54 protein-coding genes and 3 tRNA genes (2 of these 57 only partly in view) are annotated in these 55,410 nt (G+C 73.5%); 29 read left to right on the top strand and 28 right to left on the bottom strand.

Translation table 11 applies throughout. From position 1 onward, the window contains the following. Together glgA and ACIBK9_RS48010 are read left to right on the top strand one after the other, a co-directional pair. A protein-coding gene (gene glgA / locus ACIBK9_RS48015; RefSeq protein ID WP_352329860.1) for a glycogen synthase crosses the window boundary here: on the top strand, positions 1-472 show its 3' portion. It extends 704 nt beyond the left edge of the window; only the last 472 of its 1,176 coding nucleotides appear in the window; its start codon lies beyond the left edge, outside the window; its stop codon occupies positions 470-472. A gap of 5 nt (positions 473-477) precedes the next feature. Further along, complete coding sequence (locus tag ACIBK9_RS48010) at positions 478-846, top strand: hypothetical protein (RefSeq protein WP_364338028.1); 369 nt, start codon at positions 478-480, stop codon at positions 844-846. Positions 847-859: 13 nt separating this feature from the next. On the opposite strand, the gene ACIBK9_RS48005 is transcribed toward ACIBK9_RS48010, so the two are convergent. The 3 genes from ACIBK9_RS48005 to ACIBK9_RS47995 all read right to left on the bottom strand — a co-directional run bounded on the left by ACIBK9_RS48005 (position 860) and on the right by ACIBK9_RS47995 (position 2,655). Then, a complete protein-coding gene (locus tag ACIBK9_RS48005; protein WP_397165840.1) occupies positions 860-2,011 on the bottom strand; it encodes a hypothetical protein in 1,152 nt (383 codons plus the stop codon). A 66-nt stretch (positions 2,012-2,077) separates the two neighbouring features. After that, positions 2,078-2,446: a PH domain-containing protein gene (locus ACIBK9_RS48000; RefSeq protein WP_352361137.1), complete on the bottom strand. Its 369-nt coding sequence runs from the start codon at positions 2,444-2,446 to the stop codon at positions 2,078-2,080. A gap of 44 nt (positions 2,447-2,490) precedes the next feature. Then, positions 2,491-2,655, bottom strand: coding sequence for a hypothetical protein (locus tag ACIBK9_RS47995; protein ID WP_397165838.1), 165 nt, complete (start codon positions 2,653-2,655; stop codon positions 2,491-2,493). Between the two features lie 84 nt (positions 2,656-2,739). Here ACIBK9_RS47995 and ACIBK9_RS47990 point away from each other — a divergent pair, with 84 nt between their 5' ends. Beyond that, positions 2,740-3,693 (top strand): LysR family transcriptional regulator, encoded by a 954-nt coding sequence (locus tag ACIBK9_RS47990; RefSeq protein ID WP_397165836.1) that lies wholly within the window; start codon positions 2,740-2,742, stop codon positions 3,691-3,693. Positions 3,694-3,696: 3 nt separating this feature from the next. Here ACIBK9_RS47990 and ACIBK9_RS47985 read toward each other — a convergent pair whose 3' ends face one another. From ACIBK9_RS47985 to ACIBK9_RS47970, 4 genes are all read right to left on the bottom strand, one after another. Then, complete coding sequence (locus tag ACIBK9_RS47985) at positions 3,697-4,101, bottom strand: nitroreductase family deazaflavin-dependent oxidoreductase (protein WP_387664792.1); 405 nt, start codon at positions 4,099-4,101, stop codon at positions 3,697-3,699. Positions 4,102-4,131: 30 nt separating this feature from the next. Next, positions 4,132-4,572 (bottom strand): hypothetical protein, encoded by a 441-nt coding sequence (locus ACIBK9_RS47980; protein WP_364338031.1) that lies wholly within the window; start codon positions 4,570-4,572, stop codon positions 4,132-4,134. A 97-nt stretch (positions 4,573-4,669) separates the two neighbouring features. Next, positions 4,670-5,218: a GNAT family N-acetyltransferase gene (locus ACIBK9_RS47975; protein WP_387664798.1), complete on the bottom strand. Its 549-nt coding sequence runs from the start codon at positions 5,216-5,218 to the stop codon at positions 4,670-4,672. A gap of 41 nt (positions 5,219-5,259) precedes the next feature. Then, complete coding sequence (locus tag ACIBK9_RS47970; RefSeq protein ID WP_397165834.1) at positions 5,260-6,027, bottom strand: sirohydrochlorin chelatase; 768 nt, start codon at positions 6,025-6,027, stop codon at positions 5,260-5,262. A 195-nt stretch (positions 6,028-6,222) separates the two neighbouring features. Between ACIBK9_RS47970 and ACIBK9_RS47965 the strand changes: the two genes are divergently transcribed. Further along, a complete protein-coding gene (locus ACIBK9_RS47965) occupies positions 6,223-7,521 on the top strand; it encodes an MFS transporter (RefSeq protein ID WP_397165832.1) in 1,299 nt (432 codons plus the stop codon). Positions 7,522-7,610: 89 nt separating this feature from the next. Here ACIBK9_RS47965 and ACIBK9_RS47960 read toward each other — a convergent pair whose 3' ends face one another. After that, complete coding sequence (locus ACIBK9_RS47960) at positions 7,611-8,942, bottom strand: MFS transporter (RefSeq protein ID WP_397165830.1); 1,332 nt, start codon at positions 8,940-8,942, stop codon at positions 7,611-7,613. Between the two features lie 83 nt (positions 8,943-9,025). Here ACIBK9_RS47960 and ACIBK9_RS47955 point away from each other — a divergent pair, with 83 nt between their 5' ends. The 5 genes from ACIBK9_RS47955 (at position 9,026) to ACIBK9_RS47935 (ending at position 12,719) form a co-directional block, all read left to right on the top strand. Continuing rightward, on the top strand, positions 9,026-9,715 hold the full coding sequence (locus ACIBK9_RS47955) for a GntR family transcriptional regulator (RefSeq protein WP_397165855.1): 690 nt from the start codon (positions 9,026-9,028) through the stop codon (positions 9,713-9,715). 10 nt (positions 9,716-9,725) lie between these two features. Then, entirely contained in the window at positions 9,726-10,088 is a 363-nt protein-coding gene (locus tag ACIBK9_RS47950) for a DUF2203 domain-containing protein (RefSeq protein ID WP_387664809.1), read from the top strand. 73 nt (positions 10,089-10,161) lie between these two features. After that, positions 10,162-11,112 (top strand): TolB family protein, encoded by a 951-nt coding sequence (locus tag ACIBK9_RS47945; RefSeq protein WP_397165828.1) that lies wholly within the window; start codon positions 10,162-10,164, stop codon positions 11,110-11,112. 5 nt (positions 11,113-11,117) lie between these two features. Then, the gene (locus ACIBK9_RS47940) at positions 11,118-12,077 is read left to right on the top strand and encodes a hypothetical protein (protein WP_397165826.1); all 960 of its coding nucleotides are present in this window, start codon (positions 11,118-11,120) and stop codon (positions 12,075-12,077) included. Positions 12,078-12,179: 102 nt separating this feature from the next. Then, a complete protein-coding gene (locus ACIBK9_RS47935) occupies positions 12,180-12,719 on the top strand; it encodes a CGNR zinc finger domain-containing protein (RefSeq protein ID WP_397165825.1) in 540 nt (179 codons plus the stop codon). Between the two features lie 125 nt (positions 12,720-12,844). Here ACIBK9_RS47935 and ACIBK9_RS47930 read toward each other — a convergent pair whose 3' ends face one another. Beyond that, entirely contained in the window at positions 12,845-14,161 is a 1,317-nt protein-coding gene (locus ACIBK9_RS47930; protein ID WP_397165824.1) for an MFS transporter, read from the bottom strand. 203 nt (positions 14,162-14,364) lie between these two features. On the opposite strand from ACIBK9_RS47930, the gene ACIBK9_RS47925 reads away from it, so the two are divergent. After that, positions 14,365-14,994 carry an alpha-ketoglutarate-dependent dioxygenase AlkB gene (locus tag ACIBK9_RS47925; protein WP_397165822.1) on the top strand — a complete coding sequence of 210 codons (630 nt, stop codon included), beginning with the start codon at positions 14,365-14,367 and terminating at the stop codon, positions 14,992-14,994. An 88-nt stretch (positions 14,995-15,082) separates the two neighbouring features. Here the strand turns inward: ACIBK9_RS47925 and ACIBK9_RS47920 are convergent, their stop codons facing one another. The 4 genes from ACIBK9_RS47920 to ACIBK9_RS47905 form a co-directional block, all read right to left on the bottom strand. Beyond that, complete coding sequence (locus ACIBK9_RS47920; protein WP_397165820.1) at positions 15,083-16,150, bottom strand: oxidoreductase; 1,068 nt, start codon at positions 16,148-16,150, stop codon at positions 15,083-15,085. Between the two features lie 105 nt (positions 16,151-16,255). Next, positions 16,256-17,155 carry a D-alanyl-D-alanine carboxypeptidase family protein gene (locus ACIBK9_RS47915; protein WP_364338042.1) on the bottom strand — a complete coding sequence of 300 codons (900 nt, stop codon included), beginning with the start codon at positions 17,153-17,155 and terminating at the stop codon, positions 16,256-16,258. Between the two features lie 125 nt (positions 17,156-17,280). Next, on the bottom strand, positions 17,281-18,459 hold the full coding sequence (locus ACIBK9_RS47910; RefSeq protein ID WP_397165818.1) for a glycosyltransferase family 4 protein: 1,179 nt from the start codon (positions 18,457-18,459) through the stop codon (positions 17,281-17,283). Then, positions 18,456-19,301, bottom strand: a complete 846-nt coding sequence (locus ACIBK9_RS47905) for a sulfotransferase family protein (RefSeq protein WP_397165817.1) — start codon at positions 19,299-19,301, stop codon at positions 18,456-18,458. The genes ACIBK9_RS47910 and ACIBK9_RS47905 overlap by 4 nt, the downstream gene beginning before the upstream one ends. A 192-nt stretch (positions 19,302-19,493) precedes the next feature. Here ACIBK9_RS47905 and ACIBK9_RS47900 point away from each other — a divergent pair, with 192 nt between their 5' ends. Together ACIBK9_RS47900 and ACIBK9_RS47895 are read left to right on the top strand one after the other, a co-directional pair. Next, a complete protein-coding gene (locus ACIBK9_RS47900; RefSeq protein WP_352361447.1) occupies positions 19,494-20,480 on the top strand; it encodes a LacI family DNA-binding transcriptional regulator in 987 nt (328 codons plus the stop codon). A gap of 39 nt (positions 20,481-20,519) precedes the next feature. Continuing rightward, positions 20,520-21,164 (top strand): phosphatase PAP2 family protein, encoded by a 645-nt coding sequence (locus tag ACIBK9_RS47895; protein WP_397165815.1) that lies wholly within the window; start codon positions 20,520-20,522, stop codon positions 21,162-21,164. On the opposite strand, the gene ACIBK9_RS47890 is transcribed toward ACIBK9_RS47895, so the two are convergent. Next, entirely contained in the window at positions 21,103-22,089 is a 987-nt protein-coding gene (locus tag ACIBK9_RS47890; RefSeq protein WP_397165853.1) for a LacI family DNA-binding transcriptional regulator, read from the bottom strand. The genes ACIBK9_RS47895 and ACIBK9_RS47890 overlap by 62 nt on opposite strands. 248 nt (positions 22,090-22,337) lie before the next feature. On the opposite strand from ACIBK9_RS47890, the gene ACIBK9_RS47885 reads away from it, so the two are divergent. The 5 genes from ACIBK9_RS47885 to ACIBK9_RS47865 all read left to right on the top strand — a co-directional run bounded on the left by ACIBK9_RS47885 (position 22,338) and on the right by ACIBK9_RS47865 (position 29,601). Then, positions 22,338-24,539, top strand: coding sequence for an RICIN domain-containing protein (locus ACIBK9_RS47885; RefSeq protein WP_397165814.1), 2,202 nt, complete (start codon positions 22,338-22,340; stop codon positions 24,537-24,539). A 75-nt stretch (positions 24,540-24,614) separates the two neighbouring features. Then, complete coding sequence (locus ACIBK9_RS47880) at positions 24,615-25,934, top strand: ABC transporter substrate-binding protein (RefSeq protein WP_397165813.1); 1,320 nt, start codon at positions 24,615-24,617, stop codon at positions 25,932-25,934. Continuing rightward, the gene (locus ACIBK9_RS47875; protein ID WP_397165811.1) at positions 25,934-26,854 is read left to right on the top strand and encodes a carbohydrate ABC transporter permease; all 921 of its coding nucleotides are present in this window, start codon (positions 25,934-25,936) and stop codon (positions 26,852-26,854) included. Before ACIBK9_RS47880 ends, ACIBK9_RS47875 begins: the two co-directional genes overlap by 1 nt. Before the next feature lie 15 nt (positions 26,855-26,869). Then, entirely contained in the window at positions 26,870-27,697 is an 828-nt protein-coding gene (locus ACIBK9_RS47870) for a carbohydrate ABC transporter permease (protein ID WP_397165809.1), read from the top strand. After that, the gene (locus ACIBK9_RS47865; RefSeq protein ID WP_397165807.1) at positions 27,694-29,601 is read left to right on the top strand and encodes a DUF5107 domain-containing protein; all 1,908 of its coding nucleotides are present in this window, start codon (positions 27,694-27,696) and stop codon (positions 29,599-29,601) included. The genes ACIBK9_RS47870 and ACIBK9_RS47865 overlap by 4 nt, the downstream gene beginning before the upstream one ends. A gap of 27 nt (positions 29,602-29,628) precedes the next feature. On the opposite strand, the gene ACIBK9_RS47860 is transcribed toward ACIBK9_RS47865, so the two are convergent. The 6 genes from ACIBK9_RS47860 to ACIBK9_RS47835 form a co-directional block, all read right to left on the bottom strand. After that, positions 29,629-30,270, bottom strand: a complete 642-nt coding sequence (locus ACIBK9_RS47860) for a maleylpyruvate isomerase N-terminal domain-containing protein (protein WP_397165805.1) — start codon at positions 30,268-30,270, stop codon at positions 29,629-29,631. An 11-nt stretch (positions 30,271-30,281) separates the two neighbouring features. Beyond that, positions 30,282-34,088: a helix-turn-helix domain-containing protein gene (locus ACIBK9_RS47855; protein ID WP_397165804.1), complete on the bottom strand. Its 3,807-nt coding sequence runs from the start codon at positions 34,086-34,088 to the stop codon at positions 30,282-30,284. A 251-nt stretch (positions 34,089-34,339) separates the two neighbouring features. Further along, positions 34,340-34,414, bottom strand: a tRNA-Val gene (locus ACIBK9_RS47850). Between the two features lies 1 nt (position 34,415). Beyond that, a tRNA-Cys gene (locus tag ACIBK9_RS47845) sits at positions 34,416-34,489 on the bottom strand. A gap of 16 nt (positions 34,490-34,505) precedes the next feature. Next, a tRNA-Gly gene (locus ACIBK9_RS47840) sits at positions 34,506-34,577 on the bottom strand. 48 nt (positions 34,578-34,625) lie between these two features. Then, entirely contained in the window at positions 34,626-35,261 is a 636-nt protein-coding gene (locus ACIBK9_RS47835; RefSeq protein WP_358285500.1) for an ACT domain-containing protein, read from the bottom strand. A gap of 78 nt (positions 35,262-35,339) precedes the next feature. On the opposite strand from ACIBK9_RS47835, the gene dusB reads away from it, so the two are divergent. Continuing rightward, entirely contained in the window at positions 35,340-36,449 is a 1,110-nt protein-coding gene (gene dusB / locus ACIBK9_RS47830; protein WP_352325166.1) for a tRNA dihydrouridine synthase DusB, read from the top strand. A gap of 23 nt (positions 36,450-36,472) precedes the next feature. Here the strand turns inward: dusB and ACIBK9_RS47825 are convergent, their stop codons facing one another. Next, positions 36,473-37,252: a phytanoyl-CoA dioxygenase family protein gene (locus ACIBK9_RS47825; protein ID WP_397165802.1), complete on the bottom strand. Its 780-nt coding sequence runs from the start codon at positions 37,250-37,252 to the stop codon at positions 36,473-36,475. 41 nt (positions 37,253-37,293) lie between these two features. Here ACIBK9_RS47825 and ACIBK9_RS47820 point away from each other — a divergent pair, with 41 nt between their 5' ends. Beyond that, complete coding sequence (locus ACIBK9_RS47820) at positions 37,294-38,220, top strand: helix-turn-helix domain-containing protein (protein ID WP_397165801.1); 927 nt, start codon at positions 37,294-37,296, stop codon at positions 38,218-38,220. Positions 38,221-38,242: 22 nt separating this feature from the next. Here ACIBK9_RS47820 and ACIBK9_RS47815 read toward each other — a convergent pair whose 3' ends face one another. Beyond that, positions 38,243-38,746: a DUF2087 domain-containing protein gene (locus ACIBK9_RS47815; RefSeq protein ID WP_397165799.1), complete on the bottom strand. Its 504-nt coding sequence runs from the start codon at positions 38,744-38,746 to the stop codon at positions 38,243-38,245. An 8-nt stretch (positions 38,747-38,754) separates the two neighbouring features. Here ACIBK9_RS47815 and ACIBK9_RS47810 point away from each other — a divergent pair, with 8 nt between their 5' ends. Further along, positions 38,755-39,318, top strand: coding sequence for a hypothetical protein (locus tag ACIBK9_RS47810; RefSeq protein WP_397165797.1), 564 nt, complete (start codon positions 38,755-38,757; stop codon positions 39,316-39,318). 131 nt (positions 39,319-39,449) lie between these two features. Here ACIBK9_RS47810 and ACIBK9_RS47805 read toward each other — a convergent pair whose 3' ends face one another. From ACIBK9_RS47805 to ACIBK9_RS47795, 3 genes are read right to left on the bottom strand one after another with little or no spacing between them, the layout of a single operon-like run. Then, the gene (locus ACIBK9_RS47805) at positions 39,450-41,948 is read right to left on the bottom strand and encodes a DEAD/DEAH box helicase (RefSeq protein ID WP_387664859.1); all 2,499 of its coding nucleotides are present in this window, start codon (positions 41,946-41,948) and stop codon (positions 39,450-39,452) included. 45 nt (positions 41,949-41,993) lie between these two features. Further along, positions 41,994-42,539 carry a GNAT family N-acetyltransferase gene (locus ACIBK9_RS47800; RefSeq protein ID WP_397165796.1) on the bottom strand — a complete coding sequence of 182 codons (546 nt, stop codon included), beginning with the start codon at positions 42,537-42,539 and terminating at the stop codon, positions 41,994-41,996. Between the two features lie 36 nt (positions 42,540-42,575). Beyond that, positions 42,576-43,829 carry an acyltransferase gene (locus ACIBK9_RS47795; RefSeq protein ID WP_397165794.1) on the bottom strand — a complete coding sequence of 418 codons (1,254 nt, stop codon included), beginning with the start codon at positions 43,827-43,829 and terminating at the stop codon, positions 42,576-42,578. A 186-nt stretch (positions 43,830-44,015) separates the two neighbouring features. Between ACIBK9_RS47795 and ACIBK9_RS47790 the strand changes: the two genes are divergently transcribed. After that, positions 44,016-45,263, top strand: coding sequence for a sensor histidine kinase (locus ACIBK9_RS47790; RefSeq protein WP_397165793.1), 1,248 nt, complete (start codon positions 44,016-44,018; stop codon positions 45,261-45,263). Next, positions 45,254-45,901, top strand: coding sequence for a response regulator transcription factor (locus ACIBK9_RS47785; protein WP_358285518.1), 648 nt, complete (start codon positions 45,254-45,256; stop codon positions 45,899-45,901). The genes ACIBK9_RS47790 and ACIBK9_RS47785 overlap by 10 nt, the downstream gene beginning before the upstream one ends. Before the next feature lie 143 nt (positions 45,902-46,044). On the opposite strand, the gene mihF is transcribed toward ACIBK9_RS47785, so the two are convergent. The 3 genes from mihF to ACIBK9_RS47770 all read right to left on the bottom strand — a co-directional run bounded on the left by mihF (position 46,045) and on the right by ACIBK9_RS47770 (position 48,199). Continuing rightward, positions 46,045-46,350 (bottom strand): integration host factor, actinobacterial type, encoded by a 306-nt coding sequence (gene mihF / locus ACIBK9_RS47780; protein WP_043641121.1) that lies wholly within the window; start codon positions 46,348-46,350, stop codon positions 46,045-46,047. A 101-nt stretch (positions 46,351-46,451) separates the two neighbouring features. Continuing rightward, the gene (locus ACIBK9_RS47775; protein ID WP_387664870.1) at positions 46,452-46,856 is read right to left on the bottom strand and encodes a heme-binding protein; all 405 of its coding nucleotides are present in this window, start codon (positions 46,854-46,856) and stop codon (positions 46,452-46,454) included. Between the two features lie 107 nt (positions 46,857-46,963). After that, the gene (locus tag ACIBK9_RS47770) at positions 46,964-48,199 is read right to left on the bottom strand and encodes an ROK family protein (RefSeq protein ID WP_397165792.1); all 1,236 of its coding nucleotides are present in this window, start codon (positions 48,197-48,199) and stop codon (positions 46,964-46,966) included. Between the two features lie 23 nt (positions 48,200-48,222). Between ACIBK9_RS47770 and ACIBK9_RS47765 the strand changes: the two genes are divergently transcribed. The 7 genes from ACIBK9_RS47765 to ACIBK9_RS47735 all read left to right on the top strand — a co-directional run. After that, positions 48,223-49,449: an MFS transporter gene (locus ACIBK9_RS47765; protein ID WP_397165791.1), complete on the top strand. Its 1,227-nt coding sequence runs from the start codon at positions 48,223-48,225 to the stop codon at positions 49,447-49,449. A gap of 255 nt (positions 49,450-49,704) precedes the next feature. After that, positions 49,705-50,736 carry a LacI family DNA-binding transcriptional regulator gene (locus ACIBK9_RS47760; protein WP_352361218.1) on the top strand — a complete coding sequence of 344 codons (1,032 nt, stop codon included), beginning with the start codon at positions 49,705-49,707 and terminating at the stop codon, positions 50,734-50,736. After that, entirely contained in the window at positions 50,733-51,647 is a 915-nt protein-coding gene (locus tag ACIBK9_RS47755; RefSeq protein WP_357964307.1) for a sugar ABC transporter permease, read from the top strand. The genes ACIBK9_RS47760 and ACIBK9_RS47755 overlap by 4 nt, the downstream gene beginning before the upstream one ends. Beyond that, entirely contained in the window at positions 51,644-52,462 is an 819-nt protein-coding gene (locus ACIBK9_RS47750) for a carbohydrate ABC transporter permease (RefSeq protein ID WP_357706637.1), read from the top strand. Before ACIBK9_RS47755 ends, ACIBK9_RS47750 begins: the two co-directional genes overlap by 4 nt. Before the next feature lie 12 nt (positions 52,463-52,474). After that, positions 52,475-53,785: a sugar ABC transporter substrate-binding protein gene (locus ACIBK9_RS47745; RefSeq protein WP_352361224.1), complete on the top strand. Its 1,311-nt coding sequence runs from the start codon at positions 52,475-52,477 to the stop codon at positions 53,783-53,785. After that, on the top strand, positions 53,782-54,747 hold the full coding sequence (locus ACIBK9_RS47740; protein ID WP_397165790.1) for an ADP-ribosylglycohydrolase family protein: 966 nt from the start codon (positions 53,782-53,784) through the stop codon (positions 54,745-54,747). Before ACIBK9_RS47745 ends, ACIBK9_RS47740 begins: the two co-directional genes overlap by 4 nt. A gap of 6 nt (positions 54,748-54,753) precedes the next feature. Beyond that, positions 54,754-55,410, top strand: the 5' portion of a protein-coding gene (locus ACIBK9_RS47735) for an ADP-ribosylglycohydrolase family protein (RefSeq protein ID WP_397165789.1). The gene runs 303 nt beyond the window's last position; only the first 657 of its 960 coding nucleotides appear in the window; it begins with the start codon at positions 54,754-54,756; its stop codon lies beyond the right edge, outside the window.

The following is a 55,410-nucleotide window of genomic DNA, read 5'->3' as shown; positions in this document are numbered from 1 at the left end:
GCCGGACACGCCGGAGATCGCCGCCGAGGTGACCGGGCTGGTGCGCGGCCTCGACCGCGACGGCGTGCTGTGGATCTCGGAGATGCTGCCCAAGCCGGAGGTCATCCAGCTCCTCACGCACGCCTCGGTCTTCGTCTGCCCGTCGGTCTACGAGCCGATGGGCATCGTCAACCTGGAGGCCATGGCCTGCGAGACGCCCGTGGTGGCCACCGCGACCGGCGGCATCCCCGAGGTCGTCGCCGACGGCGAGACGGGCCTGCTGGTGCCGATCGACCAGGGCCCCGACGGCACCCCGCACGATCCCGAGGCGTTCGCCGCCGACCTGGCCGAGCGGGTCAACGCGCTGCTGGCCGACCCGGCGCGGGCCGCCGAGATGGGCCGCGCCGGGCGGGCCAGGGCCGTCGAGCACTTCTCCTGGGAGCGCATCGCCCGGCGCACCCTCGACCTCTACGCCTCGCTGCGCCGGGACTGAACGTATTGAGCTGGGACCTGGAGACCCCCGAGGGCGGATGCCTGAGCGTCAACGCCTGGAACTGGCGTCCGACCCTGTCCCTGCTGGAGGAGGCCCGGGTGCTCGACCCCGAGACCGCGTGCCTGCTCGGCTTCAACGGCCGCATGACGCTCACCGGCGCCGACGCGGGCCGCATCGCGGCCTTCCTCGACGACTACCTGGGCGGCCTGCCCGAGCACGGACGGGTCCGGCTCGACGGCGAGGTGACCGAGGAGCCCGACGACCACCGCCTCCACCGCGACGACCTGGCGCTCAACTACTCGGCCACCGCCTCCTGGCTGCGCGACCTGCGCGACTTCTGCCGGGCGGCCCCCAACGGCTTCACCTGCATGTAGGGGTGGCGGCGGGTCAGCGGGTGAGCCAGAGGGCGGGCCTGGTCAGGTCGCCCTCGGGGCCGGTCCAGCCCGCCGCGTACACCTCGGTCGTGCCGGGGCGGCGGGCCAGGGCGGTGACCGTGCCGCGCACGGTCGTCGTCGTCCAGCGGCCGGCCGCGTAGTGGTGCAGCCGGGAGCGGGTCGAGTCGAGCACCCACAGGCCCGCCCGGCCGTCGGGCTCGGCCTCGGTGAAGGCCGCGCCCTCCGGGCCCCAGCGGCACCGCCAGGCCGACCCGTCCCAGTGCAGCGCCAGCGGGCGGCGGCGTTCCAGGGGCTCGCCCTGCTCGTCGTACTCGTCGGGCGGGAACCAGGACACCCCGCCGACCACCCACACGTCGTCCGGCCCGAGCACGGCCACGTCGCCGAGCTCCGTGCGGGCCGGCCGCGCGCCTTCGGGCGCGCCCGGCTCGGGCAGGTGCACCGCCTGCCACGCGACGCCGTTCCAGCGGGCGGCGGGGTCGTGCGCGGTCCGGCCGACCGTCCACACGTCCGCGCCCTCGCCGCCGAGGGCCCGCGCCGGGGCGGGCAGCCGGTACGCGCGCCAGGCCGAGCCGTCCCAGCGCAGCGCGTCGCGCCCGGACACGGCCCACGGGCCGCTCGCCGCGGTGCCGTGCAGGCCGATGGCCGAGGCGCGCTCCTTGAGCGGCGTGGAGGCGCTCACGGCGCCGTCCGTGACGCCGGCGACCAGGCCGGGACGTTCGTCGTCGCCGGTCCCGAAGGCCCACGCCCGCTCGCCCGAGACCGCCCCGACCGCGGCGACCGTCATCCGGGACGGCAGCGCGTACGTGCGCCAGCGCGCGCCGTCCCACCGGCTCAGCCCGCCGGACGTGGTCTCCATCCCGGCGGACGTCTCGCGCTGGACGGAACGCACCGCCCACACCGCCCCGTCGGGGGCGACCGCCAGCCGGTCGAGCGTGCCGTGCCCGTCGCCCGCCGGGACCGTCCGCCACGGCGACCGTACGGGCTCGGCGCGCAGGTCGTCGCCGCCGGGCCGGGGGCAGCGGGCCTGGACCGTGAGGCTCACCGCCGGAGCGGACGGGACGTCCCGCCCGGGAGGCCCGGCGCAGGCCGGGAGCGCCAGCAGCACGCCGAGACCGGCCACGCGGGCACGTACGGAACGCCGCACCTCGCCCCCTTCGTGATCATCGGCAGAATACGCTCACCCTGCCCAGGAGACCACGCGTGACGCCGATCAGCCCTGCGAAATGTAGTGGAGGATGACGTTGTGCACGTGGTGGGCCTTGTTGTCGCCGCGGAAGTCCACCTCGTAGGTGTGCGTGCCGACGTGGATGGCGATGGCACCGGAGGAGAAGAACCCGCCGGCCAGCGACTTGTTGCTCACGACGCTCACCGCCGAGATCTTGGCGTAGGGGATGCTGGTGATCGCGATCCGCTTGCCCACGAACGACTTGTCCTGCACGATCACCCGCCGGTCCGTGAGCCCCAGGAACCCGGTGCCCGCCCCGATCGCGTCGTAGACGGCGATGATCTGCTCGCCGGGGAGCAGGCCGCTCTCGATCTGCTTGAACTGCTCTTTGCGGTCGTAGGGGATGTCAGCCATGCCCGGCCAACGAACGGGACGTGCCCCCGCGTTCCGCGCCGGGCTCAGGGGCCCGCCGGATGGGCGGAGGGGTCGTGCGGGAGGTCGAGCAGGCAACCGCACGTGCCGGGCGGCCGTGGCAGCCCGAACAGCGCGCGGACCTGGGCCGGAGCGGGTGGCGCGGGGCGGAGGAGGCGGGTCAGGAGGCGGGTCAGGAGACGGCGGATCATGCTTCCCAGCGTCGCGGTGACGCCTGCGCCCGGTCCAACACCGAAATATCGCGATTGACGTGCTTTTGTGGTTAATGTGGCGTCGTGGATCTGCACCCCCGGCTGCTGCGCGTCTTCGTCGCCGTCGCCGAGGAACTGCACTTCGGGCGCGCCGCCGCCCGGCTCTTCCTGGCCCAGCAGGCGCTCAGCCGGGACGTGCGCACGCTGGAGACCCGGCTCGGGACGCCGCTGTTCGTCCGGTCCACCCGCCGGGTGGAGCTGACCCCCGCCGGCGCCCGGCTGCTGCCCGGGGCGCGGCGGCTGCTGGCGCTGCACGACGAGGTCGTCGCCGACGTGCTCGGCGCCGACCGCCCGCTGCTCGTGGACGTCACCATGCAGGGCCCCGACCTGCCCGAGCCGCTGGTCAGAGCCCGGGAACTGGCTCCCGGGACCGAGATGCTGGCCCGGTTCCACGGCGGCCTGACCGCGGGCGCGGCCGCGATGCTGGACGGACGGCTCGACGTGTCGTTCGGGCGCTTCGCCGGGCTGCCCGCGGACGTGCGCGCCCGGCTGGCCCAGGTCCCGGTGCGCCTGCAGCCCCTGGCCGTGCTCCTGCCGGCGGACCACCCGCTCGCGGAACTGGACGCCGTGCCGCTCGCCGCGCTGGCCGCCTTCCCGCTGGACGTCATGGCCGGGAACGCCGGCACGCGGGAGTGGAGCGACCTGGGGGAGCGGCTGGCCGAGGCGTTCGGGCTGCGGCTGGCCCGGCCGCACGCCGCGCCCGAGGGGGCCGCGGAGATGGGGCACTACCTGCGCCGGCATCGCGAGCCCGTGCTGGCCGGCGTGGGGATCGGCGGGATCCCGGGCGCGGTGAACCGGCCGCTGGCCGAGCCCGTGCCGCTCGGCCTGCAGAACCTGGTGCATCCCAAGGGCCTGCGGCACCCGGGCCTCGCCGCGCTCCTGGCCGCCGTCGCCGAGCTGGGACGGGCCCGCCACTGGCTGCGCCGCCCGCCGGGCTCCTGGCTCCCCGAGGCCGACGAGGCCCTTGTGGTGGCCTGACGTCTAGGTGGTGCGTTCGAGCACGACCACCGGGATCTGGCGGTCGGTCTTCTCCTGGTATTCGTCGTACTGGGGCCAGGTGCGGGTCATCGTCCGCCACATCTCGGGCTTCTCCTCCGCCGAGGCGGTGCGGGCGCGCGCCTTGAACCTGTCGCCCTTGACCTGCACCTCGACGTCGGGATGGGCCAGCAGGTTCTTGTACCACTGGGGATCTTCGGGGTCGCCGCCCTTGGAGGCGACCACGAGGAAGTCGTCGCCGAACCGCTGGTAGATCAGCGGCGTGGTGTACGGCCTGCCGGAGTTACGCCCCTTGGTGGTCAGGAGGAGGACGGTGGTGTTGTTCCAGTCGTGCCCCTCCGCGCCGTCGGTGGCCTGATAGCGCTGCACGTGTTCCTTGCCATAGAGCATGCCTCTGGACTACCCCGCGCGGGGGTGTCCTCACCGTGCCGCGCCGACCAGCTCGGCGGCCCGCCGGCTGTCGAGCGGGAGGGCCGAGTCGGGGGTGCGCTCGCGCACGTCGCGGTCGCGGATCGCGAACACGGCGGGCGCCGCGCCCACGTCGCCGTAGCGCTCGGTCACCGCCGCGCCGATCGCCCGCCGCACGCCGGCCACCACCTCGCGGACGCCGGGCCCGGACGTGACGAGGTGACCGAGCATCCCGGCGAAGCGCAGCTCGTCGTCGGCGGCGGGCCGCTGCGCCGGCAGCACCGGCCGGTCGAGCCAGAACACCTTGCCGGACAGGACCGCCGCGGAGCCGTCGGGGCCGTCGGGGCCGAGCACCCGCGCCGTGCGGGCCAGCAGCTCACCGAACTCGGCCAGGTCCGCGTGCGGCGGGAGGTCGGTGGTGACGAACAGGGGCACGATCAGCGAGTCAGGCATGCGGCTATCCCTCCGTGAGGAGGCTCATCGTAGGACCTGCCACCGACAATTCCGCGGCGCGCCACTCACCGTCCACCGCCCGGGCCGCTCGTCGCCGCTAGCGCTCGGTCCATTCGTCCTGGATCGCCGCGTGCACGATGGAGTCGCGCCAGCCGTGCGGGGTGTGCACGTGGTGCCGGATCCGTCCCTCCTCGACCATCCCGGCCGTCAGCATGGCGAGCTGGGCGGGCAGGTTGGCCGGCGACCTCGCGCCCCAGACGCGGTGCAGCCCGAGCTGCTTGAAGCCGAACGACAGCAGCAGGCGTACCAGGTCGGTGCCGATGCCGCGGCCCCACTGGTCGGGATGGAGGCCGAAGCCGATCTCGGCGCTGTGGGGCAGGTCGGGGTCGATCTTCAGGCGGGCCACGCCGATCACGTGCCGCCGGTCGGCGTCCACGACGGCCAGCACGTAGAGGCGGCGCGGCTCGGCGGCGGCCGCCTCCATGGCCTGGCCGACCAGGGCGGCGACCTCCTGCACGCTGCGCGGCGCGAACGGCATGTGCTGCGTGGCCGCCGGATCGCCGTAGACGGAGTGCAGCGGGACGACGTCGGCGTCGGTGAGGTCACGAAGTCCGATTCGCTCGCCGATGACCATCACGCGCCGCATGCGCAGAAGGTAACGCGACTATCGCGATCTTTACAAGGGTGTCAAGTCGCCAGCTGACTGCCGTAAGCCCGCGCGACAAGTTCGGCGACGGCGCTGTGCGCCCCGAGCGGCTCGGCGTGACCGGCCTCGACGGCGGCGGCGGCGCGCTCGACGAGCTCCGCCGGGGCCTCGTGACCGATCAGGCAGGGCGCGATGGCCAGCCGCTCGGCCCCGGCGGCGCGCAGGCGCTGGGCGGCGACGTCCACGCCGGGCTCGCTGTCCAGCGAGGCGGCGACGACGGGCAGCGTGAGCCTGGAGGCCAGCAGCACGGCCGTGGCCTGGACGGCGTGCACCGCGCGCTCGCCGCCCACCGTGCCCAGGATGACGGCGTCGACGGGGCTGGAGACGTTGAGCAGGCGGACCCGGTCGGCCCTGGCCAGGCCGCGCTCGGCCAGCCTGATGTGCAGGGCCTCGGCGAGCAGCGGGTGGGGGCCGAGCGCCTCGGTGGCGACCGCGCCGGAGCCGGCGGCCGCGATGGCCTTGCCGATCTCGGCCATGACGACCGGGTCGTCCCAGGTGAGCAGGGGCACCACGACGGCGTCGCGGCCCGCGGGCAGCGCGTCCGCCAGGTCGGCGACGGCGGTCAGCCGCACCTCGATCTGCGGGTTGTCGACCCGCACCACGGCCGTGATCTCTTCGGCCACGCCGCCGGTGCCGCCGGGGGTGGCCAGCACGAGCATGGGCGCGTCCGGCGGCAGGGACGTGGGCACGGGGCGGCGGTGCCGGCCGCCGCCGGGCCGGGGGGAACGTTCACGTACAGGCAGGCTCACAGGCGCGCAGTTTATGCCTATTCGCGGCTGGTTGTTCTGTGAATCGGGAGCGATTCCGTCACAACGGGAATGCTGTGATCGAGATCACATCGTGACCGCCGCCGCCGTTGACGAACCCCCCTGAGAAGGGCAACTCTGAGGCAACTAGAAACGCGTTCTAGAGCGACCGTCACACACCGTCCCCGGAGGATGGGAATGAAGCCGTTCTATGTCCGCGAGCTGAGCGTGTACCCGGTCGGTCGCCGGCGGATCTTCCTGCTGGCGATAGCCGTGCTGGCGAGCCTGGTGGCCAACTTCGAGACCACGCTCGCCACGATCCTGCCGCTGCTGATGAAGGACCTGGGCATGTCGCTCACGGTCTACGGCCTGCTCGCCGCGGGATCGGTGCTGATCGGCGGCCTGTCGGCGGGCGTCGGCGGCATCCTGTCCGACCGCTGGGGACGGGTCACGCTCCTGGTGCCCACCCTCACCGTCACGGCGGCCTGCAACTTCCTGCTCGCCACCGTGGACACCGTGGCCGGCCTGTTCTGGGTGCGCTGCCTGATGTTGTTCATCGAGGGCGCCGGGATCACCATCACCGCCTCCCTCGTCCGCGACTTCTCCCCGCGCCTCGGCCGCGCCCAGGCGTTTGCGTTCTGGACGTGGGGGCCGGTCGGGGCGTCCTTCCTGGCCTCGTTCATCGCCGGGTTCACGCTGCCGCTGTTCGACAACGCCTGGCAGTCGCAGGCGATCATCATGGGCGTCGTCTCGCTGGCCATGTGCGCGGTCATCGTCTGGAAGATCGCCGAGCCGTCGGCGGCGCTGCGGGCCCAGGTGCTCGACGCCGAGGAGGCCGTCGCGGCGGAGGAGAAGATCGACGCCGGACGGGTGCGCGAGCTGTTCCGCCATCCCCACCTGTGGGCCCACGTCCTGGGCAACACCGGCTGGCAGGTGCTCTACTGGACGTTCGCGATCTTCGGGCAGACGATCCTGGTGGAGGCGTTCGGCCTGGAGCCCGCGGGGGCCAACCGGGTGGTGGCGCTCGGCATCGTGCTCAACGCGGTGGCCGTGGTCGTCGTCGGCCGGGTCTCCGACCGGCTGCGGCTGCGCAAGCCGTTCACGGCCGCCGGCACCGCGCTGACCGTCCTGACCCTCGCCTACTTCATCGGCATGGTCGGCCCCGGCGTCTCCCCTGGGCACGTCACCGCCGTCTACGCGCTGCTCTTCCTGTTCATGGGCGTCGCGTACGTGCCGTGGATGGCCAACTTCTCCGAGAACGCCGAGGACGTCGAGTCGCGCCTGCAGGGCTCGGCGCTGGGCATCTGGGGCATGGTCGTCCGCGTCATGATCGTGGTGCTGCTGGTCGTCTCGCCCATGGTGGTCTCGGCGGGCGGCTGGGGCGCCTGGCTCGCCGTGGCGCTGGCCGGGCAGGTCGTGTTCCTGGCCTCCACGGCGGCGTTCAAGGGCGACTGGCGCAGGCGCCCGCGGGTCACCGAGCCCGAGACCGCCGTCTGAGCCGTCCCAGAAGTCCTTCGAGCGGCGCGCGTGGGCGGCGGTGGCAGCCGCCGCCCACGCCTTCGCGGCGTTCCCGCCTTCCCCCGCACTCAGGCGAAGGGACCCACCTGGCCGGGCAGCCTCCTGGCGGTGCCGCTCTCGCCGGCGGCGATGTCCAGGTCGCGGGTTTCCGGGGCGATGGCCAAACCTACGGCGGTGACGGCCAGCGCGACAACCACGTACAGGGACACGGCGAGCGTGGTGCCGTACAGGTCGAAGAGCTTGAGCGCGATGATCGGGGCCAGCGCGCCGCCGACGATCCCGGCCACCTGGTAGCCCATGGACGCGCCGCTGTAGCGCAGGCGGGTGCTGAACAGCTCGGCGATGAAGGCGGCCTGCGGGCCGTACATGGCGGCGTGGGCGGCCAGCGCGACCACCGCCGCCAGCACGATCAGCGGGAACGACTTCGTGTCCAGCAGCGGGAAGAACGCGAACACCCACCCGGCCGCCGCCAGCACGCCCGCGAAGTAGACCGGCCGCCGGCCCAGCCGGTCCGACAGCGCGCCGAACAGCGGGATCAGGCCGAGCTGCAGCACCGAGCCGATCAGCACCGCGTACAGCGCCACCGACCGGTCCAGCTTCAGCTGCCCGGTGAGGTAGACGATGATGTACGCGGTGAAGGTGTAGAAGGCCACGTCCACCCCGATGCGCGCGGTGAACGCCGACAGCAGCGCCCGCGGATGCGTGCGCAGCACCTCGACCAGCGGCATCCTGACCGTGGCGCCGTGCTTCTCGACGCGGGAGAACAGCGGCGACTCGGCGACCCGGGTCCGCACCCACAGCCCGACGAGCACCAGCACGCCCGACAGCAGGAACGGCACCCGCCATCCCCACGCCTGGAAGGCCGCGTCCGGCAGGGCGAAGGACAGGATCGCGAGCAGGCCGGTGGCCAGCACGTACCCGGCGGGCACGCCGACCTGCGGCCAGCTCGCGTTGAAGCCGCGCCGCCTGCTGTCGCCGTGCTCCAGCGACATGATCACCGCGCCGCCCCACTCGCCGCCGAGCCCGAAGCCCTGGACGAAGCGGAGCACGGCCAGCAGGACGGGCGCGGCCACCCCCACGCTCGCGTAGCCGGGGAGCACGCCGATGAGGAACGTCGACAGGCCCATCAGCAGCAGCGTCACGACCAGCACGGTCTTGCGGCCGGCCCGGTCGCCGAAGTGCCCGAACACCACGCCGCCGAGCGGCCTGGCGACGAACGCGACGGCGTTGGTGGTCAAAGCCGCCAGCGTCGCGTTGAGCGGGTCGAGCGACGGGAAGAACAGCTTGCCGAAGACCAGCGTCGCGGCCGTGGTGTAGAGGAAGAAGTCGTACCACTCCAGGGACGTGCCGACGAGGGCGGCGATGATCACCCGGCGGGTCTGGTGCGCGGAGCTTGACATCGAAGGCTCCCCAGATGGTCGAGGGGATAGTTTCAACGTAAGGATTGTTGAACAATTCGACAAGAGGTTTGCTCCATGATTCCCTGGCGCACGTGGAAGACGTGGTCGCGGACCTCGCCCGGCACCGGTCGAGACTGAACCGCAGCAGCACGGCCGAGCGCGTGGCCGACATCCTCCGCGACAGCATCATCGAAGGCGCCTTCCCGCCGGGCGCGCGGCTGTCGGAGGAGGCCATCTCCGAAGGGCTCGGCGTCTCGCGCAACACGCTGCGCGAGGCGTTCCGCCTGCTCGGCCACGAACGCCTGCTCGACCACCGGCTCAACCGGGGCGTCTTCGTCCGGCTCCCGTCCGTGGAGGACGTCTCCGACCTCTACACGATGCGGCGGGTGCTGGAAGGGGCCGCCGTCCGGCGCAAGGCGTCGCGGCAGGCGCTGGCGCTCATCGAGGAGGCCGTGCGCGACGCCGAGCGGGCCGCCGCCCAGGGCGACTGGCAGGGCGTCGGCACCGCCAACATCCGCTACCACCAGGCCCTGGTCGGCCTGCACGGCAGCCCCCGCCTCGACGAGGCCATGCGGCAGCTCCTGGCCGAGCTGCGCCTGGTCTTCCACGTGATGGACAACCCGCGCGCCTTCCACGAGCCGTTCATCGAACGCAACCGCGCGCTGCTCGCCCTGCTGACGACCGGCCGCGCCGAGGAGGCGGCGGCCTATCTCGACGACTACTTCGACGAGGCCGAGCGGCTTCTCATCCACGCCTACCAGCCGAACGGGTAGCGTTTTCCGCATGGACCGGATCTTCACCCTGGACGAGGCGCGCGCCCTGCTGCCCGGCATCATCGCCGAGGCGCGGGAGATCGTCGCGGGCCGCGCCGACCTGGCCGAGATCGCCTTCGACCGGCAGGCCGCCGGCGGGTCGCGGCTCGGCGGGCTGCCCGAGATCAAGGCGATCGAGGCGCGCATCGAGGAGACGCTGACCCGGTGGAGCGAGCAGGGGATCGAGGTCAAGGGCGTCGCGCCGCTGCTGATCGACTTCCCCTCCGTGCTCGGCGGGGCGTCGGTGCGGTTGTGCTGGATCGAGGGGGAGCCCGAGCTCGCCTGGTACCACCGTACGGATCTGGGCTTCGCGGGGCGGCGCCCGCTGCCCTGAAGCGTGGCCTACCTGTGACCAACTCGCCACCGTGCCCATGGGTCTAACCAGGTGAGCGAAAGGATCACCACTCATGAGGCTATCCTCAGCGGCCGCCGCGCTCCTCGCGCCGGCGGTCGCCGGCGGGCTGGGGCTCCCGGCCGCCGCCGCACCCGCGCGCACCGGGCCGCCGCAGGCCCGCGCGGCCTGGGTCACCGCCTGCGAGCTGCCCGTCGAGGGCACGTCCCCGTGCGGCCCCTGGCACCTGCTCCTCCGTGACGGCCGCAAGGTCACCGTCGGCGACTCCGCCGCCCGCGCCAAGGCCCGCGCGACCTCCCTGTTCGCCCTCAGCGGCGACGGCCGGACCATCGTCTACCAGCGGGCCCGCGACCACCGCCTGGTCGCACGCGCGGCGGCCGGCGGCCCGGTCAGGGAGCTGCCCAGGTCCCTGCGCCCCGGCGCGGACGACGCCCTCTACCTGTCAACGGCCGGCGACCGGCTCCTCGTCGGCCGCCAAGGCCACGTCGACGTGCTCACCCTGGCCACCGGCAGGATCACCGGCCTGACCGTCAAGGGCGAACCGGCCGGCTTCAGCGGCGACGGGGACGAGGTGCTCACCACCCGCGACCTGAGCGACGGCACCAGATGGCTGTACTCCTACGGGCTCGACGGCCGCGCGCTCAGGAGCCAGGCCCCCCAGTTCGTCGCCAACGCCGTCACCCTCGCGCTGTCCCCCGACGGGCACACCGTCGCCGCGTTCAGCTCCGGCGGCAGCCGTGGCGGCCCGCCCCGGATGCGCACGTACGACCTGGAGACCGCCCGGCTCGCCGACGGCGTGAACCTGCCCCTCGCCGGCGACGCCTCGCCCGACCACGCCCGCTGGACCCCTGACGGACGGCTCGCCGCCTACTCCTACGACAGCAGCTCCACGAAGTCGACGGTGGTACGGGTGCTCACCGTCGACCCCGCTTCCGGCCAGGCCCGCCGTACCGACACCTACAAGGTGGGCCCCGACCCTCACACCATCGTGTTCCCGGGGGAGTGACCATCGTGAGAATCGTCCCTTTGCTGACCGCAGCCCTGCTCACCCTCACCGCCGTGCCGGCCGCCGCCGCCCAGGCCGCGCCGCACCACGGCCACGACAGCATCCGGTACGCCTCCGTCAAGGGCTGCCCGGCCAAGGACGGCACGTCCCGGCCCTGCGGGCAGTGGCGGCTGATCATGCACGACGGCGGGCGCAGGACGCTGCCCGACGCCCAGGTCGTCGCGCTCGACGCCAGGCGCAGGTCCACCGTCACCTCGCCGGCGCCGATCGCGGTCAGCGGCGACGGGCAGCGCGTGGCGTACCTCACCAAGTCCGGGCGGCCGGCCGTACGCGCGCTGGGCGGCGGCGTCACGCTGCTGCCCGAGGACGCGCTGCCGCGGGTCGCCCAGAACGAGGTGACGCTGCTGCTCTCCGGCGACGGCGCGCGGCTGGCCGTCGTGGTCCAGAGCGACCGGCCCGCCGCCACGAAGATCTTCGACACCGCGACCGGCGCCCTGCTCGGCACCGTCCCCGCCGACGAGACCCTCCTCGGGTTCAGCGGCGACGGCGACGAGGTGCTGTCCTCGATCGAGTCCGACGACTCCGTCACCGACCTGGTCGTGCGCGACCAGACGGGCGAGCATCTCGTACGCGTCACGCCGCCGCAGGTCGTGGCCGCCAACGGCCCGCAGGCGCTGGCCGGCGACGGGCACACGGCGGCGGTCGTGATCCGCGGCAGGAAGACCGAGCTGCTCACCTACGACCTCGCCACCGACGAGGTCACCGGACGCAGGAAGATCAAGCTGCCGGACGGCGAGCTCAGCATGATCGACTGGACCGGCGACACGCAGGTCACGCTGCACCTGGTGTCCGGCTCGTCCAGGATGACCATCGTCCAGGTCGACACGGGGACGGGGGCCGTACGGGTCAGGGACCGGTACACCGTCCTCAAGGACAGCTTCGTCTTCGCCGCCTGCGGCGGCTGAGCCCACGCCACGGCGGGGCAGCGTCCGCGGCGGGTCAGGGTCCGCGGCGGGGCAGGGTCCGCGGCGGGGCAGGGGGAGTCCCGCCGTGGATACGCTTGCCGCGTGGAGGTTCACTCGACCAGGGCGATGGCCGTCAGGGCCGTCGAGCTGTGCGTGGCGCTGCTGCACGAAGAGCCGACGCCCGCCTCGGTGGCGGACGTCCTGCGCCGCCACGGCGAGCACGGCGACCTCGGCCTCGACGACTCCGACGTGGCCGCGATGCGGGCGGCGGCGGCCCGGCTGCGCGACGTGCTGGGCGCGCGCGACGCCGGGGAGGCGGCGGGCCTGCTCAACCGCCTGCTCGCCGACACCGCCCGGCCGCCCAGGCTGACCAGCCACCGGGGCACGACGTCCTGGCATCTGCACGTCGACAGCGGCGACGACGCGCCGTGGGCCGAGTGGTTCCTGGCCTCGTCGGCGATGGCCCTGGCCGTGCTGGTCGCCGACCATCAGCGCGTTCCGGGCGGATTGTGCGCGGCCGCGGGGTGCGGACGGCCGTACCTGGACCTGGGCGGCGGCAGCCCCCGCCGCTACTGCGGCACCCGCTGCGCCACCCGCGCCCGCGTCGCCGCCCACCGCGCCCGCCCCCAGCCAACCCCCTGACGCCACGCGCCCGCCCCTACCCCGAGACCGCGTCGCCGCCCACCGCGCCCGCCCCCTGACGCCACGCGCCCGCCACAGCCAGCTCGCCTCAGCCAGCCAGCCCGCCACAGCCAGCGCGCGCCTGCTCACCGCCTGCCGGTGCCCGCGTCGCCCGCTGACGCTCGCCAACCGCGGCGGCGGAGGAGAACGTAGATGGCCACGGCCTGTAAGGCCGCGCCGGTCAGCAGGGCGGCCGTGGCCGACTGGGTGCTCAGCGGGCCTGCCAGCGCCGATCCGACGGCGAACGAGGTGATCTTGAGGCTGGCGCCGGTCGTGAACACCTGACTGCGTAGCCCGGCGGGGGCCTCGCGTTGCCGCACCGCGAACAGCGCCGTCAACTGCGGCCCCTCGCCCGCGCCCACCAGCCCCGCCGCGACCACCGCGATCCAATACGCCCCCACCAGGGCTGTTCCTGCCATCGCGGCCAACGCCATGCCCGCGCCGACCAGCGCGGTGGACCAGGCCAGGGTCGCGTCCCAGGCCGGTGACGGGTTCCGTCGACGGGGGCCGCCGCGCCAGGCCAGGAGTCCGTTCGCGGCCAGGCCGGCTGCCGCCGTGACGGCCAGCAGCAGCGTGCCGCGGCTGCTGTCGCCTGTGAGCTCCAGCCCCAGCACCGGCGCCGACACCACGAACATGCCCGCCCCGGCGCACGAGACCATCGACCCGGCGGTGGCCCGTCCCAGCACCCGGTTCCCGAGCACCGCCCGGACCCCGGCGGCCATCTCCCGCGCGACCGCTCCCGCAGCCCGCACGGGCGAGCTGAGGCCGCCGAAGCGCCGCCGCTCACCGTTCGGCCGGTTGCCTGCGGGGAGGTCGCTCGTGGGGTGGGCGTGGGTGGGGTGGTTCCGGGGGGTGCGGGTGGGGAGGGTCCAGGCGGCAGGGAGGGCGGTCAGGAGGAGGGCTGCGGAGACGAGGACGGCGGCCGGACCGCCCGCCACGGCCGCGACCACGCCGACCGCCGCGGGACCGGCCAGCCCCGCCACGTTGTACGTCATGGCGTCCAGCGCGGTGGCTCGTGCCAGCCGTCCCCGGTCGGGCCCGGAGACCAGGGGGAGCTGTCCCGTCCAGCCGCCGGTGAGCGCGGGGCCCGCCAGCCCGGTCACCACGGCCAGCGCCACCAGCGCCGTCCCGGGCACCCGTCCGACGCCGCCCGCCACCAGCAGCAGGCCGGTCGCGTACCCGAGCAGGCAGCACGCCAGCAACCGGCCCGGACGGCGGGCGCGGTCCAGCAGCACGCCGAGCAGCGGCCCGCCGACGGCCGCCGAGACGGTCAGCCCGGCCAGCAGCGACGCCCCGAGCAGCGGAGAGCCGGTGGCGGCGAGCCCGGCCACCAGGAGGGCGGGTCCGGACATCTCGTCGCCGGTCCGGGCCGCGACCACCGCGGCCATGTAACGCGTCAGCACCAGCAAGACGTTACAGGATCCGTGTTAAGGGACGGTCCGGGCGGGGAAGGGCTCGGGTGATCGTCCCGCGCGGGCCTCGCGCCCGTCGGCGGCGACCCGCCCGGCCTGTACGGACTGCGTACCGCACAGGCCGGGCGCCTTCCAATCCCCGAGCCGGCCCCTGAGTCGAATATGTGTACGAACAATGGCATAGACTCGGCCTCATGAAAGCCGCGTTCCAAGCATCTCTGCTGGGTCTCGACGAGGAGCTCGGCGTCGGGCGGCTGGGCGCCACGGTCCGCCGGACGTACCTCGATCACGGAGCCTGGATCGACCTGCGGCCCGGCTGGCTGACGGGGGCCGACACGTTGTTCGCGCGGCTGGCCGAGACGGTGCCGTGGCGTGCCGAGCGCCGCCGCATGTACGACCGGGTCCTCGACGTCCCGCGCCTGCTCAAGTTCTACGACGAGGGCGAGACGCTGCCCGACCCCGTCCTCGACCAGGCCAGAGCGGCGCTCGACGCCCACTACGGCGAGGAGCTGGGCGAGCCCTTCCGCACCGCGGGCCTGTGCTTCTACCGCGACGCCCGCGACAGCGTGGCCTGGCACGGCGACACCATCGGCCGGGGCAGCAGCGAGGACACCATGGTCGCGATCGTCTCGGTGGGCAGCCCGCGCCCGCTCCTGCTGCGCCCGCGCGGCGGCGGCCCCTCGATCCGCCGCGACCTCGGGCACGGCGACCTGATCGTCATGGGCGGCAGCTGCCAGCGGACGTGGGAGCACGCCATCCCCAAGACCGCCCGGCCCGCGGGGCCGCGCATCAGCATCCAGTTCAGGCCACGCGGCGTCCGCTGACCCGGCTCGCCGCGCTCGCCGCGCTCGCCGCGCTCGCCGTGCCCGCCGTGCCCGCCGTGGGCTCTGCGAGCCCCGTGCGCCCCTCGTGCTAGCGGAGGCGGAGACGGGCTATGCGGCCCTGCTCGCCGGAGGCCCAGCAGGACAGGTCCGGGGTGCACGAGACCGTGTCGAACGAGCCGCCGTCGAAGGTCTCCCAGCGGGCCCCGCCGGTGTACGTCACGTCGCTGCCCGTGGGGCCGACCGCGATCGCCGCGAACGGCAGGTGCGGCAGCCACGTCACCCCCGACCGGTACGCGGGCGGCGGGGTCGTGGCGGTCCGCCAGGTGGCGCCCCCGTCCCCGGTGACCGCGGCGGCGTTGGGGGAGGGGAGGCCGGGCTGGTAGTCGCCGCCGACCGCGATCCCGCGGTGCCGGTCGCGGAAGGCCAGCGCGAAGACGCCCTTCGCCGGGTCGGCGGCCGGGATCGGGGTGTCGGAGACGGTCCACGTACGCCCGCGGTCGGCCGAACGGAACACGCGTGACCGCTCGCCGCCGCCGGTGGCGATCCAGGCGTCCCGTCCGCCCGCGGTCACCAGGCACTGGCCGCTCGCCGCGAAACCGGCCTCGCCGGGCAGCGCGTCCGGCATGCCGGTGGACGGGAGCACCTGCCAGCTCCGGCCGCCGTCCTCGGTGGCCACGAGGCGGAACCTGCCGTTCACCGGGTCGCTCATGGCCAGGCCGTGGCGGCGGTCGAAGAACGCCATGCAGTCGTAGAAGGCGTTCGGCTCGTCGTTCCTGAAGGACTCGGTCCAGGTACGGCCGCCGTCCTCGGTGCGGTAGACGCGGCCGTCCGTGCCCGTGCCGATGGACAGGACCAGGGCGTGGCGGGCGTCGAACGCCTCCACGTCGCGGAACTGGAGTGACTCGGTGCCGGGCGGGGAGACGTTCTGCCAGGTGCGTCCGCCGTCCACGGTGCGCAGGACGGTTCCGCCGGTGCCGGCGGCCCACACCACGTCCCTGCTCACGGGCGCGAGACCGCGGAAGCGGGCGGTCACGCCGGTCCCCTTCAGCTCCCAGCCGAGGCCCGGGCCGGGGCCGGTGGTGGCGGCGTGGGCGGGGAGCGGGGCGGCGAGCACCAGCGCCGCGGACAACACGCTCATCGCGATGCGAACGTTCATGCCGGGCAAACTAACCCAAGAGATCACGAGCGTCCATCATGCGGACAAACGGGCGACCCAGGAGACGACGCCTGTCCTGTGGAGGCGGTGGGGGTGTGGGAGGGCTCAGGCGGCGGTGCGGGTGGGGGCCCAGGTGAGGAGGGATTGGGCGGTGTCGAAGCGGCGGCTGGAGACCGACTCGCCGAGGATCACGCCCACCAGCCGGTGCCCGTCCCGCTCACCGGCGAAGGCCAGGCTGTACCCCGCCGCCCGGGTGAACCCCGTCTTCAGCCCGATCACCCCCGGCTCGGCGAGCAGGCGGTTGGTGTTGCGCCAGCCGTACGCGCCGTGCTCCTCGGTCGCGGCGACCTCGTGGTACCGGGTCCCGGCCACGCCTTCGATCAGCGGCACCTGGAGAGCCTTGGCCGCCAGCACCGCCTGGTCGCGGGCGGTGGACCAGCCGTCGCCCGCCGGCGTGGGCAGCCCGTCGGCGTTGACGTACCGGGTGTCGTTCATGCCGAGCGAGCGGGCGGTGGCGTTCATCTTGTCGACGAACCCCGGCACGCCGGGCCCGTACGTGCGGGCCAGCGCGTGGGCGGCGTCGGCGCCCGAGGGCAGCATGAGCGCGTAGAGCAGCTCGCCCACCGGCAGCCGGTCGCCGGGCCGCAGGTCGGCGGTGGTGCCGCCGCCCTCCTCGGCGTACCGCGCGTCCTGGGGGGCGATCTCCACCATGTCCGTGGGCTTGGCCGACTGCAGGACGACGTACGCCGTCATCGTCTTGGTGAGGCTGGCGATCGGCATGCGGGTGTCGGCGGCCTTGCCGAACAGGGCGGCGCCGGACCGGGCGTCCATCAGGTAGGCGGCCCGGCCGTACACGGCGGGCGCCCCGGCGTCGGCGGAGGAGGCGACGAGGGAAGGGGCCGCGGCGGACGGGGTCGCGGTCTGCGCGTACGCGGGCACGCCCAGCCCCGTGACCAGGGCGAAGGCGCCTGCGAACGCGGTGAGTCGAGCTTTCCGGTTACGCATGCACCCCAGGCTGCCGCCCGGTTTGGCGTGCGTTTAACGATTTGTGGCAAAATCTGTGACCGAATCGTTAGAAACCCCGCCTACGCCGAAGAATCCGTCAGGTAGATCTTTCCGCGCCGGGCGCCTCAGCGGCCCGTCCAGAGGTTGTCCGCCACCCGTTGCCCCCGCGCCAGCCCGGAGAACAGCTCCTCCCACATCGGCATCACCACCTCCGGCCCGTACGCCCGCGACGTCGCCGCTGCCGCCTCGCCCATCCGCACCCGCAGCTCCCGGTCGCCGATCACCCGGATCAGCGCCGCGGCCAGCGCGTCCACGTCCCTGGGCGGCACCAGGACGCCGTCCACGCCGTCGGTCAGCACGTCCCGCGGCCCGGTGGGGCAGTCGAAGGCGACCACGGGCAGCGCGTGCGTCATGGCCTCGATCATCACCATGGGCAGGCCCTCGAAGCGGGAGCTGAGCGCGTACACCGACGCCTCGGCCAGCTCCTTCTCCAGCCGCTCGGTACGGCCGGGCAGCGTCACGTGCTCCCCCAGCCCGTGCCGCGCGACCAGCCCGGCGAGCTGGCTGCGGCGCGGCCCGGTGCCGAAGACGCGCAGCCGCCACTCCGGATGCACCCGCACGACCTGCGCGAACGCCTCGATGAGCAGGTCGAACCCCTTCTGCGGCACCAGCCGCCCGGCCGCCACCATGACCGGGTTGACCTGCCGGGACGGTTCCTGCTCCACGCGGTGGACGGCGTTCGGGATCACCACCACCGGCGTGTCCGGCAGCAGGCGCTGGTATTCGAGCTTGTTGGTCCTGGTCAGCACGGTGACCGCGGCGAACCTGCCGTAGTGGCGGGCGATCTCCCTGCGGATCGTGTCGGGGTAGGCGGACAGGTTCATGTGCTCCTGCGCGATCCTGACGACGTCGGCGGGGGTGCGGCGGGCGGAGATCAGGTTCAGCGCGGGCCTGGTCGTCACCAGGACGCCGCCCGACAGGCCGGAGACGTAGTCCATCGCGGCGCGTTCCACCCGCTCGGTGAAGTAGTCGGCGGCGAACTCGCCGCGCGGCACGATCTTGCCGCGGATCCGCCGCCACGCCCTGCGGCCGACGGAGTCGGGCTGTCTGCCCCCGCGCTGGTCCACCAGCGTGGTGACGGTGACGCGGGGGTCGATGGCGAACTGCGGGGCCTCGCGCCGCCGTACCAGGCTGACCAGCTCGACGTCGTGCCCGGCCGCGGTCATCGCGTTCGCCTGGTTGACCACCGTGCGGATCGTGCCGCCCATGCCGTAGGCGTGCAGCATCAGGTAGCGGATCTTCACGCGAGGTACCCCCAGGTCCGGGCGATGGGCTTGAGGGGTTCGGGGATCTGGCCGGGGGAGGGCAGCTCGCGGGCGGGCTGGACGGTCCCGGTCCTGATCTTGTCCCGCCAGTCGCCGAGCCCCTTCTCCAGCACCTGCTGCTCGCCGTAGGAGAGCATCCGCGGCTCCCACTCCAGGCCGAGGAACGCGCAGATCTCGCGGGTGACGCGCTCGGGCTCGGCGCTCAGCTCCTCGTACCTGACGGTCAGCCCCGGCAGCGCGGCCCTGGCCCGCTGCACGGCCTTCATGTACCGCAGGGCGTCGAGGGCGGCCTCCTCGGGGGTGCGCCGGTCGGGGGCGGCCTCGTGCCAGGACGTGGCGATGGAGGCGGGGTGGCGCAGCAGGAAGACGAAGCGGGCGTCCGGCCAGCAGGCGGCGATGCGCTGGTGGGCGAAGGCGTTGGCGGGGGTCTTGTCCACGACGTACCGCTTGCCGCTGCGGACCAGCTCGCGGTGCAGCACCCGGTCCCACAGCAGGTGTTCCAGGTCGGCCGCGTTGTGCCCGAGCGCGGCCATCGCCTTGGCGGCCAGCGGAGTGCCGAACTGCACCCGCAACCGGCGTACGTGCAGCTCGTGCGGGGCGTGCAGGTCGGGGTGGGCGTTGAGGATCGCGCGCAGGAGCGTGGAGCCGGACCGTACGGGGGACAGGAGGAAGACGGGGGATTCGAGCAGCCGGTCGGTTAGCGGATCCGCGGGCGGTCTGATCTCGGGAGCGGGCGGGGGAGAGGGCGTGTTCCCGACTCGCTCGATCTGGAATCCGGTGAACCTGACCAGCGCTTTGTTGACGTGCCGCTGCCAGTTCATGGCGAGGCAGACTACCTACCGTTCCTGGCAGTTACCTGGCAGCGTCAGGCCGCCGACCAGGCGTACCGCGGGTTCGCGGGGGCCGTGCGCGGTCGCCGCGCGGTCGCGCGGGAGCGGCCCGGGCCTGTTAGCGTTACCGCTGACAGGAGGTGAGCGGCGGTGAAAGCGAAGGGCGACAGGCCGGCGGTGCTCATGGACGTGGCCGTGCTCGCCGGGGTCTCGGCCATGACCGTCTCGCGCGTGCTCAACGCGCCCGACCGGGTCCGCGCGGAGACCAGGGCCCGCGTCATGGCCGCGGTGCGCGAGCTCGACTACCGGCCCAACCAGGCCGCCCGCCAGCTCGTCACCGGCAGGTCCGGGGTGCTCGGCGTGGTCAGCATCGACACCACCCTCTACGGCCCGGCCTCCACGCTCTACTGCATCGAGCAGGCGGCCAGGCGGGCCGGCTACAACGTCAGCATCGCCAGCCTGCCCTCGCTCAGCCGCAGGTCGATGGAGGAGGGCGTGCAGCGGCTGCGCGCCCAGGCGGTCGACGGCGTGATCATCGTGGCGCCGCACGAGTCGGCCGCCGACGGCCTGCGCCACCTGCCGCCGGAGATGCCGGTGGTGGCCGTCGACGCCGGCGACGACATCCCGGTGCCGGTGGCCAAGGTCGACCAGCAGGCGGGCGCCAGGCGGGTCACCCGTCACCTGCTCAGCCTCGGCCACGAGACGGTCTGGCACGTCGCCGGCCCGGCCGACTGGCTCGACGCCAACGGCCGCATCGAGGGCTGGCGCGGCGTGCTGGAGGCCGCCGGCCGGGAGGCGCCCGAGGTGCTGCGCGGCGACTGGAGCGCCCGCTCGGGCTACCAGCTCGGCCGCCGCCTCTGCGAGAACCCCGACGTCACCGCCGTGTTCGTGGCCAACGACCAGATGGCGCTCGGCGTGCTGCGCGCGCTGCGCGAGGCCGGCCGCCGGGTGCCCGAGGACGTCAGCGTGGCCGGGTTCGACGACATCCCCGAGTCGGCCTACTTCTGGCCGCCGCTGACCACCGTGCGCCAGGACTTCGGCGAGGTCGGCAGGCACGCCTTTCACCTGCTGCTCGACTTCATGGCCGGGCACGAGCCGGAGGCGCGGCGGCTGGTCGAGCCCGAGCTCGTGGTCAGGGAGAGCACGGGAGCCAGGCCGTCCCGGGCATGACCGGCATGATCGGCGGGCAGGTGTAGGGCCGTCGCGGAGGTGATCGGCTGGATGATGCTGCTCGAACGTTTCGACGCCTGGGACAAGCGGGCCTTCGACCGGATCGCGCGCTCCGACCTGCCCGTGCTCGACGCCCTGCTGCCGCATCTGTCGTCGGCGGCCGACAACTCGGTCCTGTGGGGGCTGGTGGCGGGCGTCCTGATGATGACGGGCCGGCCGCGCCTGCAGCGGGCGGGCGTCCGCGGGCTGCTGGCGATCTCGCTGGCCAGCCCGCTGACCAGCATGGTCGTCAAGCAGGCGATCCGCAGGCCGCGCCCGCTGACGGACCTCATCCCGGTGATCCGGCGCCGCCGGGTGCCGGCGTCCTCGTCGCTGCCGTCGGGGCACAGCGCGTCCGCGGTCGCCTTCGCGGTGGCGGTCTCCAGGGACGCGCCGCTGCCGGTCGCCACCTCGGTCACGCTGCTCGCCGCCGGCGTGGCCGCCTCCCGCGTGTACGTGGGCGCCCACTACCCGGGCGACGTGCTGGCCGGGGTCGCCGTCGGGGCGGCGGCGGGCTGGAGCGCCCGGGGCTGCGGACGATGGCTGCGCCGCACGCTGGCCGCCTGCGCCGCGCCGCAGGAGGTCAGGCGGGGCCGCTGCTGGCCCGGACGATCAGGGTCGAGCGCAGCAACTGCAGGGAGTTGACCGGCGGGCGGCCCTCGTCCAGGGCGCGCAGCAGGAGCTCGATGGCCTGCCTGGTCATCTCCCTGCTCGGGACGGCGACCGTGGTGAGGGCGGGATGCGTCACCCGTACCTCGTCGATGTCGTCGTGGCCGACCACCGACAGGTCGCCGGGCACCGAGCGGCCGCCGAGCCGGGCCGCCTCCAGCGCGCCCAGCGCGAGGATGTCGTGCGTGCAGAACAGCGCGGTCAGGCCGGGGTCGGCGGTCAGGGCCGCGGTGGCGGCGGTGAAGCCGCCCATCGCGGTCGGCTCCGGCGCGGTGAAGACGGCCGCGGCCGGGACGTCGAGGCCGTCGCGGGCGAACGCCCGGCGGAACCCCTGCACGCGCAGCGCGTGCGGCGCGCTGCTCAGCACCGCGACCCGCTCGTGGCCCAGCTCGCGCAGATGCCGCCCGGCCAGGTAACCGGCCTGCTCGTAGTCGATCGTGACGACGGGCAGGGTGTCGGGCACCTCGCTCTCCCACGCGCACAGCGCCACGGGGAAACGCGCGTCGGCCAGCAGCGGCAGGTGCTCGGTGAGGCCGTTGTCGCCGGCGATCAGCAGGGCGTCGACCGAGCGGCTGGTCAGGCCGGTGATGTGCCGGCGGGCCCGGTCGCCGTCGAGGCGGGTGGTGCACAGCAGCAGGTGGTAGCCGTGCTCCTCCAGGACGTTCTCCGCCTCCTCGACCACGGCCGAGTAGAACGAGCTGGCCACCGTCGGCACGAACAGTCCGACGGTCATGGTGGTGCCGGTGGCCAGCGAGCGGGCGACCAGGTTGGGGGTGTAGCCGAGCTCGGCGATGGCGGCGCGCACCCTGGCCTCGGTCTCGGGGCGGACGCGTACGCGGCCGGTGACCACGTTGGAGACCGTCTGCTTGGTGACCCCGGCCCGCTCGGCCACGTCCTGCATCGTGACCACGCGGCCTCCTAGGGGTTTGACCGGTCCAATGACGTCGCCCCGAAACGTAGCCGCCCGGCTCGGACCTCGTCAACCATCGTGCGCATTACGTGCCTTTTGACCGGACAAGAGAGCAGGAACGCGAATTCGGGCCTTGTTTGAGCGGTCAAATCTGGCGTATGGTCCGGCCACGCGGTTCCGGCTCGTGGTTCCCCCCAAGGGTCCGCCCGATGTGGCGTGCCCGACAGAAAGGAGCACCCGTGTCCCCCCATCGCAACGTGCTCACCGCCGCCGCCGCGGCCCTGACGCTGGTCCTGGGCGGCTCCCTCGCCGTCCCGGCCGCGTCGGCCGCACCGCCCGACGCCGCCTACACGATCACCGTCGGCTCCACCGGCCGCTACGCCCATCCCACCGACACCCCGGCGGCCACCTACATCGACAAGGACGGCACCTTCTACTTCCAGCAGTCGGCCGCCCTCTACGGCGCCTCCGACCCCCGCTACTGGGACTTCTTCACCGGCACGAACTTCGAGACCGCCACCCGCTCGGCCGCGATCAGCGACGCGGTCAACCCGGCCAACTCCGCCGACCGCAACAACGACACGACCTGGCGCTGCAACAACAGCCCGACCGGCGTCGAGGCGACCCCCGCCGGCGCGGGCTCGGGGTACGCCCACAAGAACTACTGCGACCTGGTCGGCGTCTGGGTGGACCCCGACACCGGCGACTGGTACGGCCTGGTGCACAACGAGTTCACCCCCCAGCCCTTCGGCGACGGCCTGCACTACGACTCGCTCGACTACGCCGTCTCCCGCAACCAGGGCCGGGTGTGGACCATCCTCGGCCACGCGATCACCTCGCCGTACAGCACGAAGCGCAACGACGCCGCGGCCTTCCCCCACCAGACCTACGACTACGGCGACGGCGACCCGCGCCTGTTCGCCGACCCGGTCTCGGGCTACTTCTACGTCTACTACGGCTCGCGGATCATCCCGAAGGGCGGCGTGGGCGGCGGCAACGGCGGCCTGGCCCACGTGGCGCGGGCGCCGATGTCGGCCAAGATGGCGACCGGCTCGTGGACCAAGTGGTACGACGGCTCCTGGTCGCAGCCCGGCGTGGGCGGCAAGGAGAGCAACATGGTCCCGGTCACCGCCGCGAACCCCCGGGGCTACACGCCCGTGGGCGGCGACTACGACCCGGCCAACACCGGCACGGTCGACCAGCAGATCGCCGCCGGGGAGCTGCCGCCGAAGTCCGACCTGTTCATCATGAACATCGCCTACGACGCCCACCTCGGCCTCTACCTCGGCGAGCCCGAGGTCGTCTCCGGCCGTCAGCCGCAGCGCCTCTACGTCACCGACGACCTGTCGACCCAGCGGTGTCGCCTGATCGGCGACACCGGGAGCTACGTCTCCGGCTCCTGGTACCGCTGGTTCCTCGACGACGTCAGCAGAACCGGCTCGGCCATCGTCGGCCGGACGTTCCGCTCGTACTGCTCGATCGAGTGCGCGACCTCCAGCGGCGAGTACGCGAACCTCACCGTCACCTCCACCGCGCCCGCCCCCGCCCCGGCGGACCCGGCCAGGACCTACCGGATCGGCACCGGGGCGGGCCGCGTCCTGGCCCAGGTCTCCGGCGGCCCGGCGACCACCTCCGCCGCCGCCCCGACCGGCTCGCCCCTGGAGAACTGGACGTTCACCCCCAACGGCGACGGCTCCTACCGCATCGCCAACGCCTCCACCGGCGGGCTGCTCGGCGTGGACGCGGCCACGACGGCCGGCCGCGCCTGGGGGGCCAGACCGGTCGTCACCGCGCCCGGCGCCGGCGGGCCCACCGCGGGCCAGCAGTGGTTCGTGGTGCCGGGCGGAAGCGGCCACCGGCTGGTCAACCGCTACAGCGGCCTCGCCCTCGCCCTGACGGCGGACGCGTCCCGACCGGCCGAGACCACCCCCGTACGCCACTGGAGCGACACCTCCGGCGGGACGGTCGGCGGCCGCCGCACGGCCGCCGAGCAGACCCTGACGCTGACCGACACCGGCGCCCCGGGCGGCGACCTGAGCGGCACCCACACCCTGACCGCCGCCGGCAAGGCCCTGGACGACCCCGACCACTCCACCACCCCGGGCACCCAGCTCATCACCTGGACCCCCAACTCCGGCGCCAACCAGCGCTGGGTCTTCACCCGCCGGCCCGACGGCTCCTACCAGATCGCCAACGGCCTGTCGAAGCTCTGCGCGGACGTCGGCGGCGGTTCGACCGCCGCCGGCGCCAAGATCATCCAGTGGACGTGCACCGGCGCCGCCAACCAGAGCTGGCAGGTCACCCCCGCCCCCGGGGGCGGCTACCGGATCGCCTCGCAGAAGAGCGGGCTGCTGCTCACCACGGCCTCCACCGCCGACGGCGCGCTCGTCACCCAGCAGGCCGACACCGGCTCGGCGCTCCAGCGCTGGACCGTCGGCTGACCCTCCTCCGGCGGGGCCCCGTCCGGGCCCCGCCGGGCCACCCCCCGAATCTCACAGGACAGGCGGTGCCGCTCGATGAGCTCATCCCGATCCCACCCCATCCGCCGGACGTTCGCCGGGCTCGCCGCCGGCGCGCTGGCCCTCGGCCTGGTCACCGCCTGCGGCGGCGACGCCCAGGACGCGTCCGGCAAGGAGCTCGTCTACTGGTCGATGTGGAAGCAGGGCGAACCCCAGCAGGTGGCCCTGCAGGCCGCGATCACCCGCTTCACCCGGGCCACCGGCATCAAGGTCAGGGTCGAGTGGGCCGGCCGCGACGTGGTCAAGCAGAAACTGCCCGCCGCGCTCACCACGTCCAAGGTGCCGGACGTGGTCGACCAGTCCGACGACACGATTCGGCCGTTCATGGTGACCCCGGGCGTGGCCCGGGGGCTGGCCAAGGTGTATGAGGCCGACGTGCCCGGCGAGGCGGGCAAGAAGGTCAAGGACGTCATCCCGGCCAAGTACTCGCAGAGCCCGGCGTTGCGGCTGCCGGACGGCCAGCCGTACATGGTGCCCTACAGCGTGGCCGGCATCGGCCTGTTCTACGACGCCGCCACCCTCACCGAGACGCCGCCGAAGGACTGGACGGCGTTCCTGGCGCTGCTCGGCACCCTCAAGGCCGGCGGCCGGACGGCCCCGCTCACCGCCGACGGCGAACAGTACTGGTCCGACTCGTACTGGATGAACTACTACCTCTACCGGACGATCGGCGCGGACGGCCTCAAGGCCATCGCCGAGGACCGGACCGGGCAGTCGTGGAAGAAGCCCGAGGTGCTGGCCGCCGCCCGGCAGATCGAGCGGTTCGCCAAGGAGGGCTACCTGCTCAAGGGGTACGACGCCAGCAAGTACCCCGAGCAGCAGAAGAACTGGGCCCAGGGCCGGGCCGCGTTCATGATCATGGGTTCCTGGCTGCCCAGCGAGGTCGGCTCGTACGCCAGGGCCGGGTTCAAGCCCGCCTCCATGCCCTTCCCCGAGGTCGGCGGGCCGGCCAAGGGCGAGGAGGTCGTGCAGTTCGGCTTCGCGATGCCCGCCAAGGCCAGGAACGTCGAGGCCGGTGAGCGGTTCATCGCGTACCTGACGACCAAGGAGTTCGCCGACGACCTGGCCAGGACGGCCTCCGTGCTCTCGCCGCGCGAGGACGCGTTCGTGCCCGAGGCGCTGGCCGGGGTGAAGCGGCAGCTCGACAGCGTGCCCGAGACCTACCCGTTCGCGGCCGGGCTGAGCGTGCCGGGCTGGACCGACAAGGTCTACTACCCGACGGTGGGCGAGCTGTTCAACGGCAGGCTCACCGCGCAGGGGTTCGTGGACAAGATCACCGCGGTCCAGGCCGGCTTCTGGAAGAACCAGGGCAGCTGATGGCGGCCGAACCCGAGACGCGGCCCGGTCCGGCCGTACGGGCCCGGCAGCGGGCCTTCGTCCCCATGGTCGGCCCGGCCCTGGCGCTGCTGGGCGTCTTCGTCCTCGGCCCGGCCTGCTACGCGGTGTGGATCAGCCTCCAGCAGACCGCCGGGTACGGCGACTCGCGCTTCGTCGGCCTGCGCAACTACGCCCGCCTGCTGGGCGACCCGGTCTTCCACACCGCGCTGCTCAACACCCTGAAGCTGCTGGTCGTCGGCGGCGGCGTGACGTTCGCCGCCGGGTTCGCGCTCACGATGGTGCTCAGGGAGATGCGCGGACGGCTGGTCGCGCGCAACATCCTGTTCTTCCCCAACATCGTCAGCGCGCTGGTGCCGGCCATCGTGGCGGGGTTCCTGTTCAACCCCGACGGGCTGGTCAACACCGTGCTGAGGGGCGTCTTCGGGGTGAGCGACCCGCCCAAGTGGCTGGCCGTGGACAACACGTTCACGCTCATCATGATCGTGGCGATCTGGGCGGCCGTCGGGTACTACACCACGATCATCATGGCCGCCGTCGACCGCATCCCCGCCTCCTTCTACGAGGACTGCGCGCTGCTCGGGGCCACGTCCTGGCAGCGGCTGCGGCACGTCACGATCCCGCTGACCTGGGACGTGCTCAGCGTCTGCGCGCTGCTGTGGACCATCAGCTCGATCAAGGTGTTCGAGCTGGTGCTGGTGTTCGGCGGCGGCACCGCGGGCACGCCGCCGAGCAGCACCTGGACCGTCGCCCTCTACAGCTACGCGGCCACGTACGGCGGCTCAGGCTCGCCGCCCGAGCTGGGGATGACCGCCGCCAGCGCGCTGTTCAGCCTGCTGATCGCGGCGGCCGTGGTGCTCCTGCTGCGGCGGGCGCTCGACCGTGAAGCCGTCCGGTTCTGAAAGGGGGGGCCGACCATGAGACCGACGAGGCTCGCGCCCATGAAGGCGGCCGTGTGGGCGGTCGTCGCCGCCGACGTGGCGCTGTTGGCGTGGGTGCTGATCACATCGCTGAAGAGCACCCGCGACGTGTTCGACCATCCCTGGCGGCTGCCGATCCCGCCGACGCTGGACAACTACCTGACCGCGCTGGAGGTCGGGAACTTCGGCCGGGCCGCGGTCAACAGCGCGGTCGTGGGCGTGCTGTCCTCGGTGCTGGCCGTGGTGGTCGCCGCGCCGGCCGCGTACGCGCTGACCCGGACCGCGAACCGGGCGGGACGGCCGCTGACGCTGCTGTTCGCGCTCGGGACCGGCGTGCCCACGCAGGTCATCCTGCTGCCGATCTTCCTCATGCTGAGCAGCCTGGAGCTCACCTCCACCCTGACCGGCCTCACCCTGGCCTACGTCGGCACGGCCATGCCGTTCACCGTCTTCCTGCTGACCGGCTTCTTCCGATCGCTGCCCGGCGAGCTGGAGGAGGCCGCCGCGCTGGACGGCGCCGGGGTGTGGCGGACGTTCCTGCGCATCGTGGTGCCGGTCGCCCGGCCGGGGCTGGTCACCGTGTTCGTGCTGCAGCTCATCGTCTCCTGGAACGAGACCATGCTCGCCCTGGTGCTGATGCAGGACGACGAGAAGGAGACGCTGCCGGTGGCGCTGATCGGCTTCGCCCAGCAGCAGCAGTACACCGGCACCAACTGGGGCGGTATGTTCGCCGGCGTCTGCGTGGTCGTGCTGCCCATGGTGGTCCTGTTCGCCTGGGTGGGACGCCGCGTCACCGAAGGCATCACCTTGGGGATGGGGAAATGACGACGACCGTCCGCCGCATCGTGATCACTCTGCCGGTCGCCCTGCCCGGCCCGGACAACCCGCTGCCGCCCCTCGGCGAGGCCGCCGGGCCCGCGGCCACGGTCGCCGGCGCGCCGCCCGACATGGCCTTCCAGCTCTCCTACGGCAGGCTCGCCTCCGTGCTGCCCTGCCGCGTCCAGGACGGCTACGACCGGGCGCGCCGGCCCCGCCGGGTCGAGGCGATCCAGCTCGCCAACGACCGGCTGACCGCGACCCTGCTGCCCGGCTGGGGCGGCCGGCTGCACTCGCTGGTCCACCGCGACCACGGCGAGCTGCTCTACCGGAACCCGGTGCTGCAACCGGCGAACTTCGGGCTGACCGGCGCCTGGTTCTCCGGCGGCGTGGAGTGGAACTCCGGCTCGACCGGGCACACCACGCTGACCTGCCGCCCGGTCTTCGCCGGAGAGGCCGAGGGGCCCGACGGCACGCCGATGGTCCGGGTGTGGGAGTGGGAACGCACCCGGGACCTGCCGTACCAGGTCGACTTCTGGCTGCCGCGCGGGTCGGACTTCCTGTACGTGGGCGTGCGCATGCGCAACCCGCACCCGCACGAGGTGCCGGCGTACTGGTGGTCGAACATCGCCGTCCCCGAGACCGGGCGGACGCGCGTGCTCGCCCCGGCCGGCACGGCCTGGCACTTCGGCTACGCCGGGCGGCTCGAACAGGTCCCGATCCCGGTCTGGGACGGCCTGGACCGCAGCTACCCGGCCCGCGCGGACCACGCCGCCGACTACTTCTTCGAGCTCGGCGACCGCCGTCCGTGGATCGCCGCGCTCGACGGCTCCGGCGCGGGCCTCGTGCACACCTCCACCCGGTCGCTGCGCGGGCGCAAGCTCTTCCTGTGGGGACGCGGGCCGGGCGGGCGCCGCTGGCAGGACTGGCTCACCGAGCCCGGCACCGGCGGCTACCTGGAGATCCAGGCGGGGCTGGCCCGTACCCAGCTCGAACACGTGCCGCTGCCCGGCGGGGGCGAGTTCTCCTGGCTGGAGGCGTACGGGCCGTTGCGCGCCGACCCCGCCGCCGTGCACGGCGCGGACTGGTCGGAGGCGGTGCGGGCGGCCGAGGAGGAGCTGGCGGCCCGGCTGCCGGCCGCCGAGGTGTCCGCCGCCTGGCGCAAGTGGCGGCCGCACGCCGACCAGGAGCCCGTCCGGATCCTGGCGGAGGGGTCCGGCTGGGGCGCCCTGGAGGTGGCGCGCGCCGGCGTCGCCACGCCCGGCACCCCGTTCCCCCGGTCCACCCTCGGCGCCGACCAGTCGCCCTGGCTGACTCTCCTCACCACCGGGGCCTTCCCCCGTCCTGAGCCCTCTCCCGGCGCGGATCCCGGGCACAGCCTCGTGTCCGCGCCGTGGCGGCGGCTGCTGGAGCGGGCGCCGGAGACCTGGGTGACGGCCTACCACCTGGGCGTGGCCGCCTGGCACGCGGAGGACCGCGCGGAGGCGGTACGCGCGTGGCGGCGCTCCGCCGAGCTGCGCCCGAACCCCTGGGCGACCCGCTGCCTGGCCCGCACCACCGCGAACCCGGACGAACGGGCCACCCTGTACCTCACAGCCCTCCGCCGGACGGCCGGACTCGTCCGGGAGCGCCTGGCGGCGGAGGCGGCCGTCGCGCTGCTGGAGGCCGGAAGGGCCGCCGAGTGCCTGGCCGTCCTGGACACGCTGCCCGCGACCGGCCGGGCCGTCCTGCTCCGCGCCCGCGCCCTGCTCGCCGCCGGGGACCGGGACGGCGCCCGCGCGCTGTTCGACGCCGGCTTCGACGTCGATGACCTGCGGGAGGGCGAGGCCGTCCTGCACGACACGTGGTCGCGCCTGACCACCGACCCGCTGCCCGGACGCTACGACTTCCGCATGCACCCCGACGACGCCTGACCTGCCCTCACTCGCCGGTGCCGGTGGTCAGCTCAGCAGCGGGAAGCGGTCGTCGGCGGACGGGAGCCGTCCGGTGGCTTCGAGCACGTACGTCGTCAGGTCCAGATGGGCCGGGCGGTCCGCGCCGAGCAGCCCGTCGAGGGTCTCGCCCGCCAGTTCCAGCGCCTCCCGGGCGGGCGGCCGCGCGGCCTGCAGGTCGAGGTGGTGGACGGCGGCCTCGGTCGCCAGCGTGGCCAGGAAGTCGGGCACGGCGATCACGTGGCCCTGCGTGGCGACGTGTCCCGCCGGGTCGGCCGCCAGCGCCGCCCGCACGGCGGCGGGGGCGGTGTCCTGCCACACCCGCAGCACCCCGGAGGGCCGGGTGAAGGCGGACGCGGACCTGCGCACCCACCAGGCGTGGGCGTCCGCGCCGCCCCCGGCGCCCTCGGGGGCGTCCGGGACGGGCTGGAAGGAGCTCCAATAGGTGACGTGGTCCACGTCGGGCGGCCCGTCGGCCGGGGTGGCGAACGCGACGAGGGCCCGCTGGGCGTCGCACAGCACGTGGAAGAGCAGATCCACCCCTGCCCAACCGGCGCACCGGGTGGGCCTGAGCGGATCGGTCTCGCTCACCGCGGCCGTGAACTCGCGGTAGGCGGCGGCGAGGGCGGTGCGGGCACGTTCGAAGTCCATGGGGACGATTCTTACTCGCGGCCCGCCGCTTCCGACCGGACGGGCGGGCAGCCCCGCTGGTACGGGCGCTGCGGGAAGTGCGTCCGCCACTCCGCGGACGTCAGCTCCCCGGCCCGCCGGCACAGGACGGCGGCCGAGGCGGCCGGATCGAGCTCGTACCGCTGGACCGGGACGTGCTCCCCGGCCACGTACAGGACCCGGCCGCCGTCGCCGAAGGCCAGCGCGAGGACGGCGTCGCCCGGCGTGGGCAGCGGCGAGCCGATCGGCTGGCGGGAGGCCACGTCCCACAGCTGCAGCGAGCCGTTCGCGCCGCCGGTCGCGAGGACCGTGCCGTCCGGCGAGAACGCCAGCGCGTTGACCATGACGCTGCGGTCGGCGGCGGCCGTCGTGGGGATCGCCAGCGTGCCGAGACGGCGCTCCGCGCGGCCGTCCCACAGGACGGTGCGGCCCGTGGCGTCCCCGGCGGCCAGGTACCGGCCGTCCGGGCTGAAGGCCAGCGAGGTGGTCTGGCCGGGCCCGTACCGGCCCTGGACCCGCCGCGTCGAGGGCAGGTCGACGAGGTCGCCCATGGAGGTGACCAGCAGCCGCCGGTCGGGGTCCGTCCGCAGCTCGTGGCCGGTGACGTCGGGGAGCGTCTTGGTGACGGTCCGGCTGCGCGGGTCCCAGACGCTCAGCCGGCCCACCAGGGGCGGGGAGGCCGCCAGCAGCGTGCCGCCGGGGCCGAAGGCGAGGGCTCCGACCGAGCGGGCGTCGCCGTCCAGCGTCAGGCTGTCCGACAGGCGGGCGCGGGCGACGTCCCACACCGACACCCGGGTGGGCAGCGAGCGGTAGCCCAGGGGGGAGCCGCCGTAGGCCAGCCGCCGCCCGTCGTCGTCGAAGGCCAGCAGCACCGTGCACTGCGGGATCTGCGACTTCGGCTCGGGGCAGGCCACCTCCGGGAGGTCGGCGGTGGGCCGGCCGGTCCGCCGGTCGTACAGCCGGAAGCGCACGAGGCCGGTCTCGTGCCCCGGGTAGCCGAGGGCGAGCGCGGCCCCGTCCGGGCCGAAGGCCGCCGCGGCGGCCGCCTCCTCCCGCCATCCGGGGCTCGCCGCGCCGCCCAGGTCGAGGGTGCGCACGGTCGCGGGCCACGTGGAGCCGGACCCGGCGAGGTAGCGGATCCGGTTCGCCCCCGGGTCCACCCGCAGGTCCACGGCCTGCTCGCCGGACAGGGGATGCCGGAAGACCGGCAGTTCGGGCGAGGCCAGGCGCCACAGGACGATCGCGGCGCCGTCGGAGGCGGCCAGGAAGGCGCCGTCGGCGCTGAAGGACACCTCCTTGACGTCGCGGCGGACGACGCCCGGCAGCTCCTTGCCCGACGCGAGCTCCCACATGCGGACCTTCTCCGTCGTGACGACCGCCAGGCGCCCGCCGTCGGGGGTGAAGCGCACCCGCTCGTACTGGCACTGCTCGCGGGTGAGGACGGGCGCCCACGGCGTGCCGATCCGGCGGGCCGCCGCGACGTCCCACAGCTGCAACGGCTCGCCGGGCACGCACAGCGCCAGCAGGCGGCCGTCCGGGCCGAGCGTCGCGTCCGGGAACGACGGGTCCGCCCAGTCGCGCCGGTCGGCCGAGCTGCGCAGGTACGCCGTCCCGAACTCCCAGGTGATCTCCGCCGGCTCGGCGGGCGCCCGGCGGGGGAACTCGACCGCCAGCAGCTCGCGCCGGGTCCGCGTGTCCCACACCCGGACCCGGTAGGTCTCCCGCCCGGCGTCGTAGCCGATGACGGTGCGCCCGTCCGGGCCGGCCTCGAACCCGTCGCGCGCGCGGCCGAGGGCGGCGGGGGCCCGGCTGCCGGTCCGCAGGTCCCACAGGCCCACCTCGCCGTCCGCCAGGCGCATGGGCAGCGTCCACGCGTCGCCTCTGCGGGCGCCCAGCTGGTCGAGCGCCGCGCCGGGGGCGGGCATGGAGCCCGTCGCGCGGCGGGCGTCCAGGTCCCAGGACGTGACCCGGTCGGCGCCGACGCTGAGCAGGGTCCGCCCGTCGGCGCTGAGGTGCCGCCTGGTCCGGCTGCCGCCGGCGGGGTCGGTGAAGACGTCCTGGGCCGGCTGGACGGCCGCGGTCAGCAGGGCGGAACGGGTCTCCGGCAGGTCGGCCAGCCGCCAGGCGGCCAGGGCCAGCCGCATCGAGGCGCGCGGGTCGGAGTCGCGCAGGCTCGCCGCCACGCCTGCGGTGCGGCGGGCCTCGGCCTCGCGCTGCCGCTGCTCGCCCGTCCTGCTCTGCTGCCAGGCCAGCAGCGCCGCGGTCAGGGTGAGCACGAGCAGCACGGCGGTGGCCGTCGTGCGCCGCCTGCGCCGCCGTCGTTCGCCGTCGCGGGCGGTGCGGCTCGCCGTGAGGAAGTCGCGCTCCAGCGGCGTGAGGACGCCGGCCCGTCCGAGGTGCTCGTCGGCGACGGCCAGCGCCACCCCCCGGTACAGGCCACCGGGGTCGCGGTCGTGGTCCTGCCAGGCGCCGGCCGCCTCGGTCAGGCGGCGGTGCACGCGCAGGCGTTCGCGGTCCTGCTCGATCCAGTCGTGCAGCCGGGGCCAGGCGGTGAGGAGCGCCTCGTGCGCCAGATCGACGCGTCCCTCGTCGAGGGTGACCAGCCGCGCTCCGGCCAGCCGCTCCAGCAGCTCGCCGGTCTCGTCGTCCGGCTCGCCGGTGAGCAGTTCGGCGCGCTCGACCGGGCGGCGGGTGTCCTGGCCGTCCTGGCCGGGGGTGACCAGGCGGAGCATCAGGTGGCGCAGACGCTCCCGCCGCGCGGGGGACAGGCCGGCGTACAGTTCCTCGGACGTGCGCGCGATGGCGCTGCGCAGGCCGCCCGCGGCCGTGTAGCTCGCCACCGTCAGCACCCGGCCGCGCCGCCGCCGCCAGGTCTCCAGCAGCGCGTGCGACATCAGCGGCAGCGCGCCGGGCTCGCCCTCCACCTCGCCGACGATCATGGCGGTCAGCTCGCGCTCCACCACCAGCCCGGCCCCGGCCGCCGGCCTGACGATCGCCGCCCGCAGCTCGGCCGCGCTCATCGGGCTCATCAGCAACGTCGCGTCCCTGGCCGACTCGGCCAGCCCCCGGTGCCCGGCGCACTGCCCGAAGAAGTCGGCCCGTACGGCCAGCACGACCCGCGGCCCCTCCTCGGCCCGCGCGGCGGCCAGCAGCGCGTCGATGAAGGCGGCCCGCCGCGCCGGATCGGCGCACAGGGCGAAGACCTCCTCGAACTGGTCCACGACGAGCACGTCCGCCCGCACGCCGGCCTCCTCCGGCCGCGGCTCGGGACCGGGCGTGACCACGCGGACCACCGGCGGCCGGCCGCCGGAGTCGCCGGTCCGCAGTAGCCGGGGCACCAGCCCCGCGCGCAGGAGGGAGGACTTGCCGCTGCCGGACGGCCCGACCAGCAGCACCAGCCGGTGCTCGCCGACCAGCGCCGCCAGCCGCTCCACCAGCGCGCCGCGCCCGAAGAAGCGGTCCTGGTCGCTGGTCTCGAACCGGGCCAGGCCCAGGTACGGGGCGGGGGAGTCGTCCTCGGTGGCCGCCTGGGCGAGGGCTTCCCGATCGGCCTCCGCCCAGCGCCGCCGCCAGGTCTCGACGTCCCCGCCGCAGGCCCGGACGTAGGCCAGGGCGACGGGCAGCGAGGGCAGCCGGTAACCGGCGGCGGCCTGGGCGAGGGTGGCGGCGGAGTAGTGGGCGCGGGCCGCCATCGCCCGGTAGGTGAGCCCGCCGGCCTCCTGGCGTAACTTGCGCAGCTCGTACGCGAATCGGGCGACGGGCCCGGAGGCCGGGTCCAGCGGCTGCTCACGACGGCCCAACGTTCCCTCCAGCGAATCCTCTCAAGATCACGTTACTGGTCACGAGAGATACGGAGTCGCCGGCCACCCCGATCAGGACGTGCCGGGCGCCGCGAACCTGCGTCCGTTCCGCCACGGCAGGCCGAAGCCCGACACGGTGAGGCCGGAGCTGGTCACGGTGAGGGCGGCGGGTCGGATCCCGTCATCGAGGGAGGCCGGGCCCGGACAGCCGAAAGGCCAGACCCCATCGTTCCGGGTCTGGCCTTGGAGTGTGGTGGACGATACTGGGATTGAACCAGTGACCTCTTCCGTGTCAGGGAAGCGCTCTCCCGCTGAGCTAATCGTCCTTGGAGGTGGAGACGGGATTTGAACCCGTGTGGACGGCTTTGCAGGCCGCTGCCTCGCCTCTCGGCCACTCCACCGAGTCGAACCACTCCGAGCGGAAGACGGGATTCGAACCCGCGACCCTCACCTTGGCAAGGTGATGCTCTACCACTGAGCCACTTCCGCGCTGTTGCATGCCTAACTCTAGCGCCTTTTCCGACCAGATGCTTCCCGCTACTTGCGAAGCCGGCGGGCGACGCCGCGTTCGGTGGCCGGCAGGCTCAGGAAGATCTCCAGGATCCGGGTGAGCCGGTGGACCTCGATGCGGTGGAAGGCCGGACCCTCGGAGCGGGCCAGCAGCAACGTCAGGGCGAGCGGCGGGAGCGGGGCGTGGATGGCGTGCACGCCGCCGTCGAGCGTGAGGGCCGCCGGGCGTGGCGGGGCCGGGCTGGGGACGGTCAGGCCCTGCGGGGCGCGCCAGCTCGCGTAGACCACGCCGTGGTCGGCGGCGGTGGCGGCCCAGTCGGCGCTGAACAGCACCGGCAGCGAGTCGACGAGCGTGGTCAGCGCGCGGTCGCCCGCCGTGGTGATGTACTTGAGTATCTCCAGCTCGGGGTAGGTGCCGGCGGTCTCGCGGGTGGTCCAGATGCCTTCCACGCGGACGTCGTCGACGCTCTCCAGGCTCTTGACCAGCACCTCCCGGGGGGTGCTCTCGGGGCAGAAGACGGTGATGTCGTCGACCGCCGAGCCGGCCCCCCGGTCGAGGACGGTGACCTGGGTGATGTCGGCCCCCGCCGTGCCCAGGGCCTTGGTGACCTGGGCCAGAGACCCCGGACGGTCGGGCAGCGCCACGCGCACGCGAAGAAGCATCGATCCCTCCCTGGTGATGCCGTCCACAGCCTATAGGCGAATACCGCTTCCGGCCTGAGCTGCGCTACAACTGACGGAGTGAAGATTGGGCCGATTGGGGCATGGCCGCCCGTGGTGCTGGCGCCCATGGCGGGCATCACGAACGCGCCGTTCCGGGTGTTGTGCCGGGAGCAGGGCGCCGGGCTGTTCGTGTGCGAGATGATCACGACGCGGGCGCTGGTCGAGCGCAATCCCAAGACGCTCAGGATGATCAGGTTCGCCGAGTCGGAGCGGCCGAGGAGCCTGCAGCTCTACGGCGTCGATCCCGACATCGTCGGGCGGGCGGTGCGGATGATCGCCGAGGAGGACCTCGCCGACCACGTCGATCTCAACTTCGGCTGCCCGGTGCCCAAGGTGACCAGGCGCGGGGGCGGGTCGGCGCTGCCGTACAAGAGGAACCTGCTGCGGCGGATCCTGCGGGCGGCGGTGGCGAACGCGGGGGCGCTGCCGGTGACGATGAAGATGCGCAAGGGCATCGACGACGACCACCTGACCTACCTCGACGCCGGCCGCATCGCGGCCGAGGAGGGCGTCGCGGCGATAGCCCTGCACGCCCGCACGGCGAAGCAGCACTACGGCGGCGTGGCCGACTGGGCGGCGATCGCGCGCCTGAAGGAGGCCGTGCCCGAGATCCCGGTGCTGGGCAACGGCGACATCTGGTCGGCCGACGACGCGTTGCGCATGGTGGCGCGCACCGGCTGCGACGGCGTCGTGGTGGGGCGCGGCTGCCTCGGGCGTCCGTGGCTGTTCAAGGACCTGGAGAACGCGTTCAACGGCAGCCCCGAGCGGGTCCGGCCGACGCTCGGCGAGGTGGCCGGGACGATGGAGCGCCACGCGGCCGGCCTCACCGAGTGCTTCGACACCGAGCGGTACGCGATCGCGGACTTCCGCAAGCACGTCGGGTGGTACCTCAAGGGGTTCGAGGTCGGGAGCGCGCTGCGGCGGGAGCTGGCCACGGCCGAGTCGCTCGACGGGCTCCGGGAGGGGCTGGCCAAGCTCGACCATGACCAGCCGTGGCCGCCGAACACCGACACGCCCCGGGGCAAGTCGGGCGAGCGTCAGAAGGTGCAACTGCCTGACGGGTGGCTCGACGACCCGTGGGACTGCGTGGTCCCGGACGAGGCGGAGTCGGACATATCCGGCGGCTGACGGACCGGTTCCTGGTGGGGCGGTCAGTGGGGGCCGGTGGCCTCGGTGCCGCACGGGCCGCCGCCGGCCGACGGCTCCAGCAGCACGCGCTCGCCGTCCATCGTCAGCGTCTCGTACCAGGACGAGATGCGCTCGGCCGAGCGGCCGGTGTAGTGGCAGATGAAGCTGCGCCTGAACCGGTCGGCCGTGCTGTTCGGCTCCGACCCGTGCACCAGGCTGCCGTTGAAGAAGAGCACGTCGCCGGGCTGCATGTCCACGGGCACCCGCTCCAGGCCCGGCGGCGGCGGGACGTACTCGCGGGTGAAGGAGAGGTCCTGGTCGGCCTCCTCCGGGCAGAACAGGTCCATCAGATGGGTGCCGGGGACCACTTCCAGGCCGCCGTTGGCGCGGTCGACGCGGTCCAGCGCCACCCAGGCGGCCACGCACGTGCCCGGCTCGACGCGCAGGTAGAAGTTGTCCTGGTGCAGCGCCTGCCCGCGGGCGCCCGGCGGCTTGAAGTAGAACATGCTCTGGGCTGCTATCGGCTCCTCGCCCAGCAGCTCGCGCAGGATCGCGGCGAAGCGGGCGTCGAGCAGGTAGCGCAGGGCGACGTCGTTCACCTGGTGGGGGTGCATGATCCGGGGGTAGTCGCGCAGGGCGTCGTAGGGCGCGCCCGGCTCCTGGGGGACGGGCGAGAAATGCCCGGGTATCGGGCCGGCGGCGTGCAGGGCCATGAACTCATCGCGCAGCTCGGCCACCTCCTCGGGAGCCAGCAGCGCGGGGACGAGCACGTACCCCCGGTCGTGGAAGTCGTTCAGCCTCATGCCCTTCACCGTAGGGACCTGGCGCGTGGGACGGTATGACCGTGACCGCTGAGAACCTGTCTGTTCCTGCTGCCGAGCTGATGATCGTCGGCCACTACGACAAGCCGGCGGGGTACGGCACCCGCCGCCCCCACGGTTCGCCGAGCTGGCTGCTGCTGTGGACCCAGGCGGGGGAGGGGCGGGTCGAGCAGGCGGGGGCGGCGTTCACCGTGCGCGAGGGGGACCTGGCGGTGCTCGGGCCGGGCTCGGCGCAGCGTTACCGGGTCGCGCCGGGAGCGGGGAGATGGCGGTTCTGGTGGGTGCACTTCCAGCCGCGCCCGTCCTGGACGGCCTGGCTCGCGCCGTACGCGCTGGCCACCGGCTGTCACCTGGTCGAGGGGGTGTCCGTCGGGGTGCGCGACCGCGTCGACCGGGCCTTCGACCGCGCGTTCCAGGACGCCCGCTGGATCCCCGGCCACACCGCCCCCGCCGCCCCCGCCGTGCCCGCCACGCCCGCCGCGTCCACCGCGTCCACCGCGCCGCCCGCGCCGGCGGTCGTCATGGCCAGTCCCGCCCGGGAGCTGGTGCTCGGGGCGGTGGAGGAGGTGCTGGTGCTGGCCACGGCCTCGGCGGGGGCCGTTCCCGCGCCGGGGGCCGAGGGCGGGGACGAGCGGGTGCGCCGGGTGCTCGACCTCATCGCCGCCGAGCCCGGGGCCCAGCACTCGGTCGCCTCGCTGGCCCGCGCGGTGGCGCTGTCGCCGTCCAGGTTCGCGCACCTGTTCGCGGCCGAGACCGGCCTGACCCCGATGGGCGCCGTGCGCCGGGCGCGGGTGCGGCACGCCGCGAGCCTGCTGGAGGTGACCGACCTGGACGTCGGCCAGGTGGCCGCCGCCTCGGGGTTCGTCAGCCCGTTCCACTTCAGTCGCGCCTTCAGGCGCGAGTACGGCCTGCCGCCCCGCGACTACCGCGCCCGCCTGCGCCGCCCCTGACCCCCGCCAGCCCCGGCCCGGCTCAAACCTCGACCGGCCCGCCGCTGCGCCAGTAGACGTTGCCCTCCCTGGACAGCAGCCCCTCGTCCACCAGGTAGCGGCGCAGCGCCGCGAAGTCGTCGTGGAAGGCCCGCAGAGCCACGTTGACGTCGGTCTCGGGGTAGCGCACGCCCGGCTCGAACACCCGCGAGACGTAACGCAGCACGATCAGCCGCTTGTCGCGGCGCATGCCCATGGTGGTCAGCCGGCCGTCGACCAGGAACGTGCGCAGCACCCGCTCCTCGGCGCTCAGCTCGGCGGGGGGCTCGGCCCGCTCCCGCAGCAGCTCGCGGAAGCGCTCCGGCCGGGCCCGCCACTTGCCGTCGTCGTCGCGTTCGGCCAGGCCGCCGCTGGCCAGGCGGTCGAGCGCCTTGGGGGGCAGGTCGCCGGTGTCACCGAGCACCAGGGACGCGAGTGCGCGCAGGGTGTCGTCCTGGCAGAGCAACCCGAGCACGCGTCTGAGGTCTTCGTCGCTCACCCCTACCATTTTGTCCCATGATCGCAGCACTGTTCGTCGCCGTCGGCCTGGCCATCCCGGGCAACTTCCTGCTGTACGAGAAGGACGCCGCCAAGAAGGACCCCAACCCCGAGCACAGCTGGACGGTGTCGGGCAGGAAGAGCGCCCAGCTCGTCGTGAACCCGTGCCAGAAGGCGGGGCTGGGCCAGGCCGGCCGCACGGCGGCCAGGACGATCGTCTACACGTCGGTGCCCGACTACTCCAAGTCCGAGCAGGTGATCCTCTACTCCTCGCCGGAGGCGGCGGGCAAGGCGGTCGGCGACCTCAGGGCGGCCGTACGGGCCTGCGGCACCGCGGCGTACCGGTACGGCGCATCCAAGATCGCGCTCGGCGACGAGGGCCTGCTGGTCACCGGCCAGGCCTACGACCACGGCAAGCCGGCCGTCGGCGGCGAGCGGGCCGTCGTGACCCGCCGCGCCAACGCCCTGATCGTCTACACGGCCGGCGGCGAGTGGGGCAAGCCTGCCAAGGCCGACTTCAGCCGGCAGCGGAAGGACGCGGGCACGATGCTCGCCAAGATCTGCACGCTTGCGGAGTGCTGAATGTCTCGATCTTGAGACGTCGCCATGACCGGACGCCTACTTTCGCCGTCCGACAATGAAGCGACAAGCCGGTGCCGGAACGCCCTTGCCAGTCCGTTCCGGCACACGGCTTGTTCTCTTTCCGCAGCCGCTCAGAGCCGGTTGAGGCCGAGCACGTGCAGCACGGCCCGGCCCTCCTCGTCGGAAGAGGTCAGGTCGACCTGGGCGTCGATGCCCCAGTCGCCGTCGCCGGCCGGGTCCTTGATCGTCTGGCGCACCCGCCACAGGCCGCTCTCCTCCTCGATCCGCAGCAGCGCGGGCCCGCGCGCGTCGGCGTCGGTGAAGATCTCCTCGTGGTCGGCGTAGTACGCGTCGAGCGCCGCGCCCCAGTCGACGTCGGGGGCCAGCTCCTCCAGCTCGTCCTCCTTCTCGATGGCGCACAGCTCGACCAGCCGGAACATGGCGTTGCGCACCAGCACCCGGAAGGCCCGCGGGTTGGCCGTGACCGGCCGCACCTTGGTCTCCAGCTGCGCCTGGCGCTCCAGCGCCTCCTCGGGGTTGGTCAGCTTCTCCCACTCGTCGATCAGCGAGGAGTCGACCTGCCGGACCAGCTCGCCCAGCCACTCGATGAGATCGACCAGGTCCTCGGTCTTCAGGTGCTCGGGGACCGTGCGCGACAGCGTGCGGTAGGCGTCGGCCAGGTAGCGCAGCACCGTGCCCTCGGAGCGGGCCAGCTCGTAGAACTGGATGTACTCGCCGAACGTCATCGCGCGCTCGAACATGTCGCGCACCACCGACTTCGGGCTGACCGTGTAGTCGCCGACCCACGGGTGGCCACGCCGGTAGGTCTCGTACGCCCCGAGCAGCAGGTCGTCGAGCGGCATCGGGTACATGACCTCGGCGAGCGCCTCCATGCGCTCCTCGTACTCCATGCCGTCGGCCTTCATCTGGGCGACCGCCTCGCCGCGCGCCTTCTTCAGCTGCGCCGACAGGATCTGGCGGGGGTCGTCGAGGATGGACTCGACGATCGAGACCATGTCCAGCGCGTACGAGGGCGACTCGCGGTCGAGCAGGTCGAAGGCGGCCAGCGCGAACGTGGACAGCGCCTGGTTGAGCGCGAAGTCCTCCTGCAACTCGATCGTCAGCCGGGCCCGCCGGCCCTGCTCGTCGGGCTCGGCGAACTGCTCGACGATGCCGCCGGCCAGCAGCGACCGGTAGATGGCGATGGCCTGGCTGATGTGCCGCCGCTGCCACTTGCGGTCTTCGTGGTTGTCGGTGAGCAGGTGTCTCATCGCCTGGAAGCAGTCGCCCGGCCGGTTGATCACGGCCAGCAGCATCGCGTTGCTCACCTTGAAGCGGGAGTTGAGCGGCTCGGGCTCGGCCTGCTGCAACTTCTCGAACGTCTCCTCGCTCCAGCCGACGAACCCCTCCGGCGGCTTCTTGCGCGCGTAGCCGCGCCGCCGCTTGGGGTCGTCGCCGATCTTGGCCAGCGCCTTGGCGTTCTCGATGTCGTGCTCGGGGGCCTGGCAGGCGACGTAGCCGATGGTGTCGAAGCCCGCGCGCCCGGCCCGCCCGGCGATCTGGTGGAACTCGCGGGCGCGCAGCCGGCGGACCTTGTTGCCGTCGTACTTGGACAGGGCGGTGAACAGGACGGTGCGGATGGGCACGTTGACGCCGACGCCGAGCGTGTCGGTGCCGCAGATGACCTTCAGCAGCCCCGCCTGGGCCAGCCGCTCCACCAGCCGCCGGTATTTGGGCAGCATGCCGGCGTGGTGGACGCCGATGCCGTGCTTGACCAGCCGCGACAGCGCCCGGCCGAACCGGGTGGTGAACCGGAAGCCGCCGATCATCGCGGCGATGGCCTCCTTCTCGGCCTTGGTCGCCATGTTGATCGACATGAGCGCCTGGGCCCGCTCCATGGCCGCGGCCTGCGTGAAGTGCACGACGTAGACGGGGGCCTGCCCGGTGGTGAGCATCTCCTCCAGCGTCTCGTGCAGCGGCGTCATCCGGTAGGAGTACACCAGCGGCACCGGCCGCTCGGCGTGCTTGACCACCGCCGTGGGCCGCCCGGTGCGCCTGGTCAGGTCGCGCTCGAACATCGACACGTCGCCGAGCGTGGCCGACATCAGCACGAACTGCACATTGGGCAGCTCCAGCAGCGGCACCTGCCAGGCCCACCCGCGGTCGGGCTCGGCGTAGAAGTGGAACTCGTCCATCACGACCTGGCCGATGTCGGCCGCCGCGCCGTCGCGCAGGGCCACGTTGGCCAGGATCTCGGCCGTGCAGCAGATGATGGGCGCGCCCGGGTTGACGCTGGCGTCGCCGGTCATCATGCCGACGTTGGCGGTGCCGAAGACGGCGCACAGGTCGAAGAACTTCTCCGACACCAGCGCCTTGATCGGCGCGGTGTAGAACGTGCGCACGTCACGGGTCAGCGCGGCGAAGTGGGCCCCGGCGGCGACCAGCGACTTGCCCGAGCCGGTCGGCGTGGCGAGGATCAGGTTGCTGCCGGAGACGACCTCGATGAGGGCCTCCTCCTGGGCGGGATAGAGCGTGAGCCCCCGTTCGGCGTTCCAGGCGACGAACGCGTCGAATATGACGTCGGGGTCGGCGTCGATGTCTTCCGGCAGGCGGTCAACGAGAAGGCTCACGTATCTATCCTGCCGAAGTTTGCCGGGTGGTCGAACCCGCGGCCCCTACCGGAGGTCGAGTTGCATCAGCACGGTGTCGATCCAGCGGCCGTGCTTGAACCCCACGTTGCTCAGCCGTCCCGCCTCCTGGAACCCGAATGCGGCGTGCAGCCGCAAGGAGGCGGGGTCGCCGCCGTCGGCGATCACCGCGATCAGCGAGCGGGCGTCGGTCGCCGACGCCCGCCGGATCAGCTCGCCCAGCAGCAGGCGGCCGAGCCCGCGGCCGGTGGCGCCGGGCGCCAGGTAGATCGAGACCTCCAGGCTGTGCCGGTAGGCGGGCTTGGGCCGGTACTGGCTGAGGTAGGCGTAGCCGATGACCGGGCCGGTGACCGGGCCGATGACCGCGCCGTCGTCCCCGCCGTCGTTCCCGCCGTCGTCCTCGGCGACCAGGAACGGCAGCCCCGCCGCCGTGAGCGCCGCCGCCTTGGCCCGCCACTCGCCGGCCCCCGGCGGCGTCTCGTCGAACGTGGCCACGCCGCCGGTCACGTAGTGGGCGTAGATGGCGGTCACGGCGGGCACGTCGGCCTCGGTCAGGTCGCGGATCGTCGTCATGCCGCCCGATTGTGGCCGGGACGCGTTTCGCCGGTGTTACACGCGGGCCTTCGGCGCGGTCAGCAGCAGGCCGCCGAGCACCGCGAGCACCGCCAGGAACGGGCCGCCGCCCGGCACGAAGCCGCCCACGGTCAGCGTCAGGATCCCGGCCCCGACCAGCCCCGCCGCCCCCAGCATGACCCCGCGGCCGGCGGTCCCGTACGGCAGCGACGGCGGCGTCTCGAACCTCGCGAACGCCCGCACCAGCCCCCACATGACCAGGCACAACATCCCGAACCACACCGGCCAGCCGGCGAACCAGAACAGGCTGCCCGGCTCCGGCGTCTCCACGCCCAGCAGGACCACGACCACGCCGGTCACGGCGAACAGGGCGGGCATGTGCCACAGGTAGACCGTCATGATGCGCGGGCCGGCCCAGTCCAGGACGCGGCGCAGGGGCAGCCGGACCAGCCAGGGGCGCAGCAGCACGGCCAGGCCGATCTGGCCGATGCCGACGGCCATGATGGCCAGCGTGGGCGGGGCCATGTTGGACACCTCGGCGCCGGGCAGGCCGATCATGCTGCCGGGGTAGGGGCCGAACCCGACCAGCAGCGCCGCCACGCCGAACCCGCCGGCCGCCAGCAACGCGGGCAGCCGCACCCGGCCCTCGGCGTAGAAGAAGCCGATCTGGTGGACGGCCAGCCACACGAAGACGATGTTCACGTACCCGGCCGCCTCCAGGCCGGTCGAGAAGCGCACGACGTCCGTCAGCACCGCCCCGGCCGCCAGCGCGACGGGGACCAGCACGCCGAACCTGCGGTGCAGGCGCAGCGCGTACGGCGTGACCGTGACCGCGATCAGGTACACGGCCAGGAACCACAGCAGCTGCCCGGTCAGCTTGGCGCCCACCGCCAGCGGCTGCTCCGGCACCCCCAGCGTGAGCAGCACGTGGGGCAGCGGGATCCACACCGCCGCCAGCGGCAGCAACGGCCAGGCCAGCCTGCGCAACCGTCCGGCCAGCCACTCCTGGTCGCTCTTGACCGACCGGCCGCGGCTGATGGCGTTGGCCGCGCCGCCGGCGAAGAACACCAGCGGCATGACCTGGCTGAGCCACGTCACCACCCACACCCCCGGCGTGGACAGCGCGTTGCCCGTGGTCAGCCGGCCGCCCTCGTAGGACAGGACGGGGATCGTCCAGTGCTGGAGCACGATGAGCGCCATGCCGAGCACGCGCAGCAGGTCGATGAACGGGTCCCTGGCCGTCGCGCGCGGCGCCCGTACCGGGGCGGGACGATCGAGCAGGACGGTCATGGGGGAGCCTCGTTTCGAGCGGGGAGCGGATGACTCAAGGCTTCCGTCCAGGACGCCTGAGCACACTGCCGCGGGCCGCCGTCTTCAGGTCAAGATCACACCACCATGGGGGGTAGGGCCAGCCCTACCCCCGGACGCCTGCGTACCTGCTCGTACCGCCGCGCCGGGGGACTTAGCCTTCATGGCATGCGCTCCCTGATGAGGCGTGTCCTTCTCGACACCCGCTACACGCTGGTCGGTTTCCCGACGGCCGTCATCGGCTTCGTGACCATGGTCGCCGGTTTCGCCGCGGGCGTCGGCACCGCGATCGTGTGGATCGGCGTGCCGCTGCTGGCCGGCACGCTCCTGGTCGCGAGGGGCTTCGCCGACGCCGAGCGCGGCTGGCTCTCCGACGTGCTCAAGCGCCCGCCGGTGCGGCCGCGTTACCGTCCGGCGCCCGAGGGGGCGGGCCGCTTCCGCCGCATCGTCAACCCGCTGACCAACGGCCAGTCATGGCTCGACCTGCTGCACGGCATCCTGAACTTCCCGTTCGCCATCCTGGCGTTCGTGCTGACCGTGGTGTTCTGGGCGATCCCGATCGCCGGGCTGACCTACCCGCTCTACGGCCTGGTCACCTCACGCATCCCCGGCAACGCGGAGCTGCCCGAGCTGCTCGGGCTGGGCTCCGGCTACGTGGTGAACACGATCTTCTACGTCTCGCTCGGCCTGGTCTTCACATTCGTCATGCCGTTCATGGTGCGCGGGGCCGCGCTGGTCAGGGCCGGGCTCGGCCGGGCGCTGCTGACCGGCGTCGCCGAGTTGCAGGAGCGCATCGACGACCTGGCCGAGGGCCGGGCGGCGGCCGTGTCGGCCGAGGCCAACGCGCTGCGCAAGCTGGAGCGCGACATCCACGACGGCCCGCAGCAGCGCCTGGTCTCCCTGGCCATGGAGCTGTCCAGGGCGCAGCGGCAGCTCGCCAAGGACCCCGAGGCCGCCTCGGCCACGATCAGCTCGGCGATCAGCGCCACCCGCGAGACGCTCGACGAGCTGCGGGCCCTGTCGCGCGGCATCGCGCCGCCCATCCTGTCCGACCGCGGCCTCGCGCCCGCGCTGGCCGCCCTCGCCGGACGCTGCACGGTGCCGGTCGACCTCGACGTGCAGATCGTGGGCCGCTTCCAGGCGGCGACCGAGAACGCGATCTACTTCGTCTGCGCGGAAACCCTGACCAACGTGGCCAAACACAGCCGCGCGACCATCTGCACGGTTCAGCTGCTCCGCATCGGTGACGTCCTCATGCTCACGATCGGGGATGATGGTGTGGGCGGCGCACACGTCGCCAAGGGACACGGCCTGGCCGGTCTGGCCGACCGGCTCCGGGCCGTCGACGGGGAGCTCACCGTCAGGTCGCCGGACGGCGGGCCGACGGTGATCGTGGCGGAGGTGCCGTGCGCGTAGTCGTGGCCGATGACGCGGTTCTGATCAGGGAGGGCCTGGTCAGGCTGCTGGAGGAGTTCGGCTGCGAGGTGGTCGCCACCGTGGGGGACGGCGACGCCCTCGTGGAGGCGATCGTCGAGCACAGACCCGACGTGTCGGTGGTCGACGTGCGCATGCCGCCGTCGTTCACCGACGAGGGGCTGCGGGCGGCGGTCGAGGCCCGGCGCCGGGTGTCCGGCGCCCCGGTGCTCATCCTGTCGCAGTACGTCGAGGTCTCCTACGCCGACGACCTGCTCGCCGACGCCCGTGGCGCGGTGGGCTACCTGCTGAAGGACCGGGTCGTCGACGTCGACGAGTTCCTGGAGGGCCTGCGACGGGTGGCGGCGGGAGGCACCGTGTTCGATCCGCAGGTGGTGTCCCAGTTGATGGTCCGCAGACGCAAGGACGACCCGCTGGCGCAGCTCACGCCGCGCGAGCGCGAGGTGCTCGGGCTGATGGCCGAGGGCAAGTCCAACCCGGCCATCGGGCGGCAGCTCGTCATCAGCGACGGCGCCGTGGAGAAGCACATCAGGAGCATCTTCAACAAGCTGGGCCTCTACGCCGACGACAGCGACCAGCATCGCCGCGTGCTCGCCGTGCTGGCCTACCTGAGGTCCTGACCTCAGCCTGACATCGACCGCCTGAGGTTGACCCCTCGGCCGGGCCCGCCGTGGAGCGTGCGCCGCTCTCCGGCCCCTCCTGGCCCTACGAGGGGTCGCCGGCCGGTCCGCGCGACGTGGCGCGCGGACCCGGCCGCCCGGTCCTAGCCGAGCGCGTCGACCAGCTTCTTGCGCTGCTGGGCGCCGAGGCCGCCGAGACGGCGCTTCTCGTCGACGCCGGCCTCCTCCATCAGCGCGGTGGCCTTGGCCGGGCCGACGCCCTTGACGGCGCGCAGGGCCTGGGACACCTTGATCTTCTTGGCGATGTCGTCGTCGCGCTCCAGGAGCTGGGCGAAGGTCAGCTCACCCGCCTTGACCTTGGCGAGCAGGGCCGTGCGGGCCGCGCGGGCCTCGGCCGCCTTCGCCAGAGCCGCCTGACGCTGCTCGGGGGTGAGAGTGGGAAGTGCCATCTCGTTCTCTCCTCGGGGAGTTGGGTTCGGGAAACTGTTTCCCGTGGTGCAGTGGCTAATCATGGCGGATACCAGCGGTTCGTGTTGCGGAAAGCGCCCGCTCAACGAGTCCGCCACACCAGGGCGGCCGCTTCGGCGCACGCCACGTCCTGGCTGATCGTGCCGCCGCTGACCCCCACGCCGCCGGCCACCCGCTCCCCTTCGCCGTTGTCCGCCCAGAGGGGTATGCCACCCCCGAAACAGACGAATCTGTCACCAGTCAGGCCGAAGAGCTCCCCGCCCGGCGCCACCAGCGCAGCGAGGTCCGCGGTGGCCGCGCGAAGGGCCACCGACGTGTACGCCTTGCCCGGCGCGAGCACCGGCCCGGCGATCTCCGCACCCGCCATACGCTGGAAAGACACCAGATGTCCGCCCGCGTCCACGACCGCCACCGAGACCAGCGCGCCCTCCCGGACGGCCTGCTTCAGAGCGGCCTCGGTCATGCGGAGCGCGAGTTCGAGATCCACGCGTTCACACCCCCGTCGATGATCATGAGCGCGCCGGGCCCTTCCATCCGTACAGCGCCGGGGGAGGGGGCGCAAGATCGCCTGGTCGGGGGTCGTGCCGCCGGAAGTTATTGCAAGATTTTCCCCTTGAGGGTGGAATGCGTCACATTTCGTGATCCGGGCGTGTCGGCGCCCTGGTCGGGGCCCCTTTCGCGCCATCTCTCCAGCCCTTCGGGGGTCAGGAAGGCGTCGAACACCGACTCCATGGCCCCCAGCAGGGCCGCGCGCCAGCCCAGCGCGGCGGCCTCGATCCGGGGCGGACGCTCCCGCCGGATGGCCATCAGCGCGGGCCGGCAGGAGTCCGTCAGGGCCTCGCCCGCGCGCTCCAGCAGCGCGACGCCGTGCCCGGAGAGCGTGACGACCTCGGGGTCGTGCGCGTTGACCAGGGCGGCGATGCCCCGGCCGAGCGCGCGGGCCCCGGCCTCGACCGCCTCCGGGCTGCTCGCCAGCACCTCCTCCGCCTGCGCGCGGCCCCGGCCGCCGCCGTGGGCCAGGCCCACGTGGCGCAGCAGCGCGTTCGCGCCCACCTCCTGGCCCCAGCAGCCGGTCGCGCCGCACGCGCACGGACGGTCGCCGCCGCCCAGCGGCATGTGGCCGAATTCGGCGCCGGGGCCGCTCGCGCCGTCCAGCGGCCGGCCGTCCACGACGAGGACGCCGCCGAGGTCGAAGTCCACGTGCAGGTGCAGGCCCACCCGGACGCCGCGCAGCCGTCCGCGCCGGGCCTCGGCCAGGGCGGCCAGGCCCGTGTCGTTGCCCACCAGGACCGGGTCCGGGCCGGCCGGCCGCCACGCGAGGCCCAGCAGCCGGGGCACGTCCACCGACCGCCAGCCCAGGTGGGCGATGTCGACCAGCGCGTCGTGCCGGACCGGGCCGGCGAGGGCCACCCCGAGGCCGACCACCCGCCGCGACAGGTGGTCGGCCACCGCCTGGCCGAGCGAGGCCAGGGCGCCCTCCGGGGTGCCGTCGTGCGGCTGGACCTCCAGCACGCTCACCCGTCCGCCGAGCTCGCACGCCGCCAGCTCCCAGGCGTCCTCGCGCACGTCGGCGGCCAGGGCCAGCGGGCCCAGCGGGTGGGGGCCGGGCACCTGGGTGGGCCGTCCCCTGGTGTGCCCGGCTGCGGGCTCCTCGTGCAGCAGGCGGTCCTCGGCCAGGCCGGCGACCAGCACCGACGCCGTGCCCCTGCTCAGGTTGAGGTCGCGGGTGAGCTGCGACCTGGTACGGGTCGCCGCGCAGTCGTGCACCGCGCGCAGCAGCCGGACCCGGTTGTGCGCGCGAAGTTCGCCGCTCGTCGTAGCACTTTTCACGACTCCCAGCTTATGCTCTAGGCGTGAACAAAAGCCTCATTGATGCCAGACGGGCACGTGTCGGAGTCTTCGGTCTCTTCTCCCTGAGCGGATTCGTGATGGGCCTGTGGGCGGCCGGCCTGCCCTCGTTGAACGACCGCCTCGGCCTCGGCGCCGCCAGGCTGGGCACCGTCCTGTTGCTGATCTCCGGCGGCGCGCTGGTGTCGATGCTGGTGGCCGGGCGGCTGGTGGACAGATGGTCCAGCCGGCGGGTGTCCTGGATCGGCGGGCCGCTGTCGGCCGTGCTGCTCCTCGGGCCCGCGCTGGCCCCCTCGTACGGGCCGCTGATGGCGCTCGCGCTGGCGTTCGGGATGGGGCTGGGGGTGGTCGAGGTCGCCATCAACGCCCACTCCGTCGAGGTCGAGCGGGTCTACGGCCGGCCCATCATCTCGGCCTTCCACGGCACGTGGAGCCTGGGCGGGGCGGCCGGGGGCGTGCTGACGTCCCTGGCGCTGCGGGCGTCGGTCGACCCGCAGGCGCTGCTGGTGGCGGGGGCGATCGTCGTCCCGTTCCTGTACCTGCTGGCCTGCCGCCTGCTGCTGCCCGACGCCGCCCGGCAGGCCGGCGAGCAGGCGGACGGCGGCGAGGGCGGCGGCACGCTGAAGTGGGCGCTGATCGCGCTGCTCGGGGTGGCGGCCTTCGCCGGGCACCTGAGCGAGGGCGCGGCCATCGACTGGGCCGCCCTGCACGCCCGCTGGGTGCTGCACACCGACCCGGCCGACGCGCCGCTGGCCTACACGATCTTCTCGGTCGCGATGACGACCGTCCGCCTGCTCGGCGACCCGATCAGGGCCAGGCTGGGCTCGGTGCGCACGATCCAGCTCGCCGGCGGCTTCGCCACCCTGGGGTACGTCCTGGTGCTCCTCGCCCCGGCGCTCGGCGGGCCGTTGCGCGTGGTGTGCGCGTGGACCGGCTGGGCGCTGGCGGGCGTGGGGCTGGCCACCGTCGTGCCGGTGCTGTTCAGCGCGGTCGGCGCGGCGGGCGGCCCGGTGGGGCGCGCGCTGGCCATGGTGACGGCCTTCGGCTACAGCGGGCTGCTGCTCGGCCCGGCGGTCCTCGGGTACGTGGCCGAGGCCACGCAGTCGCTGCCCGTCGCCCTGATCATCCCGGCCGTCCTGGCCGCCGTCGTCGCGCTCAGCGGCGCCCCGGGGATCCGCCTGCTCACGCGGCAGTCGCCGCCCGCCCCCGTCCCCGCCGAACGCCCCGCGTAGCGGCCGGACGTTCCGTGCGGCCGCGGGCGTCCCGCGTGGCCGCTCGGGCGTTCCCCACGGCCCTGGGTCGCTCCTGACGCGCCCGCTTCCCCGAACCCGGGGGAGCGGGCGCTCTTCTTTTGCCCATATGCCCGCTGACCTGGCGTTATGGGATCGTGACTTGACCCGGAAGTGAGGGCCCGGTTTCATGTGCGAAACACGGTAAACGTTTACAGACACTTTCCCGTAAACGTTTACCTTCTTGGAAGGACAGCCTTGGCCGACGGACCCACGATCACCACGATCGCCGAGCGCGCCGGTGTCTCGATCGCCTCCGTCTCGCGGGTCCTCAACGGCCTGCCGACCAGGCAGGAGACCGTGCGCAAGGTGATGGCCGCCGCCGACGAGCTGGGCTACGTGCGCAACGCCGTGGCCAGGTCGCTCAAGTCCCGGCGCACCCACCAGGTCGCCTTCGCCATGGCCGACGTCGGCAACCCCGCCTACCTGGCGATGCTGCGCCAGATCCAGCCGGTGCTCAAGGCGGCCGGCTACCGGCTCGTCCTGCACTCGACCGACGCCGTCGTGGCCGACGAGATCGACGTGCTGCACAGCCTGGGCGAGCGGTACGTGGACGGGCTGATCATGAGCCCGCTCCGGGTCACCGACGCCCACCTGCAGATGCTGGCCGCGGCCAGGGCGCCCGTCGTGATCATCGGCACGGTGCCGGAGGGCACGCCGGTGGACAACGTACGGGCCGACTCGCGCACCGGCGTCAAGCTCGCCGTCGACCACCTGCACGCGCTCGGCCGCCGGCGCATCGCGCTGGTCAACGGCCCGCCCGACACCTGGCCCGGCGCCTCGCGCGGCGCGGCCTACCGCGAGGCGCTGGAGCAGCTCGGCCTGCCCTACGACGACGACCTGGTCCAGATCGGCGACTTCTACCGCGCGCAAGGGGGCCGCGCGGTGGCCGAGCTGCTGGACCGGGCGCCCGACGTCGACGCGCTGATGTGCGCCAACGACCTGATCGCGCTCGGCGCGCTCGACGTGCTGCGCGCCGCCGGCCGCCGGGTGCCCGAGGACGTGGCGGTGGTCGGCATGGACGACACCGACCTGGCCGCCGCGTCCTGGCCGTCGCTGTCGAGCGTCTCGCTCGGCTCGGCCGAACGCGGCAAGGCCGCCGCGGAGCTGCTGCTCGACCGCCTGAACGGCGACGACGCCGCGCCGCGCGTGATCACCGTTCCGCCGCGCCTGGTGGTGCGGGCCTCGACGGCGGGCGAGACCTACGGACATGAGGGAGGCAGGACGTGACCGCGACCGTGACGACGGCGGCACCGCCCCGGCGCCCGCCTTCCCGGCGGCGTCCCAAGTCGCGCGGGAACCGCGAGATGTGGCTGCTCATGCTGCCCGCGCTGGTGCCCGTCGCGCTGTTCAGCGTCGGCCCGCTGCTGTACGGCATCGGCCTGGCCTTCACCGACGCCCGCAACACGCGCGTCCACGAGACCAGCTTCGTCGGCCTGGAGAACTTCGGCCGGCTGCTCACCGACGACGACTTCTGGGCCTCCTTCCGGATCGGCGCGATCTGGTCGGTCTCGGTGACCGTGCTGCAGTTCCTGGCCGCGCTCGGCCTGGCGGTGCTGCTCAACCAGAACCTGCGCTTCAGGACCCTGGCCCGGGTGCTCGCGGTGGTGCCGTGGGCGATGCCGCCGGTGGTCATCGGACTGATGTGGAAGCTCGTCTACCACCCCGACGCGGGCATCCTGAACAGCCTGCTCGGCACGCACGTCAACTGGCTGGCCGACTTCTCGCTCGCGCTGCCCGCGATCATCGTGGTGGGCGTCTGGACCGGCATGCCGCAGACCACCGTGGTCCTGCTCGCCGGACTCCAGGGCATCCCGAAGGAGCTCTACGAGGCCGGCGAGGTCGACGGCGCGGGCCGCTGGCGGCGGTTCTGGAGCATCACGCTCCCGCAGCTGCGGCCGGTGATCGTGTCGATCACCTCGCTCGACTTCGTGTGGAACATCAACCAGTTCGGCCTGGTCTACGTGCTCACCCAGGGCGGGCCCGGCGGCCAGACCCGGCTGCCGATGTTGTTCGCCTACGAGGAGGCGTTCCGCTACCGGATGGCCGGATACGCCTCGATGCTCGGCCTGGCCATGGCGATCGTCGTGCTCACGGTGCTCGGCCTGTACCTGTGGCGCCAGATGAGGGAGACCCGATGAGACGCGCCCCGCAGTACGTCGCGCTGGTCGCGTACATCGTCTTCCTGGCGTTCCCGCTGTTCTGGCTGCTGTCCACGGCGCTGAAGACGCCCCAGGAGATGGCGCTGGCCGACCCGACGTGGATCCCGCGCGAGCCGACCCTGTCCAACTTCTCCGACGCCTTCGGCGAACAGGACCTGATCGGCGCGGCCGGCCGCAGCCTGGTGGTGGCGCTGTTCAGCAGCGTGATCACCGTGCTGATCTCGCTGCCGGCCTCGTACGCCATGGCCCGCTACCGCAGCCTGCTCAACAAGGTCGCGATCGGCTGGGTGCTGGTCAGCCAGGTCTTCCCGTTCATCCTGATCATCATCCCGCTCTTCATGATCCTGCGGGATCTGGAGCTGGTGAACACCCTGCCGGGGCTCGTCGTCGTGCACGTGACGTTCACGCTGCCGTTCGCGCTGTGGATGCTCCAGGGCTACGTGCGGGCCGTGCCGCGCGAGCTGGAGGAGGCCGCGGCCGTCGACGGCGCGACCCGGCTGCGCTCGATCGCCAGCGTGGTGGCGCCGCTGCTCGCGCCCGGCGTGGTGGCCACGCTGCTGTTCTCTTTCATCTCGTCGTGGAACGAGTTCCTGTTCGCGCTCGTGATCCTCCAGGACCCCGACGTGATGACACTCCCGCTCACGCTGGTGCGGTTCACCGGCCCCGAGGGGGTGGCCAGGCTCGGCCCGCTGGCCGCGGCGTCGCTCATGGCGACGATCCCGAGCCTGATCTTCTTCGCAATCATTCAGCGGCGACTGAAGTCCGGCCTGATGGCCGGCGCCGTGAAGGGCTAGTAGGAGGCTCATATGCGAATCAAGTCCGCATTGGCGGCGGCGGCCGTCGTCGCGTTCGCCGCCGCGTGTGGCGGCAGCGGAGGAGGGGGCGGTGGAGAGGCCGCCTCGTCCGGCGAGCCGGTGAAGCTCAACTTCCTCAGCCTGGCCTGGCAGAAGGAGTCCGTCGCGGCCAACAAGCAGATCGTCGACGAGTGGAACAAGGCCAACCCCAAGACCCAGGTCACCTACGTGCAGGGCAGCTGGGACAACGTCAACGACCAGCTCGTCACCCAGTTCGCCGGCGGCACCGCGCCGGACGTGATCCACAACGACTCGCCGGCGCTGGCCGGGTTCGCCTCCGACGGCTACCTGCTCGACCTGACGAGCAAGCTGCCCGCCGACCTCAAGGGCGACATCCCGCAGTCCGCCTGGGACACCGTCACCTTCAACGGCGGCAAGGGCGAGCAGGGGATCTACGGCGTGCCGTTCCTGCAGGAGTCGCAGGTCATCATCGCCAACAAGAAGCTCCTGGACGCCTCCAAGGTGCGCGTCCCCACCGCGGACAACCCGTGGACCTGGGACGAGTTCTCCGAGGCCGCCAAGAAGATGACCAAGGGCGGCACGTTCGGCGTGGCCTGGCCGATGAAGTCGCCGGTCAACAAGACGCTCAACCTGGCGCTCAACTTCGGCGGCACGTTCTTCCAGACCGCCGACGGCAAGACCACGGTCAAGGTCGGGCCCGAGGAGCGCGAGGTGCTCCAGCGCATCCACGACCAGCTCTACAAGGACAAGTCCGCCGACCCGGCCGCGCTCGGCCAGGGCACCGCCGACCCGCTGCCCGCCTTCTACAAGGGCAAGTTCGCGCTGCTGCCGGCCGGCGTCTACCTGCGCCAGCAGGTCGCCGAGCAGGCCCCGGACGACTTCGACTGGGTGACCCTGCCCGCGCCGAAGGGCACCAGCGCCCAGCAGGGCGCGGTCTCGCAGACGCTGTCGATCGCCCAGGACAGCAAGCACCCGGACGAGGCCATGAAGTTCATCTCGTTCTTCCTCAACGGCGCCAACCAGGCCAAGCTCGCCAAGGGCGACTGGCTGCTGCCGACCTCCCAGACGGCCGCCGCCGACCCGGCGATGACCACCCAGGACAACGGCTGGGACGTCGCCACCGCCTCCGCCAAGAACCTGGTCGTGGCCCCGTTCCTGAAGGTGAACGGCTTCGACGAGTGGAAGAGCAAGGTCGCCACGCCGGTCCTCCAGGAGTACTTCGCCAATAAGATCACCATCGACGACGCGGCCAAGCGGCTCGTCGAGGACGGCAACCAGGTCTTGGAGCGGTACCAGCAGTGACTCATCGCCTGAGGGCCCGGGGGTGTCTGCTCGGCCTGGCGGCCGGCGACGCCCTCGGCGCCCCCGCCGAGAACCTGTCGCCGTCGGAGATCCGGCGGCGGTGGGGCCGGCTCACCGAGATCGAGGGCGGCGGCACCGACGACACCGAGTACGCCATCTTCGCCGCCTCGCTGCTCGTCCGGCACGGGCACGCCCTGACCGCGGCCGACGTCGCGCGGGCGTACCGGCAGGAGATCATCCCGTCGGTGACCGGGCCGATGCGCGGCGCCGGGTTCTCCGAGCTGGGCACGATCGAAGCGCTCCGCCGGGGGCTGGAGCCGCCGCTGACCGGGCGCGTCCACCAGCACGGCTGGTCCGACGGGCTGGCCATGCGGGCGGCGCCGTACGGGATCTTCTGCCCCGGCGACCCGGCCGAGGCGGCCCGCCTGATCGAACAGGACGGGCTGGTCAGCGGGTCGGGCGAGGGCATACTCGGCGGCCGCGCGGCCGCCGGTGCCGTGGCCGCCGCCATGGCGGGCGGCACGCCCGCCGAGGCCGTGGCCGCCGCGCTGTCGGTGATCCCCGCCGACTCCTGGACGGCCCGCGCGATCGTCAGGGCGCGCGACGTGCTCGCGACGGGCGCGGACGACGACCTGGCCCTGATCGAGGCGCTGCACGAGGCCGTCGTGGTCCGGCACTACCCCTGGACCGACCTCGCGCCCGAGGCCGTCGCGCTGGCGCTGGGCGCCGTCCTGGCGGGCGGCGGCGAGGTGGAGGCCACGGTGACGTTCGGGGTCAGCCTGGGCCGGGACGCCGACACGATCGGCGCCATCGCCGGCGCGGTCGCCGGCGCGATCCAGGGAGAACAGGGCGTGCCCGGACGATGGGCCGCCCGGATCGGCCCGGTGAGCGGCAAATGCCTGCCCGTCGTGGCCGGAAGACATGTGCTGGACGTCGCCGACGAACTGGCGGAAGGACTGTAGATCATCATGTCGGGGGACAGAATCAGGGGGGCCTTCATCGGGCTCGCCGTGGGCGACGCCGCCGGCTGGCCCGCGGCCAGGCACCGCGCCGCCCTGCACGCGCCCTGGAGCCGGCGCCTGCACCGCGAGCTGGACGCCTTCGCCGAGGAGCACCGGGTCACCACGCTGCCGGTGCCGTTCGCGCTCAACCAGCCGATCGCGCCGCTGGCCGTCGGGCCGTCCGACGACGCCGAATGGCTGGCCTGGACGCTGCTGACGATCGACCGGCCGCGGGCCGCGGCGTTCCGGGAGCTGACCGGCGTCCGGGCGCGCATCTCGGTGGCCACCGCGCTGGACAACCTGGCCAGGGGCGTCGAGCCGCCGGCCTCCGGGCACGACAATCCCCACCACTTCGACGACGCCGCCGCCGTACGGGCGGTCGCGTTCGGGGCTCTGGGCAAGGACCCGACCGAGGACGCCCAGGTGACCAACGCCGGCGACGGCCTGCTCGGGGCCCAGGCCATGGCCGCCGCCGTGGCCGCCGCGGTCGCGTCGGGCTCGGTGGGCCAGGCCGTGGAGGCGGCGCTCGCCGTCCTGCCCGGCGACACCGCCATCGGGCACAACGCCCGGGTGGCGCTGGCCGCGGCGCGGAAGGCGGGCGACCCGTTCGGCGCGGTGCCCGCG

This window comes from Nonomuraea sp. NPDC050227, assembly GCF_044459705.1.
In the GTDB taxonomy this organism is placed as follows: Bacteria; Actinomycetota; Actinomycetes; order Streptosporangiales; family Streptosporangiaceae; genus Nonomuraea.
This window is presented reverse-complemented; position numbering and strand designations above follow the sequence as displayed.

Bases quoted from the DNA above. Each gene is read 5' to 3' on its own strand.
- ACIBK9_RS48000 (WP_352361137.1), bottom strand. From the start codon at position 2,446: ATGGCTGACATCCCCTACGACCGCAAAGAGCAGTTCAAGCAGATCGAG.
- ACIBK9_RS47995 (WP_397165838.1), bottom strand. From the start codon at position 2,655: ATGATCCGCCGTCTCCTGACCCGCCTCCTGACCCGCCTCCTCCGCCCC.
- ACIBK9_RS47985 (WP_387664792.1), bottom strand. From the start codon at position 4,101: ATGCTCTATGGCAAGGAACACGTGCAGCGCTATCAGGCCACCGACGGC.
- ACIBK9_RS47980 (WP_364338031.1), bottom strand. From the start codon at position 4,572: ATGCCTGACTCGCTGATCGTGCCCCTGTTCGTCACCACCGACCTCCCG.
- ACIBK9_RS47975 (WP_387664798.1), bottom strand. From the start codon at position 5,218: ATGCGGCGCGTGATGGTCATCGGCGAGCGAATCGGACTTCGTGACCTC.
- ACIBK9_RS47965 (WP_397165832.1), top strand. From the start codon at position 6,223: ATGAAGCCGTTCTATGTCCGCGAGCTGAGCGTGTACCCGGTCGGTCGC.
- ACIBK9_RS47960 (WP_397165830.1), bottom strand. From the start codon at position 8,942: ATGTCAAGCTCCGCGCACCAGACCCGCCGGGTGATCATCGCCGCCCTC.
- ACIBK9_RS47950 (WP_387664809.1), top strand. From the start codon at position 9,726: ATGGACCGGATCTTCACCCTGGACGAGGCGCGCGCCCTGCTGCCCGGC.
- ACIBK9_RS47945 (WP_397165828.1), top strand. From the start codon at position 10,162: ATGAGGCTATCCTCAGCGGCCGCCGCGCTCCTCGCGCCGGCGGTCGCC.
- ACIBK9_RS47925 (WP_397165822.1), top strand. From the start codon at position 14,365: ATGAAAGCCGCGTTCCAAGCATCTCTGCTGGGTCTCGACGAGGAGCTC.
- ACIBK9_RS47920 (WP_397165820.1), bottom strand. From the start codon at position 16,150: ATGAACGTTCGCATCGCGATGAGCGTGTTGTCCGCGGCGCTGGTGCTC.
- ACIBK9_RS47915 (WP_364338042.1), bottom strand. From the start codon at position 17,155: ATGCGTAACCGGAAAGCTCGACTCACCGCGTTCGCAGGCGCCTTCGCC.
- ACIBK9_RS47905 (WP_397165817.1), bottom strand. From the start codon at position 19,301: ATGAACTGGCAGCGGCACGTCAACAAAGCGCTGGTCAGGTTCACCGGA.
- ACIBK9_RS47900 (WP_352361447.1), top strand. From the start codon at position 19,494: ATGGACGTGGCCGTGCTCGCCGGGGTCTCGGCCATGACCGTCTCGCGC.
- ACIBK9_RS47890 (WP_397165853.1), bottom strand. From the start codon at position 22,089: ATGCAGGACGTGGCCGAGCGGGCCGGGGTCACCAAGCAGACGGTCTCC.
- ACIBK9_RS47880 (WP_397165813.1), top strand. From the start codon at position 24,615: ATGAGCTCATCCCGATCCCACCCCATCCGCCGGACGTTCGCCGGGCTC.
- ACIBK9_RS47875 (WP_397165811.1), top strand. From the start codon at position 25,934: ATGGCGGCCGAACCCGAGACGCGGCCCGGTCCGGCCGTACGGGCCCGG.
- ACIBK9_RS47870 (WP_397165809.1), top strand. From the start codon at position 26,870: ATGAGACCGACGAGGCTCGCGCCCATGAAGGCGGCCGTGTGGGCGGTC.
- ACIBK9_RS47865 (WP_397165807.1), top strand. From the start codon at position 27,694: ATGACGACGACCGTCCGCCGCATCGTGATCACTCTGCCGGTCGCCCTG.
- ACIBK9_RS47860 (WP_397165805.1), bottom strand. From the start codon at position 30,270: ATGGACTTCGAACGTGCCCGCACCGCCCTCGCCGCCGCCTACCGCGAG.
- ACIBK9_RS47835 (WP_358285500.1), bottom strand. From the start codon at position 35,261: ATGCTTCTTCGCGTGCGCGTGGCGCTGCCCGACCGTCCGGGGTCTCTG.
- ACIBK9_RS47825 (WP_397165802.1), bottom strand. From the start codon at position 37,252: ATGAGGCTGAACGACTTCCACGACCGGGGGTACGTGCTCGTCCCCGCG.
- ACIBK9_RS47815 (WP_397165799.1), bottom strand. From the start codon at position 38,746: ATGGTAGGGGTGAGCGACGAAGACCTCAGACGCGTGCTCGGGTTGCTC.
- ACIBK9_RS47810 (WP_397165797.1), top strand. From the start codon at position 38,755: ATGATCGCAGCACTGTTCGTCGCCGTCGGCCTGGCCATCCCGGGCAAC.
- ACIBK9_RS47800 (WP_397165796.1), bottom strand. From the start codon at position 42,539: ATGACGACGATCCGCGACCTGACCGAGGCCGACGTGCCCGCCGTGACC.
- ACIBK9_RS47795 (WP_397165794.1), bottom strand. From the start codon at position 43,829: ATGACCGTCCTGCTCGATCGTCCCGCCCCGGTACGGGCGCCGCGCGCG.
- ACIBK9_RS47790 (WP_397165793.1), top strand. From the start codon at position 44,016: ATGCGCTCCCTGATGAGGCGTGTCCTTCTCGACACCCGCTACACGCTG.
- mihF (WP_043641121.1), bottom strand. From the start codon at position 46,350: ATGGCACTTCCCACTCTCACCCCCGAGCAGCGTCAGGCGGCTCTGGCG.
- ACIBK9_RS47750 (WP_357706637.1), top strand. From the start codon at position 51,644: ATGAGACGCGCCCCGCAGTACGTCGCGCTGGTCGCGTACATCGTCTTC.
- ACIBK9_RS47745 (WP_352361224.1), top strand. From the start codon at position 52,475: ATGCGAATCAAGTCCGCATTGGCGGCGGCGGCCGTCGTCGCGTTCGCC.